The organism is Aureimonas ureilytica, from assembly GCF_001475935.1.
Lineage (GTDB): Bacteria > Pseudomonadota > Alphaproteobacteria > Rhizobiales > Rhizobiaceae > Aureimonas > Aureimonas ureilytica_A.
The window spans coordinates 56,288-113,958 of sequence record NZ_LDQA01000021.1; the positions used below are offsets into that span (position 1 = coordinate 56,288).

Sequence of the window (57,671 nt, forward strand, 5' to 3'; positions counted from 1 at the left end):
CAGCCGGCGTCCATCGCCGCCTCGCGCGGGCCGCCCAGAGCCTCGGCCACCAGCAGCGTCACGAGCGGGCGCAGCCGCTTGCCGGGGGCCAGGACCCCGTCCCGCAGCGCGATGTCCAGAGAGGACTGGCCCTCCACCACGCAGGGCATGAGTTCGGCCAATCGGTGATCCACCTCGGCGAGAAGGTCGCGGGTCGTCTGCGGTCCGGCTGTCATCGTCGCGTCGCAACCTTCTTCAATCGTCGAGGGCAGCCCGTCGCCTGCACACAAAACTCGATGTAAATTAGTAGCACTCCAAAAGTGTTCGGGAAGTGCGTTATCAGCCTTACGACCTATGTCTGCGACGATAGGACATAGAGCGCCGCTTGCTGTTCGCGAGCGCAAGGCGACATAAATCGAAGCGCTGCCGCGCCGAATCGCGACTGCCAGAAGGAGTCCTCCGTGCCAGAGGCCGATATTCGTTCACGCAAGGGTGATCATCTCGACATCGTCTTGCGCCCGGCCCTTGTCTCGGCGCGTGTCAACGCAGGCTTCGACGCGGTGCGTTTCGAACATGCCGCTCTGCCGGAGGTCGATCTGGACGAGATCGACCTGTCGACGCAGTTCCTGGGCCGCCGGCTCGGCGCGCCTATCCTCATCTCCTCGATGACGGGCGGGATGGAGCGCGCCGCGCGCATCAACCTGAGACTGGCGGAAGCTGCGCAGGTGCTGGGTCTGGCGCTGGCCGTCGGCTCGCAGCGCATCGCCATTGAGGGGCGCGGGCAGGGCGGGCTCGACGGCTCGCTGCGCCGCGCCGCGCCCGATGTGCCGATCCTCGCCAATATCGGCGGCGCGCAGCTTCTGGCCGGCTGGGGCCTCGACGAGGCGCGCCGCGCGGTGGAGATGATCGAGGCCGATGCGCTGATCGTCCATCTGAACCCGCTGCAGGAAGCGGTGCAGCCGGAGGGCGACCGGCGCTGGCGTGGGCTTCTGTCCGCCATCGAGGCGCTGGCGCGAGACCTTGGACGCCCCATCGTCGCCAAGGAGGTCGGCAACGGCCTGTCGGGCCGGCTTGGCCGCAGGCTGATGGATGCGGGCGTTCATGCGCTGGATGTCGCCGGGGCAGGGGGCACGAGCTGGGCGGCCATCGAGGCCGAGCGGCTTCAGGACCCCGTCGCGAGGGCGACGGCCCTGCTCTTCGCCGACTGGGGCATTCCGACCGCGCGCGCCATTCGGGACGTGCGCGCCGCCTGCCCGGAGGCCGTGGTGATCGGCTCGGGCGGCGTGCGCCATGGGCTGGATGTGGCGAAGGCCATTCGCCTCGGCGCCGATCTCGCCGGCCAGGCGGCGGCCGCTCTGCCGGGGGCCGATCATTCGGCCGAGGCGGTCGTGGCGCATTTCCAAGAGGTGATCCAGCAATTGCGCATCGCCTGTTTCTGCACCGGTTCGCCCGATCTCGCCGCGCTGCGGCAAGCACCGCTCCTGTCGGACGAGGGCTGAAACGAAGCCGCCCGATTTTTCCGGTTTGCGCTGCGGCCGGCTTCCTTTATCCAAACGCCATCCGACGGGTTCCCATGGGAGGATGCATGACCGCCACGCTCGAGGAGTTTTTCGCTCCCTTTGCCGCCAGGAGCCCGATCGGGCGCGACGTCGCCGCGCTGCTGACGGAGCTGGCCGGAGCGGCCGCGAGCCTCCAGACGCTGATCAGCTCGGGCGGTGCGATGGGCGGGGCCAGCGCGACCTCTCCCAAGGGCGCGGCCAATGGCGGCGGCGATGTGCAGAAGGTCTTGGACCTCGAAGCCGATCGCCTCTTCGTGGCGGCCGCTCGCGCCGCGCCGGTGGCCTTCTACGGCTCCGAGGAACAGGACGAGGCCGTGGCGATGCAGCCCGAGGGCACGCTCGCGCTGGCGATCGACCCGCTCGACGGCTCGTCCAATATCGAGACCAATGTCTCCATCGGCACGATCTTTTCCGTGCTGCCGGTCGAGGCCGAGCACCGGGCCGATCCCGCCAGCGTCTTCCGCCAGCCCGGCCGCCGTCAGCTGGCTGCTGGTTTTTTCGTCTATGGGCCGCAGCTTCTTCTGGTCGCGACGGTGGGCGAGGGGACACATGTCTTCGGCTGGTCGCCCGAGACACGGCGCTTCACCTTCGCGCAGACGCTGCGCATTCCCGAAGACGCCAAGGAATATTCGATCAACGCCTCGAACGTTCGCCATTGGGACGCGCCGGTGCGCCTCTATGTCGACCGGTGCCTCGCCGGCAAGGACGGGCCGCGCGGGCGCGACTTCAACATGCGCTGGGTCGCCTCCATGGTGGCGGACGCCTATCGCATCTTCGTGCGCGGCGGCGTCTATCTCTACCCCGGCGACAGCCGCAAGGGCTACGCGCAGGGTCGCATCCGTCTTCTCTACGAGGCGAGCCCGGTGGCCTTCTGCGCCGAGCAGGCCGGCGGTGCGGCGACGGACGGCATCCATCCGATCCTCGACATCGTGCCCGAAGGGCTGCACCAGCGCACGCCCGTCGTCTTCGGCTCGCGCAACGAGATTCTGGAGATCGGACGCATCATGGCGGACCCGGACAGCCTCGCCACCGAATCCCCGCTTCTCCTGCATCGCCCGACCGGCGGAATCTGAGCATCATGGCCGCAGACCTCGTTATCGCCCCGTCCATCCTTTCCTCCGACTTCTCGCGCCTGGGCGAAGAGATCGCGGCGGTCGATCGCGCCGGGGCGGACTGGATCCATCTCGACGTGATGGACGGGCACTTCGTGCCCAACATCACCTTCGGCCCGCCGGTCGTGGCGGCCGTGCGGGCTGCGTCGAAGAAGTTCTTCGACGCCCATCTCATGATCGAACCGGCCGATCCCTATCTCGAAGCCTTCGCCAAGGCGGGCTGCGACGGCATCACCGTCCATGCCGAGGCAACGCGCCATCTCGACCGCTCGCTGCAGGCGATCCGCGCGCTCGGCTGCAAGGCGGGCGTCGCCATCAACCCGGCCACGCCCGAAACGGCGATCCAATACGTGCTCGACCGCGTCGACCTCGTTCTGGTGATGACGGTCAATCCCGGCTTCGGCGGGCAGAGCTTCATCCGCTCGACGCTGGACAAGATCGGGCGCGTGCGCGCCATGATCGGCGACCGGCCCATCCGCCTTCAGGTGGATGGCGGCGTTGCGCCGGATACGATCGGGGAGATCGTGGCTGCCGGAGCCGATACGTTCGTGGCCGGCTCGGCCGTCTACAAGGGCGGCAACGAGGCCGCCTATCGCGCCAACATGGATGCGCTGCGGAAAGCTGCCGGACGCAGCTGACGAGACTGGGTTTCGCGACAGAGGGATTTGAAGCAGTGCCATCTGGCTTCAAGTCCTTCTCAACTCGACGTGATAATGCTGCCTGATCGAAAGGCTTTTCACAGTCGAAACGCCCGGTCCCGGCGCGCTTGTACCGATTTAAACTGTGACCCCGGCCTGATCGGCCGATGATTTTCTTCGCAGGTGCGTTCGAAATCCTCGGACGCCCCGTTGCGTCCGGCTGAAAACAACACACCTATCTGCCGCGTCGCGTCGTGGGGACGGTTGCGAACGGCCGTCTCGCGGACAGGCCATCGGAAGCCCCGCACTGGGCCGGAGATGGTCCTCGCGAGACGGAAGGAAACACGCGGACGGATCGTCCGCCGCCAAGGAGGGGTCGTTGGACCAGACATTATCGAATGCAGCCGCGGACACCGCGCTGACGGGCATTGCGCCCGACACCGTGCCGACCTGGGTCTGGCTCGCGACGCTCGGGGCGATCGCGGCCCTGTTCATCTTCGACTTCCTGACCCATGTCCGAAAGCCGCATGAGCCGACCTTCAAGGAAGCGGCGCTCTGGTCCACCTTCTACGTGGCGCTGGCCCTCCTGTTCGGCTGGGGCGTCTGGCATTTCTGGGACCGCGAGCACGGCGTCGAGTATTTCGCCGGCTTCATCACCGAGAAGTCGCTGTCGGTCGACAATCTCTTCGTGTTCGTCATCATCATGAAGAGCTTCCGCGTCCCGGCGGCCTATCAGCAGAAGGCTCTGCTGATCGGCATCGTGATCGCACTCATCATGCGCGGCATCTTCATCGCGCTCGGCGCCGCCGCCATCGAACGCTTCTCCTGGGTGTTCTACCTCTTCGGCCTGTTCCTTCTGTGGACGGCTTGGAAGCTCGTGGTGGAAAGCCTCAAGCACACCAAGTCCACGGACGAGGACTACGAGCCCAACGGCGTGGTGAAGTGGTTCCAGCGCCATATGCCGACCACGGACGATTATCGCGGCAACGCGCTGACGGTGATCGAGAACGGCAAGCGCATGTTCACGCCGATGGCGATCGTCATCCTGGCGCTCGGCATGACGGATCTGCTCTTCGCGCTGGATTCGATCCCCGCGATCTACGGCCTGACCGACGCGCCTTATATCGTCTTCACGGCGAACGCCTTCGCGCTGCTCGGCCTGCTGCAACTCTACTTCCTGCTGGGCGGCCTGCTCGATCGTCTAGTCTATCTCGGCATCGGCCTGTCGCTGATCCTCGCCTTCATCGGCGTGAAGCTCATCATCCATGCGATGGAAGCCAACACGCTGCCCTTCCTGAACGGTGGTCAGCCGATCGAGGGACTGCCGCATATCGAGACGGGCTTCTCGCTGTCGGTGATCGTCGGCATCCTCGTCGTTACCACGGTGGCGAGCTTGCTGAAGAGCCGGTCAGACGCCCGCAAGTTGCGGTAAGAAGCACACCTTTCGGTGATGAATTGAGGAAGGCCGGCACCACGCCGGCCTTCTTCGTTAAAAATGAGTTGGGATAAGGGGAGGCTGCCTCTTCTTTTTGCTTGCCTGTTTTTCGATAAGCCCCTCACATACCCTCATCGCCGCGAGGTGTTGAAAGCGCGTTCAGTCGACATGCAACTGTCATGCGACCATGATAGCCGGCAGGCCGCGCACGGTTCGCACAAGCAGGGAACCGGCCGACACTGCGGCAATCGAGGGAGAGGGCCCGACATGATCCGGACATTGAATCACGGCGTTTCCATTTTGGCCGTCGCGGCTTTCGCGTTTTCCGCCGCCATTCCGGCCGCCCGCGCCCAGTCGATGGACGAACTGGTCGCCGCCGCCAAGAAAGAAGGGCAGCTTACCACGATCGCCCTGCCGCATGACTGGTGCAACTACGGCGCGATGATTTCGGGTTTCAAGGCCAAGTACGGCCTTCAGGTCAACGAACTGAACCCCGATGCCGGCTCGGCCGACGAGATCGAGGCCATCAAGGCCAACAAGGGCAATACCGGCCCGCAGGCGCCCGACGTGATCGATGTCGGCCTGTCCTTCGGCCCGCAGGCCAAGACCGACCAGCTCGTTCAGCCCTACAAGGTTGCGACCTGGAGCGAGATCCCGGACGACGCCAAGGATGCCGAGGGCTACTGGTATGGCGACTATTATGGCGTTCTCACCTTCGAGGTGAACAAGGACATCGTGAAGGACGCGCCGAAGGATTGGCCCGATCTTCTGAAGTCCGACTATTCCAACTCCGTCGCGCTGGCCGGCGATCCGCGCGCCTCCTCGCAGGCGATCCAGGCGGTCTATGCCGCCGGTCTTTCGGCCAAGCCGAACGGTACCGCGACGGAAATCGCCGATGCCGGCCTCGACTTCTTCAAGAAGCTGAACGCCGAAGGCAATTTCGTCCCCGTCATCGGCAAGCCCGCCTCGCTGGCGCAGGGCACGACGCCCATCATGATCCGCTGGGACTACAACGCCCTGGCCGGCCGCGACACGCTGAACGGTAACCCGCAGGTCGAGGTCATCGTGCCCAAGACGGGCGTCGTCGCCGGCGTCTACGTTCAGGCGATCAGCGCCTTCGCGCCGCATCCGAACGCCGCCAAGCTCTGGATGGAATATATCTATTCCGACGAGGGCCAGCTCAACTACCTCAAGGGCTATTGCCACCCGATCCGCTTCAACGCGATGGCCAAGGCCGGCAAGATCCCGCAGGATCTGCTCGACAAGCTGCCCCCGGCCGCCGACTACGAGAAGGCCAAGTTCCCGACGCTGGCCGATCAGAACGCTGCCAAGGCCGAGATCACCACCAAGTGGGACGAAGTCGTCGGCGCCAAGGTCCAGTAAGACCGTCTCGAAAGGCCGCTCGATCCATGGGCGGCCTTTTCGCATACTCCGTCCGTTCGGTCCCCTCGGGGCGGGCGTGCGACTGAACACGAAAGGGAACGTTACCGCCTCGCTATCTCCTCAGGATGGCGTCCCAGGCGCGAGCGTCTCGGCAGCGCTGTGAGGTGAGCTTGTCGTCAAGCGTCGGAATTCTTCAAGCGAGCGAGAGTGGGGCTGGTACGGCCGGCCCTTTGGCGGAGCGGCGAGCCAAGCTTTCGATGGCGTGGCTCGGCGTCGTGCCGTTTCTCCTGTTCGCGCTTCTGTTTCTGATCGGGCCGACGCTCTACCTCATCATCGGCGCTTTTCAGAACCCGGCAGGCGAGTTCACCTTCGCCAATCTGACCGCCCTGTTTCAGCCGCAGATTCTGGCGGCCTACTGGATCTCGATCCGCATCAGCCTGGCCTCCGCTGGGCTCGGCGCGTTGATCGGCTTCTTCGTCGCCTATGCCATCGTGCATGGCGGACTGCCCTCCTGGGTGCGCTCCAGCACGGTCACCTTTTCGGGCGTCGCCTCCAATTTCGCCGGCATCCCGCTTGCCTTCGCCTTTCTGGCGACGGTCGGCCGGCTCGGCCTCGTCACCTGGTTCCTGAACGAGGCCTTTGGTCTCAACATCTACCGGATGGGCTTCAATCTCCTGAGTTTCTGGGGACTGACGCTCACCTATCTCTACTTCCAGATTCCGCTGATGGTGCTCATCATCGCGCCGGCGCTGGATGGTTTGAAGCGCGAATGGCGCGAGGCTTCCTCGATTCTGGGCGCGACCAACTGGCAATATTGGCGCATGATCGGCCTGCCCGTGCTCTTCCCGAGCCTGCTCGGCTGCTTCCTCCTGCTGTTCGCCAACGCCTTCGGCGCCATCGCCACGGCCTATGCGCTGACGGGCTCTTCGCTCAACATCGTGCCGATCCTACTCTACGCGCAGATCCGGGGCGACGTGCTCTACAATCCCAATCTCGGCTATGCGCTGGCTTTCGGCATGATCGTCATCACCGGCTGCTCCAACCTCCTTTACATCTGGCTGCGCTCGCGCGCGGAACGGTGGCTCAAGTGAAACCCCATCGCGTCACGGCCACGATCGTCGTTTGTCTGGCGGCGCTCTACTTCCTGCTGCCGCTCTGGGCGACCTTCCAGTTCTCGCTCTCCATGCTGCGCGGCACCTGGAGCTTTCAGGCCTACAAGGTCGTCTTCGCCGACCAGCGCTTTCAGGAGACGTTCCTTTTCTCGGCCGTGGCGGCGCTTGCCACCATCGTGCTCGGCGCGCTCCTCGTCGTGCCGACCGCCTATTGGGTTCGCCTGAAACTGCCGCGCTTTCGCCCCGTGGTGGAGTTCATCACGCTCCTGCCGCTGGTGATCCCGCCCATCGTGCTCGTGTTCGGCTATCTCCGGCTCTACAATTCCTCCTCCTGGCTGCCCTTCACCGATACTGTGGCCGGCACCAATGTGCTGCTCGTCTTCGGCTATACGGTTCTGGCGCTGCCCTACATGTATCGCGCGGTGGACACGGGGCTTCAGGCCATCGACATCCGCACGCTGACGGAGGCGGCAGAGAGTCTGGGCGCTAAGCGCGGGGCCATTCTCTGGAACGTCATCCTGCCCAATGTCCGCCCCGCCGTCCTGTCGGGCGCGTTCCTGACCTTCGCCATCGTGATCGGCGAGTTCGTTCTGGCGAGCCTTCTCAACCGGCCGGCCTTCGGCCCCTATCTCCAGAATGTCGGCGCCAACCGCGCCTATGAGCCGGCGGCGCTCGCCGTCATCTCGTTTGCCGTCACCTGGGCCTGCATGGTCCTGTTGCAGATGGCCGGCGGCCGGGCGCCGGGCAAGCCGCGCATGCGCCTTTTCTCCTTTCCCTCTCGCAAGCGAGCGTCCGCATGAGTTTTCTGACGATCGAAGGCGTTCGCAAGAGCTTCAACGGCACGCCGGTCCTGCGCGAGTTCGACCTGTCGGTGGAGCGCGGCGAGTTCGTGTCCTTCCTCGGCCCGTCCGGCTGCGGCAAGACGACCATGTTGCGCATCGTCGCCGGCTTCGAGACCCCGAGCGCGGGCAGGGTGCTGATCGCCGGCGAGGACGTTACGCTGACCCCGCCCAACGCGCGGCGCATCGGCATGGTGTTTCAGGCCTATGCGCTGTTTCCCAATATGACCGTGGGAGACAATGTCGGCTTCGGCCTGAAGATCGCCGGCATGGGCAAGGCGGAGATCGGCGCGCGGGTGGACGAGATGCTGCGCCTCATCAAGCTGCCGCATCTGAAAGACCGCTATCCCTACCAGCTGTCGGGCGGTCAGCAGCAGCGCGTTGCGCTTGCCCGCGCCATCGCGCCCAAGCCGCGCGTGCTTCTGCTCGACGAACCGCTCTCGGCGCTCGACGCCAAGATCCGCGTGTCGCTTCGCGAGGAAATCCGCGAGCTTCAGCGCGAACTTGGCATCACCACGATCTTCGTCACGCATGACCAGGAGGAAGCCCTGTCCATGTCGGATCGGATCGTGGTCATGAGCGAAGGGCGGATGGAGCAGGTCGGCACGCCCTTCGAAATCTACAACCGCCCGCGCACCCGCTTCGTCGCCTCCTTCGTCGGCACGCTCGGCCTCTTGGAGGGCGAGGCCGCGCAGGGCGACCGCGTGATCGTCGCCGGGCAGGAAGTCCAGGCCGAGACGCCGGGGGCCGCGCCCGGCAGCCGCGTCACGCTGGCGCTGCGGCCGGAAGCCCTGTCGCTTCAGCCCAATCTCGACCGGCGCAACCGGCTGAACGGCGAAATCGTGGATGTCGCGTTTCTCGGCTCGGTCGTGCGCATTCGCGCGCGCTTCGGCGAGAACGAACTGTTGATCGACACGTTCAACGACCCCGCCGCGCCGCCGCCGCCGCGCGGCGACAAGGTGAGCGTCTATTTCTCGCCCGATGACGTGCAGTGCCTCGATGCGGCGACGGGCGCGAGCCATCGCCCGCTACCCGGCATGGCCGGCGTTTCCGGTAAGCCGGCGCTGGCCGAGGTGCGCTGAGCGGCGAGCCGATCTACGCCGCGATCACAGACTTGAGAGGCCCTTGTAAGCCTTCGGTGTCGCCCGACATGATAAACCGGCCACTGGATTGGCCCCATGGGCCGGTCGGGCGCGAAGAGGTTTTGCATTGGACGTGTATGACGGAACGGCCGAACTCGCGGCGGGGCCTCTCCTTTTCGCGCGCGGGGCGGACGAGGCCGTCTGTCGTACGGCCGTGGTTTGCGTCACGCGGTCCGGCGATCCGGCCCCGCGCATTGTGGTGCCGGACGGCAAGGCCACCGCGCCGCTGCGCCTCGCCACGCTGTTCGAGCATGACGTCTGGCGCGCCGACCTGTCGCTGCCCGCCCGTGCGGGCGCGTCCTATGAGGTGAACGGTCGGCTCCATCCCGTCGTAACGCGGTTCGAATGCGATACCGCGCTCGCTTTCGTGTCCTGCAACGGGCAGGAGAACGGGGACGAGGCGCGCTCGCACGAGGATCGCGACGTGATGTGGCGTCGGCTCTGGAGCGAGCACCAGCGCCAGCCCTTCGCCTTGCTGCTGCATGGCGGGGACCAGCTCTATGCCGACGAGGCTTCGAGCGCGCATCCCGAGGTCGCGCGTTGGGCCGAGCTTGCCCTCGACGAAAGACCATCCGTGGTCTGGACGGACGAGATGGAAGAGGCCGTACGTTTCTACTTCTTCCGCCGCTATCTCGACCTTCTGCGCCAGCCCGCCGCCGCCTCGCTCTTTGCCCACGTCCCCTCGCTGATGATCTGGGACGATCACGATATTTTCGACGGCTGGGGCAGCCATCCGCCGGCCTTACAGGAAAGCCCCGTCGCGCTCGGACTGTTCAAGGCCGCGCGCGAGATGTTTCTTCTGTTCCAGCTGGGCGCAAACGAAGCGCATCTGCCGAGCATCTGCCCGGATCGCTCGGGGCAGAGCTTCACGCAGGCCGCGCATTTCCCCGGCCTGTCGGTGATCCTGCCCGATCTGCGCTCCGAGCGCCGACCCGATCGCGTGATGGGCGAGGCCGGCTGGTCCGCCTTCGACGCGGCGCTGGCGCAAGCGCCCGAAGGCGCGCGGCGCGTCGTCGTGTCCAGCGTGCCAGCGCTCGGGCCGCGCCTCAGCGTCGTGGAGGCGTTGCTCGATTTCTATCCCGGCCAGCAGCAATACGAGGATGATCTGCGCGACCAGTGGCAGAGCCGGGCGCACCGGGCGGAATGGCGGCGCTTTCTGGCCGCGCTGGAAGGCGAAGCCGTCTGCCGCCGCTCGCCGGTGACGATCGTGTCGGGCGAAATCCATCTGGCGACGCGCGGCACGATGGAGTGCCGCGAGGGCGTCCTGATCCATCAGCTCGTCGCGTCCGGCATCACCCATCCCAAACCGCCTCGCGCGCTGGGCCTAGGGCTTGGCCTTCTCTCGCGCCTGGGCGAGTCGCCGCTCAAGGGCCGCAAGATTCGCCTGCGCCCGCTTCCGGGGCAGAACGCGGTCTACACGGCCGATCGCAACTATCTCGTGCTGACGCGGGACGAAGGGCGCTGGCACGCCGCGTGGGAACTCGAAGAGCGGGGGCGAACCCCCGCGCTGGCTTTGGATTAGAAGCATCGCGGCAATGGGTGCGGCTTCTGCCGCCGACGCGACCATGGCGCTGGCTGGAGCCTCAGCCGGTCATCCGTCCGGCGAGTGGGGCTGCTCGGGCGCTCCCCAGCCCCTAGCGCTGGCCTGCCGTGTTGACGCCGAAGGAATAGATCGGCGCATGGGCGACGGCCGAAAGATGGGGCGCGGCCGCCGCGGGGCCGTTGCGCTCCCAGCCATTGGCGAGGTCGCGCGCCAAGGTCTCGCCCTCGCTCCAGCGCCCATATCCGCTCGCCCGGTTGATATGGCCGGCGTCGCCCAGATCGATGAAGCCCGAGCCCCAGGCCTGCGCGAAGGAGCGGGCCGTCGGCAGGCTCATATAGGGATCGTTCCGCGAAGCCACCACCACGGAGGGAAAGGGCAGGGCCTCGCGCGGAATGGGAGCGAAGGACAGGAAGCGCGGGTCGCTGCGCGCCATGCGCGCCGAATCGGCCGGGGCGACGAGCAGCGCGCCCGCCACATGTTCGGCCGAGGGGCGCGAGGCCAGATGCGCCACCAGAATGGCGCCCAGACTATGGGCGACGAGAACGGCGCCCGGCGCGGCGGCGAGATGGGCTTCCAGCGTGTGAAGCCATTCGCTGAGGATCGGGTTCTCCCAATCCTCCTGCTCGACCAGAAGGGCGTCCGGGTCGTTTTCGGTGAGATGGCGCTGCCAATGTCCGTTTTCCGAGCCGCGCCAGCCGGGAACGACGAGAATGCGAGCCATGGGTTCGGTTCTCCCTCTGGGGCGCGCGACGATCGCGCCGGTTTCGTAAGAGACTCTTTCGGGAGCCTGCCGGGCTTTCGAAACAGCGTGTGAGGGACAATCTACCGGCGAGGTCGATCATTTCGAAACAAACCCATGCTGAAATCCGCCGGGGAGGCGAATGACGGTTCCCCGAAATTCGCCTCCGGCAGCATCATCCCCGGATGATGCGCAGCATCAGCCCGGCATGACCGGCCAGACGAAGGCGATCAGCGGCACGCCGACGAAGAGCACGATGAGCGACAAAGGCAGGCCGAGCCGCCAGTAATCGCCGAACCGATAGCCGCCGGGCGCCATGACGATCGTGTTGCACTGGTGGCCGATGGGGGTGAGGAAATCGCAGGCCGCGCCCAGCGCCACCGCCATCAGGAACGGGTCGGGGTTGAGCCCGAGCCGCACCGCGAGACTTCCTGCGATGGGTCCGAGCATCAAGACGGTCGCGGCATTGTTGAGAAAGGGCGTCACGCCCATGGCGAGCAGCGTCACCATGAAAAGCGAGGTGAGCGGCGAGAGTCCGTGCAGCGCGGTGGAGAGCCAGCCGGCGATGAGATCGGTGCCGCCCGTGGTCTGGATGGCCTCCGACAGCGGGATCAGCGCGGCCAGGAGCACGATGACCGAGGCTTCCACCGTCTGATAGGCCTCGTGCATGCTCATGACGCGCAGAAGAAGCAGCACGACGGCCGCGCCGAAAAAGGCCGCGACCGCGCTGACGAGACCGGTCGCGGTCAGGATCATGGCGGCCGCCAGCACGCCCAGCGGAATAAAGGAGCGCCGGTTGCGCCCGAGCACGATCGAGCGCTCGGCCAGCGGCAGGATCTTGAGGCTGCCAAGCGCTTCGGGCACCGTCTCGCTCGTGCCCTTGAGCACGAGCACGTCCCCTTCGCGCAGGCGCACGGAGGAAAGGTGCTGGCGGATTTCGGTGCCCGCGCGGCTGACGGCGAGGATGGTGACGCCGTGCGCGGCTTCCAGCGAGAGCTTGCCGATGCGCGAGCCGACGATGGGCGATTGCGGCGTGACGACGCCCTCCACCACGCTTTCGCTTTCGATGTCGCCCGCCTGCGTCGTCGGCTCGCCCACCAGCGTGAGGCCGGCGCGCGCCACGGCGCGCTCGATCCCCTCGGGCTCGCCGACGAGAAGCAGGTCGTCCTCTTCGCGCAGAAGAAGAGCGGGCGCGGGCTCCAGGCGGCGGAAGCGCTCGCGGATCACGGTGCGCACGGCGATGTCGCCATCGGCGGCCGCTTCCAGATCGGCCACGGTGCGGCCCGCAAAGCTGGAGCCCTCCGGCACGCGCGCTTCGGCGGTGTAGGCATCCAGCGCGAAGCTCTCGCCGACCGCGCCGCCCGGCTTGCGCTTGGGGATGAGGTTGGAGGCAAAGCACAGGAACAGGAAGCCGACCGCCACCACGCCGAGACCGACCGGCGCATAGTCGAACATGGAGAACGGCTGGCCCGTCATGTCCTGCCGGATCTTGGACACGATGATGTTGGGCGAGGTGCCGACCAGCGTCACGAGACCGCCGATCAGCGACCCGAACGCCATGGGCATGAGAAGCTGGGAGATCGACGTGCCGCTCTTGCGCGCGACCTGCGAGGCGACAGGCATGAACATGGCGAGCGCGCCGACATTCTTGGTGAACATGGCCAACAGCGTGACCGCGCCGACCAGCACCATGACCTGCCGCTGCGGCGTCTTCATGAAGGGCATGAACGGTCGCATGATGTCTTCCACCACGCCCGAGCGCGCAATGGCCGCGCTCACCAGAAGCGCCGCCACGACGATCACCACCACGTCGTCCGCGAAGCCGGAAAAGGCCGCCTTGACCGGCACGATGCCCGTCGCGACGCCGGCCAGAAGTCCGGCGAGCGCGATCAGATCGTAGGGCAGGCGCCCCCAGACGAACCCGGCCACGGTCAGGCCGACCAGTCCGAACGCGAGGGCTTGATCAAGGGTCATGGAGGGGCTCGTGACGAAAAGGCCTCCGGCGTGGGCCGGAGGCTGAACGAAAGGGAGGCTTGCGCGTTGTTCCGGCCACTGCGCGAGCGACGGCCCGCGCCCTGGGGGACGCATGGTGATGAAGAATGGCGCCGGAAGCGCATCCGACAATGAGTCGGCGCGCAAAGACAACGGCGGAATGGGGCGCATGGGGCTTCTTGCCGCGCTGCTCCTGGTTCTGGCGATCGCCGCTTTCGGCTGGACGGTCTGGCAGTCGCGCCAGCGGGACGCGCGCATCGAGGCCAATACCGAGGTCGGCACGCAGACCGAGCGCTTCCTCTCGATGATCGTGACGCTCGAAACCTCGTCGCGCGGCTTCGTGCTGGGCGGAACGGAAGTCTTTCTGGAGCCCTATCGCTTGGCCGAAGCGGGGCTCGACGCGCAGCTCAACCGCATGTCCCAGAGCTGGGAGGCGGCGGGTGCGGACCCCGCCCGTCTTCAGCGCCTGCGTGATCTGACGGCGGCCGAACGCGCCTTCGAGGCCGATGTCGTGCGCCTGCGCACCGATGCCGGCTTCGAGCCGGCGGCCGAACTCGTGCGCTCCAGCCGGGGGCGCGAGCTGATGGACGACATCCGCGCCGAGGTGGCGACCGTGCAGCGCAACGCGCAGATGCGGGTCGATGCGGCGACGGCGGCCGGGCGGCGCACCGACCTCATTTCCAACCTCGCTTTCCTGCTCGCCGTCGCCGCCGCCGGATCGCTCGCTATTTTGGCTTTCCGCCGGCAGCTCGAAGGGCGGCGCCATGCCGACCTTCTCAGCTCGGTCATGCGCAACGCGCCGATCGGCACCGCCTTCGTGTCGCGCGATTTGAAGCTTGGGCGCATGAACGAGGCGTTTCGCGAGGCTTTGGCCGAAGAAGGGCGCAAGCCGCGCGCGGGCGACGATGCGCTCACCTTGTTTCCGAACGACCAGAAGCGCTTGACCCGCCTGTTCGACGAAACGCTTCGGCGTGGCGCGATCCACAATGACGTCGAGCTTCGCGTCGGCGAAGGAGACGAGGAGCGCGTCTTCCTTGCGAGCCTCTATCCGCTGCGGGCCGAGGGGCGAAAGACCGCCTCCGAGATCGTGGGCGCGGGCATCGCGCTGATCAACGCTACCAAGCGCGTGCGCGCCGAGGCGCGGCTCGCCGCCTCGGAGAGCCGCTTCCGCTCCCTGATCGAGGCGACCTCCGCCATCGTCTGGTCGGCGCCGAATTCGGGCCGCTTCAGCGGCGAGCAGCCCGGCTGGGCACGGTTCACCGGGCAGAGTGAGGAAGAATACAGCGATTTCGGCTGGGTCAACGTGCTCCACCCCGACGATCGCCAACGCTCGGCCGACGCCTGGAAGGCGGCGGTGGAGGCGAAGGAGGTCTACAAGATCGAGCATCGTATCCGCCGTGCCGATGGCGAATGGCGCGATATGATCGCGCGCGCTGTGCCCATTCTGGGAGCCGACGGCCAGCTCGTGGAGTGGATCGGCACCCACACCGACATCACCGATCAGAAGCGCACAGCCGCCGAACTCGGCGAAACCAACGAGCAGTTCCGCGCCATCGCCGACAACATTCCCCAGTTCGCCTGGACCGCCAAGCCGAACGGCGAGATCTATTGGTATAATCAAAGGTGGTTCGACTACACCGGCTCCACCATGGACGAGATGCGCGGCCACGGCTGGATCAAGGTCCACCATCCCGACCATGTGGAGCGGGTGCGTGAGGGGCTGGTGAAGCGCTTCGCCGAAGGGCTGCCGTGGGAGGACACGTTCCCGCTCCGCGCGGCCGATGGGTCCTACCGCTGGTTCCTGTCTCAGGCCATCCCGATCCGGGACGAGATGGGCGTGATCCGCCGCTGGTTCGGCACCAATACGGATGTCACCAGCCAGCGCGCGGCCGAGGAAGAACTTGCCGCCGCCAAGGAAAGCGCGGAGAACGCCAACCGCGCCAAGTCGCAGTTCATCGCCAATATGAGCCACGAGCTGCGCACGCCGCTCTCGGCCGTGATCGGCTATGCCGAAATGCTGGAGGAGGAGGTCGAGGATCTCGGCCAAGCGCATCTTCTCACCGATCTCAAGAAGATCGAGGGCAATGCGCGCCATCTCCTCAGCCTCATCAACGACGTGCTCGATCTCTCCAAGATCGAGGCCGAGCGCATGGACATCTATGCCGAGAGCTTCGGCGTCGCGGCCGTGATCGACGAGGTGGCCTCGACGGTGGGCTCGCTGGTGGCCAAGAAGTCCAACCGCTTGGAGTTGAAGCTCGACGGCGATCTCGGCACCATGCACACCGATCAGGTAAAGCTGCGCCAGTGCCTGATCAATCTCTTGTCCAACGCCTCGAAATTCACCGAAAACGGCACTATCACGCTGCATGCCGTGCGCTCGGAAGGCGACGGGCGCGACTGGATCACCTTCGAGGTTAGCGACACGGGCATCGGCATGACGCATGAGCAGGTCGGTCGCCTGTTCGAGCGTTTCACGCAGGCCGACAGTTCGACCACACGTAAGTTCGGCGGCACGGGCCTGGGGCTCGCCATCACGCGCGCCTTCTGCCGCCTGCTCGGCGGCGATATCGGCGTGCGCTCGGAAGAGGGCTCAGGCACGACCTTCACCATCCGCATTCCGGCCGAGGTGGAAACGCCGCCCGAGGTCGAGAACGGCGCCGACACGGTGATCATCGGCGAGGCGACGCCGCACGGCGCGGTCGGTCTGGTGCTCGCCATCGACGACGATCCTCATGCGCGCGAACTCATGATGCGGTTCCTGACCAAGGAAGGCTTCTCCGTGCGCACGGCGGCCGACGGTATGAGCGGGCTGGAACTGGCGCGCATGGTGAAGCCGGACGTGATCCTGCTCGACGTCACCATGCCCAAGATGGACGGCTGGACGGTGCTGACCGAGCTGAAGGCCGACCCGGACCTTTCCGAAATTCCGGTGATCATGATCACGATCATCGACGAGCACAGTCTCGGCTTCGCGCTCGGTGCCTCGGACTATCTCCTGAAGCCCGTGGAATGGAGCAAGCTGAAATCCGTCATGGCGCGCTACCGCACGCCCGACAATTCGCTGGTTCTGGCTGTCGATGACGACGAGGACGCGCTTCAGCGCACCGCGACGCTTCTGGAGCGCGAGGGGCTGGACGTCGTGACGGCGGTGAACGGGCAGGAAGGGCTGGAACGCGTCGCGGTTCAGAAGCCCGGCCTCATCCTTCTTGATCTCGTCATGCCCGTGATGGACGGGTTCGGCTTCCTCAATGCGCTGCGCTCGCGCGAGGAATGGCGCGACATTCCCGTGCTCGTGCTCACCTCCAAGGATCTGACGCGCGAGGAGTTCGAGCGCCTTCAGGGCCAGACCCAGCGCATTCTCATGAAGGGAGACGTGGACCTCAGGGAGCTTGCGGGCCAGATCCGCGTTATGACACGCAAACAGATGAGCGAAGCGCTGCCCGACGGGCGGACAAGCGAATTGGAGAATGTCCGATGACCCGTATCCTGCTGGTGGAAGACCACGAAGAAATCTGGGACTTCCTGTCGCGCCGTCTTCAGCGCCGGGGCTACGAAGTCATCCTCGCCCATGACGGGCAGGACGGCGTGGACAAGACCAAGGTCGCCGCGCCCGACATCGTTCTCCTCGACATGAACCTGCCCGTGCTCGACGGCTGGACGGCGGCGCGCACCATCCGCGCCGATCCATCCATCCCGCGCATTCCGATCATCGCGCTGACGGCCCATGCCATGTCCGGCGACCGGGAAAAGACGCTGGCCGCAGGCTGCGACGACTATCACGCCAAGCCGGTGGATTTCTCGCGCCTGCTCGGCCAGATCGAAGCCCTGCTGCCGGCCGCCACCGAGCAGGCCGCCACCTGATGGGAATGGACTGGCTCTGGCGCTTTGCCGGCCGCGCCGCCGGCCCGCGTGACGGGCAGGGGCTGGCGCTGGAGACGCTCGATCTCACAGCGGCCGTACCGCCGGTCGCGGAGGCCCCGTCCGCCATTATGCGCCGGCAGCGGGACGCGGCGTTGAAGGTTCTGTCCGCCAAGGTGCTGGGGGCGCATCTCGCCAACCGGCATCAGATTTCCTACCCGCTGACGATCGACTTCCGCTCCATGGCGGAAGACGAGCGGAACTTCCTTCTGGATGCGGCGGCAGCGGCGGCGCTGTCGGGTGGTGAAAACGAGACCGCGCTGGCGGCCGCTTGCGAGCGGCTGTCGCGGCGCGGGGCGGATGAGGCGGCTTTGGCCCGCCTGCGCACGACGGTGGCCGGCGCGCCGCCTTCGGTTAACGCCATCGTGGAGCGGGCTCAGGGCATGGACCGCGCGGCCCATGCCTATGCCGTGTCCCTGATCGCGGCGGGCTCGCGCGCCCCGGCGGCCCAGCTTTACCTCACCTATCTGGCCGCGCGGCTCGGCCTGTCGCAGGAGGTGGTCGGCAGCGTCAACCGACGCTACCGCGACTGATCTCGGCCAGCCCGTCCTGCACCGTGCGCGAATCCAGAAGCAGCTTGCGCGAGAGGTCGGCCAGCGTCACCCAGCCGACGACCCTGCCGCCCTCGCTGCGCACCGCCAGCCGGCGAACGTGATTGGCGGCCATCAGGTCCATCGCGGTCTGGAGATCGTCGCTCTCGCGGCAGGCGATGACGGGGGAGGAGAGAATGTCGCTCGCCTCGACCTGCGCCGGATGCAGGCCGCGCGCCACCACGCGGTAGAGAATGTCGCGGTCGGTCACGACTCCCAGCAATTCCTCGTCGGAGCCGATCGGTAGGGCGCCGACATCGAGTTCGCCCATCATGACGGCCAGCTCCGACGCGGGGTCGCCGGGCGCGGCATATTCGACATGCCGAGTCATGACGGCTTCGATCTTCATGGTCCTGTATCCCCTCGTGCAATCCTTGCCGCGCTTGAACGCAGCAGGTCGCGAAGAGTTCGCCGCAGGGTGCGCCCGCTTCACCGAACCGTCGAACCTTGCCAAGCGTTGTTACGCACAACCCTCGAGACGTCGGAATGCGTTCCGTTCGTCAGTCGGCAAAATCCTCGTCGGTAATGTCAACTCTTCGGGAACCAAACGGGGCTTTCGATGCTTTTCACGCTCGCAGTCTTCCTCCTGACGCGAGAACTCACTCCGTGAACATTCAGAACCCAACGGCTTCGCTGTTGAAGAGCCTCCCCCGTGCGACGCGCAAGGGCACGCGGGTTGAGGCCGGCCGGCCCTTTCCCCGTGGCGCGACATGGGACGGCTTCGGCGTCAATTTCGCTCTGTTCTCGGCCCATGCGACGAAAGTCGAGCTTTGCATTTTCGATGAGAAGGGCGAGCGCGAGATCGAGCGCATCGTCCTGCCGGAATACACGAACGAGGTGTTTCACGGCTATCTGCCCGACGCGCGTCCCGGCCTGATCTATGGCTACCGCGTCCACGGCCCCTACGAGCCCGACAACGGCCACCGCTTCAACCCCAACAAGCTCCTGCTCGATCCCTATGCCAAGCAGCATGTGGGCGAACTGACCTGGGACCACGCGCTGTTCGGCTACACGATCGGCCACAAGGACGGCGATCTCTCCTTCGACGAGCGCGACTCGGCGGCTTTCGTGCCCAAGAGCCAGGTCATCGACCCCGCTTTCACCTGGGGCACCGAGCGCCGGCCGAACGTGCCGTGGGAGCGGACGATCTTCTACGAAACCCATGTGAAGGGCTTCACGCAGCGCCATCCCTCCGTGCCGGAGCGCGATCGCGGCAAGTTCGCCGGTCTCGCCCATCACGACGTGGTTCAGTACATCAAGAGCCTCGGCGTCACCTCGGTCGAGCTTCTGCCGATCCACGCCTTCGTGGACGACAGCTATCTCGTGGAAAAGGGCCTGCGCAATTACTGGGGCTATAATACGCTCGGCTTCTTCGCCCCCGATCCGCGCTATATGGGCACGCCCTTCGTCAACGAATTCAAGGAGATGGTCTCGACCTTCCACCATGCCGGGTTGGAAGTGATCCTCGACGTCGTCTACAACCACACGGCCGAAGGCAACGAGAACGGGCCGACGCTCTCCTTCAAGGGCATCGACAACGCCTCCTATTATCGCCTCCTGCCCGACAACAAGCGCTACTACATCAACGACACGGGCACGGGTAACACCGTCAACACCTCGCATCCCCGCGTCATGCAACTGGTCATGGACAGCTTGCGCTACTGGGCCGGCGAGATGCATGTGGACGGGTTCCGCTTCGACCTCGCCACCATTCTGGCGCGCGAGCCGACCGGATTCTCGGAAGAGTCCTCGTTCCTCCACGCCACGATGCAGGATCCGCTGCTCAGCCAAATCAAGCTGATCGCCGAGCCCTGGGACTGCGGTCCGGGCGGCTATCAGGTCGGCCGTTTCCCGCCGGGTTGGGCGGAGTGGAACGATGGCTATCGCGACACGATCCGCGCCTATTGGAAGGGCGATGAGGGCAAGGTTCCGGCCGTCGCCTCCAAGATCTCGGCCTCGGCCGATCTCTTCGACAAGCGCGGCCGCCGGCCTTGGGCCTCTGTCAACTTCGTGACCGCGCATGATGGTTTCACGCTGCACGATACGGTTTGCTACAACGACAAGCACAACGAGGCGAATGGCGAAGACAATCGCGACGGCCATTCGCACAATCTCTCCTACAATCACGGCGTCGAAGGCCCGACCGACGATCCCGAGATCAACAATGTCCGCTTCCGCCAGCTGCGAAACTTCTTCTCGACGCTGCTCTTCTCGCGCGGCACACCGATGATCCTGGCGGGCGACGAGTTCGCCCGCACGCAAGGCGGCAACAACAATGCCTATGCGCAGGACAACGAGATCGGCTGGGTCGACTGGAACGTGACGGAGGAGGGCGTCCAGCTCGTCGAGTTCGTCCAGAAGCTCATCCGCCTGCGTCAGGCGCTGCCCATGCTGCGCCGGGGCCGCTTCCTGCACGGCACGTTCGATGAGGAGATCGGCGCGAAGGACGTCACCTGGATGTCGCCCTCGGGCGGCGAGATGCAGGATGCCGAGTGGAACGACACGGGCGCGCGTTGCTTCGGCGTGCTGCTCGATGGCCGCGCGCAGTCGGAAGGCATTCGCCGCGTCGGCTCGGACGCCACCATGCTGCTCGTCCTCAACGCGCATCATGACGTCGTGAACTTCAAGCTGCCGTCTGCTCCTGGCGGCCGGCGCTGGGCCTGCATCATCGACACCAACATGCCGGACCGCGACGAACTCGTGCCCTTCGAGTTCGAGACGGACTACATGGCGACGGGCCGTTCCTTCCTCGTCTTCCTGCTCGAGCCGGAAAACGGCACGGACTCGTCCGACGATGCGCATCAGGCCTTCGCACACGTGGCCGAAGCCTTCCGCCAGGCGGCGATCGATCGCGTTCACATCATGCGCCCGGAGGGCGTGGACTGACCGCATCCGTATCAAGCGAGAATAGACAAAGGGGCCGCGTCGAAGGACGCGGCCCCTTTCGTTTTGGCAGGCTGCAGGGGGAGGCGGCAAACGGCGCTACGAAAAGGGCAGGCCGCATCGCTCCATCTCGATGCCCGTCACCCTGCCGCTTGTTCCTTGCCACGCGCCCGCTGGCCGCTTGCCCCTTCTTCAACGTTGGCTCTCGTCTCGACCTCCCGTTCTCGCGAGCGCTCGGTTTCGCTTTGGCGATCCCCCCGCTCCCTCCAGACGGCACCGCCTGCTGCATGCATCATGAACCTTTGGTTGAGGCGCCGGGAGGGGGCAGGCCTTCGTGCCGCACGCGCCGCCCAACGCAAAAGGCCCGCCGTGACGGGCGGGCCTTCGAGACAACGGGCGTGAGCGTAATGGGCTATCCTACATCGCGACGGCCGAGGCCTCCGCTTCCACCACATTGCCGGGGCGCTCGGGAGACTGTTTCGGGCGGGGCTCGGGTGTCTGGGCCAGCTTCTGGCCGGACATTTCGAGGGCCGCGGCGAGCGCCTTGTTCAGCGTCGTCACCAACGCGTCGGCGTGAACGCGCCGCTGCAGCTCCTGCAACATGGCGGGGTCGCGCTGGCGCCAAATGCCGATCATAATGCGCGCGCGCGGTGCCACGCGATGCACCTCGCGCACGGCCTGTCGCAGATGCACGGTCGAAAGCGGCTCGATGAAGGAGAGGCAGACCAGCGCCACGCCTTCGGCATCCTTGCGCGACGGCGGGTTCTGGCGCAGTTCCGCCAGAGACAGATGCCGCGCGCCGAGCCCATGGCGCTCCAGAACCTGCGTCAGCATGGTCGCCACCGTCTGGTCCAGCGCGTTACCGCCGGACAGGCAGACGACCGGCGTCGGCCCGCGCCATTCGGGCGCGAGGTCTTCCTTGCGTTGGACGATGCGCGTCACCTCCTGATCGGGGCCGACCGCATCCACCGCCGCCGCCGCCTCGGCCGTCAGATGCGTCTTGCGCCGGCGTGAGGGTCTGATAGCGCCGACCTCTTCGGTGAGTTCCAGCGTCGCCGCGCGCAACACATCGAGCCGCTCTCCCTTTACGGCAAAGCGCGCCACGTCCTCATGCGCGATGCGAAGCCCCTCCAGCGCCACTTCGTCATAGTAGGTCGCCAGTTCGCGTTCGCGCAGGAATTCGCGCGCCTGATCGGCCGCCTCTTGCGGCGCGCCGGCGAGCATCCGCTGGTAGAAAATCTGCGGCGGCGAGAGCGCCGGCCGGTCGCCGAACATCACGTCGATAAAGGCGAGGCGCTGCACATGCCGGCCCATGACGACGAGGCAGATGGTGAGCGGCGTCGCCAGGATCAGGCCGACCGGCCCCCAGAGCAGCGCCCAGACCGTGGCCGCCAGAAGAATGGCGACGGGCGAGAGCCCGGTGGAATGGCCGTAGAGCACGGGCTCGACCACGTTGCTGAGCAACGCCTCCGCCCCGAGATAGAGAACCGCCGTCCAGATCACCATGGACCAGCCGGGATCGACCGCGAAGGCCAGAAGCATCGGCAGGCCCGCGCCGACGAAGCCGCCGACATAGGGAATGAAGCGCAGGATACCGCCGAGAATACCCCAGAGAATCGGGCTCGGCACGCCGAGCAGCCAGAGACCCAGCGCCGTCATCGCACCGAAGGCGGCGTTCACGCCAAGCTGAAACAGGAGGAGCTTCGATAGGCGTTTGGCCGCGTCGTCGATTGCGGCGGTGGTCTGTTGCAGATCGTCCGTGCCGGCCAGTCGGATGAAGCGATTTCGAAGATCCTCGCGCTGGAGCAGGATGAAGATGGCGAAGATGATCACGACGCCGAAGGTCGCGATGGGCGAGAGAAGCGGCAGGGCGACCGCGCTGATCGTCTCGAACAGGCTGCCCGAATTCTCCACCGTCACCGGGATGGGCTTGGGCGCGTTGGCGTCCCCTTCCGCGGGAGCGGCGAGCTTCTGGATGTCGGCGGCCATCTCTTCCAGTGCCACAGCCGCCCGGCTGAACGGCCCGTTGCCTTGCGACTGCGCCGATTCCGACAGGGAGCGCAGCTTCTGCTCGACCGTCACGCGGTAGGACGGGATTTCGCCGACCAGCCCCGTCACCTGCGTCGCGATCAGGAAGCCAAGCCCGAGGATGACGACGGTCGCGACAAGGATCGCACCCGAGATGGCGAAGATGCGGGGGATGCGGTGCCGCTGCAGCTTGATGACGATAGGCGCGAGGATGAAGGACAGAAGGATGCCGAGCGCGAAGGGAACGAAGATTTCACGCCCGAGATAAAGGATCGAAGACACGGCCAGGATCAGCACCGTTACCGCCAGCGCGGTGAACAGAGGCAGCGCGCGCCGAAGCATTTGCGAGGTAACGATATCCAAGGCAGCATCCTTTGGTCGCGCGAAACCGATCGCAGCGTCAACCTCGCCGAATGCTGGAAACGGAACGAGGTTCCTTGTCCGGTGCAAATTTCGAGCAGGACTCAATAAGGCTCGGGACAAAGGCCCGTTTGCTCCGCGCCCCCGGTAAAACTTTCCTCTCCGTCTCTTGTTGCCCTGGCTCCCTTGCGGGGCCGACAACGCCGGCCGTAGAGCCGTTTCGATCCTCGCGATCTGTCTCCCGCGTCCCGTGCTGCTTCGGCCTGGATGGGCAAGAGCGGGGCTGGTCCGCTGGCTTCGGGATTGTCAACCAGGAAGGGTTCGGACGTGGAAACAGGCGATATTCTCTATTTTCCCAACAGGCCGTTCCATCACATCGGCATGGCCTACGACGCCAGAACCGTGATCCACGCCAATCACAAGAAGAACTTCCACAAGACATCGGACCAATACGAAACCGGAAGCCAGAGCTTCTACATGTCGGAAGGGGCCGGAGTGGAGCATTTCCGGCCGCCTTGGGCGAAGTGTTCGAATGCCGACGCGCGCAAGGCGGAGTTGCAGCGAGTGGCCGACGCGATCGTGGCGGGCGCTGAGTACGGCAAGTACCGCGCTGTCAGGCTTTTTGCCGGGGACTCCGCCTTTGGGCCGGAGGCCTTCACGCGGCTGATGAAATATCGCGAGCGGTACGAGATGGGGAAGGCGACGCCCGACCGCTTTTCGCAGCCGGGCAACGAGGTGATCAAGACCGTGACCTGCTCCGAGGCCGTCATCATCGCCTATCAGCTGACGTTCCCGCTGGGAGAGAGGCCCTTCTTCATCAATCTCGACGGGGCTCACGCCATGCCCAATACGCTGAGAACATGGCTCAAGGCGAGCGGCTGGCAGAAAACACGATAGGTTCAATCGATTTGATGGTCGCCACTTGCAAGGCTGCGCATTTTTGCATGGCTCCCTCGCCGTGGCGTCTCTTCTAAGCGGAACCGGAAACGCCCATCTTCCTCTCAACAGATCAAGGAGAAGAAGATGAGCAGCACGTCCCGCATCCGCCAGTTCGGCCACCAGATCCGCAGCTTCGCCGACACGATGAGCGGTGCAGTCGCTTGCGCCGCTGCCGCCGAGGCCGGCAAGCGCCCGAGCCGTGCAGCGCTGAAATCGGCCGGCATCGACCCGGAAGCCTTCTACGGCATCAAGCGCGGCTGAACGCTCTTATCTCTTCCGTTAACGACAAAGGGCAGCCCCTCGCAGGGCTGCCCTTTTTGCATGGCGTCTATGGGGAAGCGCTCAGTCCTCGTCGGAGGCCATGGCCGAGAGGAGCTTGCCACGGCCCCGAGCGCGCAGGATCATCGGCACGACCAGCGCGAGGACCGCGAGGGTCAGGAGCGTCACCGCCAGAACCGAGTGAACGAGAATGCTCGGGTCACCCTGGCTGATGGCCAGCGCCCGGCGCAGCTGCTGCTCGGCCATGGGGCCGAGGATCAGGCCGACCACGACCGGCGCGATCGGATAGCCGAAGCGGCGCAGCATGTAGCCGAGCAGGCCGAACAGAAGCAGCATCCCCAGTTCCACCGCCGAGGGGTTGGCGCCAATGCAGCCGAGCGTCGCGAAGACGAGGATGCCTGCATAGAGCCAGGGGCGGGGGATCGTGAGCAGCCGGACCCAGACGCCGATCAGCGGCAGGTTCAGAACCACCAGCATCAGATTGGCGATCAGAAGGCTGGCGACGAGGCCCCAGACGATCTGCGGTGAGGTGATGAAGAGAAGCGGGCCGGGCTGAAGACCGAACTGCTGGAAGGCGGCGAGCATGATGGCGGCCGTCGCCGAGGTGGGCAGGCCGAGCGTCAGGAGGGGAACCAGCGTGCCGGCGGCCGAGGCGTTGTTGGCCGCTTCCGGGCCGGCGACCCCTTCGATCGCGCCATGGCCGAACTCTTCCGGATGCTTGGAAAGGTTCTTTTCCATGGAATAAGACAGGAACGTGCCGATCTCGGCGCCGCCCGCCGGCATGGCGCCGATCGGGAAGCCGACCGCCGTGCCGCGCAGCCAGGGCTTCCAGGAGCGCTTCCAGTCTTCCTTGGTCATCCAGAGCGAGCCCTTCACGGCCTCGATCGTGTCGGGCGTGCGGCTGGCGGCGGCGGCGACCACGAGAGCCTCGCCGATGGCGAAGAGCGCGACAGCGAGCGTCGTCACTTCGATGCCGTCCAGAAGATTGGCCGAAATGCCGCCGAAGAGCGACGACAGGCTGGCCCAGAGCGCGTGCAGCGGGGCCGTCGGATCGGCCGCCATCTCACGGAAATATTTGGCGACGGGCGTCAGCGTCAGGCGGGCCTGACCGGTCTGCAGGTCGATGCCGACAAGGCCGAGCGTCAGGCCGAGCGCGAGGCTGGTGAGCCCGCGCAGCGCCGAGTCGCCGAAGGCCGCCGAGACGGTCACGAAGGCGAGGATCATCAGCGCGAAATATTCGGCCGGGCCGAAGGACAAGGCGAACGAGACGATGACCGGCGCCAGAAACGCAAGGCCCAGCGTCGCGATCAGGCCGGCAACGAAGGAGCCGATGGCGGCGGTGGCCAGGGCGGGGCCGCCGCGCCCCTTGCGGGCCATCTTGTTGCCTTCGAGCGCGGTGATGATCGAGGCGCTTTCGCCCGGCGTGTTCAGAAGGATCGAGGTGGTCGATCCCCCGTACATGCCGCCATAGTAGATGCCGGCGAACATGATCAGCGAGCCGGCGGCGTCGAGCTGGTAGGTGACGGGCAGAAGCAGCGCGACCGTCAGCGCCGGACCGATGCCCGGAAGCACGCCGACCGCCGTGCCGAGCGTCACGCCGATCAGCGCGTAGAGAAGGTTCATGGGCTGGGAGGCCGTCATGAGGCCTTGGCCCAGAAGGGCGAATGTATCCATCGGCAGAACCCATGCGGGAAGGAAGGGGCGAGCCGCAGCGAGGCGGAGCGGATGCGATGCGGTCGGGGCAGGGGGCGCTGAAGGCGCCGGGGCTCGTCCCGGTCTGCTGTGTTGAAGCGGCTGGCGTCGGCCGGCGAGCCGGGGGAGGCTCAAGGCACTCTCGCCAAAAGCCTGACTCCAGCGTTGCGTATGCGCTCAAGCGCCGAATGTGAAAGCCGAACCGGCTTTCACGCAAAGCCTTAAAAGAACAGGCGTTCCAGCGGACCCGCCGGCAGCGACAGGCGCAGAACCTGCGAGAACAGAATCCAGATACCAAGGCTCATGAGAATGCCGAGCGGCACCGAGAGATAGAGCTTTCGCTTGCCGAAGGCGCGGGCCGTCGCGGCGAAGAGCAGGCCCGTCGCGATCGAGAAGCCCGCCGTGTTCAGAAGGATCAACTGCGCCGCGAGGCCGCCGACGATCCAGGCGATGGGGCCGAACTCGTCATGGTCGCGCTCGGGAAACTCGCCGCGCCAGGCCTCGACGATGGTCCAGACCGAGAGCGCGAGAAGCACGGCGGCGATCACATACGGAAAAGTCGCCGGGCCGATACGGGCATAGTTGCCGCCACCGATCCCACGCGCGTCCAGCCCGACGAGCAGGCCGAGAATGCCGATGCCGATGCCGATGGCCAGCGCCGCCCGATCGGGGCGGCGCGCGGGGTTGGACAGGTCGGTCATTACTGGACGAGACCGATCGCGGTGAGCACCTGCTTGGTGTCGGCGATGTTCTTGGCGAGCTCGGTCTTGAACGCGTCACCGGCAAGGAACGTGTTCTGCCAGTTGTTGCGCTCCAGAACCGCCTTCCACTCAGGGCTGGCGACCATCTTCTCCAGATTGCCGATCAGCGCGGTCTTCTGCTCGTCCGTGATGCCGGGCGCGCCGGCGACCATGCGCCAGTTCTGAAGGGTCATGTCGATGCCCGACTCCTTCAGGGTCGGGGCTTGCGAGCCCGCGACGCGCTGTGCGCCCGTGGTGGCGAGCAGGCGCAGCGTGCCCGCCTTGACTTGGCTTTCGAACTCGCCATAGCCCGAGATGCCGGCCGCGACCTGCTGGCCGAGAATGGCCGCCAGAGCTTCGCCGCCGCCCGAGAAGGCGATGTAGTTGATGGCCTTGGGGTCCGCGCCCACGGCCTGCGCCAGCAGGCCGGCCGCGATATGGTCCGTGCCGCCGGCCGAGCCGCCCGCGATCGCCACCGCGCCGGGGTTCTGCTTCATGGCCGCAGCCAGATCGGCGATCGTCTTGTAGGGGGAGGACGCGGGCACGACGATCGCCTCGTCCTCGCCGGTGAGGCGGGCGAGCGGGGTCACTTCGTCCAGCGTGACGGGCGAATTGTTGGTCAGGATCGCACCGACCATGACATAGCCGCCGACGAGCAGCGCGTCCGGGTTGCCGGACTTGGTGGAGACGAACTGCGCGAGGCCGATCGTGCCGCCGGCGCCCGGAACGTTGATCACCTGCACGTTGCGGGCGAGCTTGGTGTCCTGCAGCACGGTCTGCATGGCGCGGGCCGTCTGGTCCCAGCCGCCGCCCGGCGAGGCCGGGGCCATGATCTCATAGGCCGGCGCGGTCTGCGCCAGGGCCGAGGTGGAGGCGAGGGCGAGCGCGACGAAGGCGCCGACGATCAAGGACTTCATGTGGATTCCTCCCGAAACGAATACCGAATGGTTTTTGGCCGTGGACGGTCAAATCGCAGGGGAAGGGACGCAGCTAAAATCGAAATCGGTTGTGCCGGCGAATGTCCCTCCAGACATTCGGGCGGCGCGAAACGCGGCTGCAAGCGTTTCGCCGGTCTCCCATCGACTGCACGTCCAGCCTCCCCGGCCGTCGCGTCCAGACTAGACCCGTGGACCTGTCAAAAACCTGTCAGGCGGCTCGGGTGTTTTGGAATTGTTAAAGGTTTCAATGAGGGGAGACGATTTCCTGCCATGTGGCGAGGAAGCGCTCGCGCCGCTGCCGGTCGAGGCCGACGAGAAGCGAGGGGCCGAAGCGGATCGGCTGCACCGCGCCTTGACCGAGCGAGGCGATGCGATCGGCCGTCCAGCGCCCGTCCGCGCCGGGCAGAAGCGCGCCAAGCGCGGCCGGGCCGGCGAGGATCGCCTGACCGGCGGGCGAAAGGGCGAACTCGATAAAGGCTTCGGCGAGTTCGGGCTGCGGGGCGTCCTCGGGGATGAGAAGCGAGCGGGAAAACACGAGCACGTAGTCGTCCGGCACGACGATGCCGATCGGCGCGCCCGCATCGGCCCGCGCGAAGGCATAGGAGCCGATGATATTGTAGCCCATCGCGAGATCCCCCGTCGCGATCCGGTCGAGGATTTCGGGGCTGGAAGCCGTGAGTTGCACCCGCGCTCGCCCGAAGGCGGCGGCCAGACGCCAGAAATAGGAGGAGATGGCCTGATCCTGCGTCGCCAGGAGATAGCCGACGCCGCTGCGCGCGACATCATAGGTGCCCACGCGCCCCAGAAAGCGCTGCGGCTCGCGCTCCAGAAGCTCGGCCAGTTCCAGATGGGTGCGCGGCGCTTCCTCGGGCTTCACGAGGTTGGTGTTGTAGACGATCACGGCCGGCTCGAAGGTGAAGCCGAAGACCTCCGAGCGCCAGCGCGCCCAGTCGGGAATCGCGGCGAGCCGCGTCGGCGCAAACGGGCGCACCAGCCCTTCGTTGACGAGCTTCACCTGAAGATCGGAGGCCGAACTGACCACGAGATCGGGCGCGGCCTTCTGCCCCGACACCAGCTGGTCATAGACCGCCCGGCTTTCGTTTTCCTCGTAAGCAACGGCGATGGTCGGATGGGCCGCCTGAAAGGCACGGATGAGATGGGAGAAAAGCCCCGTGTCGGTCGCGCCCAGAATGTGAAGCGTGGCCGCCGCCGGCTTTTCGCGCGCTGGGAAGTCGGCGGCCGCCTCGGCCGGGCGTGGGGCGGAAAACGCGCCAGCGAAGGCGGTGAGCAGCGCCAGGAGGGCGAGCACGTGGCGGCGATCCGGCGCTGGCAGCTGTGAAACCGGCGCGGCCTCGGCCGGCAAGCGAAGATGCACGGCGAGCCCGCCGCCTTCGCGGTCACGCAGCAGCACCGCGCCGCGATGGGCCTCGGCCACGCGCGCGACGATGGCTAGCCCCAGGCCCGAGCCGCCCCGGTCGATCCGCGCGCCCGCCTCACCCCGGCGAAAGCGGCCGAAGACGAGAGGCTTCTCATGGTCGGGAATGCCCGGACCCCGGTCGCGCACGGCGATGTCGAGCGCCGGGCCGTCCCGCGCAATCGAAATCTCCACCTCGCCTTCGCTGTAGCGCAGGGCATTGTCCACGAGGTTGCGGATGGCTTCGCGCAGCACCACGCGATCGACGCTCAAGTTCGCATCCGCAGCATCGGGCGCAATGGCAAGGATCACCCGGTCGGACAGATCGGGGCTGAGGCGGCGCACCACTTCCTGCGCCAGTGGGGCGACGGGTGTGGGCTCTGGCTGGTTTTCGAGACGATGGGTCACCGTCGCGTCCATCAGAAGCTGCGAGACGAGCTGGCTCGCCTGCACGGCCCCCTCGTGAATGCGCTCCACGTCGCGCCGCAGCGCCGCCGGGTCGCGCTCGGCCAGCGCCAGCTCGGCCTGCGCGCGCAGCGAGGCCAAGGGCGTTCGCACCTCATGGGCGGCCTCGGCCACCAGCGCCTCCAGCCGCTCGCGCGCGAGCTTCAGTCGGGCGGTGAAACCGTTCAGCGCTCCGACGAGCTGCGCGGTCTCGGACGGGGCGGGGAGTTCGACGGGCGAGAGATCGTCGGGCGAGCGCTCGCGCAGGTGCTTTTCCAGCGACAGGAGCGGAGCGAAGGCGCGCCCGATCCCGGCCCAGAGCAGAAGCAGCGCCAGAAGCGTCAGAAGAAGGATCGGCCAGAGCGCGTTGTGGAGGATTTCGCGCGCCAAGGCGTCCCGCTCGCCCCGCGTTTCGGCGACGCGGATCGTCACCCATCCCGTGCCCTCGGCGGTGGAAACGAGCCGCCCGACGCTCGCCACGCGCACTCGATCGTCGCGGAACGCCTTGTCGGCGAAAACGGGATCGCCGCCCGTCGCAGGCGCCAAGCCGTCCGACAGGTCGGCTTCGCCCGTGACGTTTTCTCCTTGCGGCGACTCCACGGCGTAGAAAATCCGATCCTCGCCCGAGAACATGGCGAAGGAGGCGAGCGGCAGTTCCACCGTCACGCGCCCGGCCTCCAGCTGCACCGCGCCGCCGATCGTCAGCGCGGAGGCGGCGAGCAGCCGGTCGAAGGCTCGGTCCGAGGCGCGTTCGGCATAATCGCGAACATAGAGAACCAGCGCGAAGGCGGCGGCTAGAAGCAGCGCGCCGCCGAAGACGAGAATGCGCTTGCGGATCGAGACCGGGCGTTTGGCCCGCGCGGTCTTGCGCCGATCCGCGCGGGCGAAGGTCGGCGGCATCAACCGCCCAGCCGCTCGCCGGTCGCCTTCGGCTTGCCGGCAGGCTCGCCGGCGACGCGCGCGACATAGCCCGCCCCGCGCACGGTGGCGATTTCCACCGAGGCGCCTTCCAGCTTGCGGCGCAGGCGCGAGACGTAAAGCTCCAGCGCGTTGGTCGAGACCATCTCGTCATAGGAGAAGAGCTGCGCCATCAGCTGCTCCTTCTGCACCACGACGCCTGGCTTCGAGAGAAGGATTTCGAGCAGGCGAAACTCGCGCCGGCCAAGATCCACAGCCCGGCCGCCGACGGTGACGAGATGGCCCGCCATGTCCATTTCCACGTTGCCGACCCGCGCCAGACTGGTGGTCTGCCCGGCCGGGCGGCGCAGGAGGGCGCGCAGCCGCGCTTCCAACTCCCGCAGGTCGAAGGGTTTGACGAGATAATCGTCCGCGCCTTGATCCAGAAGGCTGATCTTGTCGTCGATCTCGGCCCGCGCGGTGACAACCAGAACCGGCACGCTGGAGCGCCCGCGCCTCAGCTCCGCGATCACGGAAAGCCCGTCGCGCCCCGGCAGCGAGAGATCGAGGATCACCGCGTCGAACGGCTCCAGCGCGAAGGCTTCCAGCGCATCCTCGCCCGAGCGCACCCATTCGACCGAATGGCCGGCATTGCGCAGGTGCCGGTTCACCGCGTCGCCCAGCCCCTCATTGTCTTCCACCAGAAGCATACGCATGGCGACGGGCTGCCTGTTCCATCCCCGGACATTCGATCGGGTGTCAGCATAGGGAGGCCCCGGCGGTTTGCAAACCGTCCGGCGTCTCTGTCGCGGTGGCTCACGGTGGAAGGTGGTTGATCCCAGGGCGGTACACCCCTTATCCCCCAGACAACGCCGCGCCACTCTGGCGCGCGGGGAACGAGGGGGCCGTCGGCCATGGACAAGATCGCGCGCGTGGGCCTTGCGGCCGAACTTCTGGCCTATGCGCAGGAGCGCGGTCCCGTCACGGTCGGCCTTGCCGGTGCGGGCCAGATGGGCACCGATCTCATGGTTCAGCTTCTCCTGATGCCGGGCGTCCGGCTGGGCGCGGTCTCGACCTCCAAGGCCGACCGCGCGCGAGAGACGTTGCGCTTTGCCGGCTACGAGGCGGGCGCGGGCCGCTCGGCCGAAACCCCCGCCACTGTCGATGCCGCGATTGAGGCCGGCGATGTCGCCGTCGTCGAGGATTTTCGCACCTTCTGCGCGGCGGGGCGGATCGATGTCGTGATCGACGCGACGGGCAGCCCGAGCGCGGGCACGCGCATCGCGCTCGAAGCCTTTCGCAACGGCAAGCATGTGGTCATGCTGAATGTCGAGGCCGACATCACGATCGGCCGCTATCTCAAGGCCGAGGCCAAGCGCGCGGGCGTCGTCTATACGGGCGCGGCCGGCGACGAGCCGCAATCGACCATCGAGCTGATCGGCCTTGCCCAGTCGCTCGGGCTCGACATCGTCTGCGCCGGCAAGGGCAAGAACAACGCGCTCGATTTCTCCGCCGTGCCCGCCGACTACGAGGCGGAAGCGGCGCGGCGCAACATGAATGCGCGCATGTTGGTTGAGTTCGTGGACGGCTCCAAGACCATGGTGGAAATGACCGCCATCGCCAATGCGACGGGCCTCAAACCCGACGTGCCGGGCATGCACGGGCCGGACGCCTCGTCCGAGCGGCTGGCGCAGGTTCTCTGCTCGAAGGAGGATGGCGGCATTCTTTCGCGCCCCGGCTGCGTCGATTACACGATCGGCAAGGGCGTCGCGCCCGGCGTCTTCTGCATCGTGAAGCCCCGGCACCCGCGCATTCTGGAGCGCATCGCCGATCTCAAGGTCGGCCCCGGCCCCTGCTTCGCCCTCTACCGCCCGTTCCACCTCACCTCGATCGAGGTGCCGCTGTCCGCGATCCATGCCGTGATGCGCGGCACGCCGCATCTGGAGCCGCTCGATCATCCGGTCGGCGAATGCATCGCCGTCGCCAAGCGTGACCTGGCCGTGGGCGAGACGCTCGGGCGCATCGGCGAAACCCAGTATCGCGGCTTCGCCATGACCTGGGAGGACGCCCGCGCGGCCGGCGGCCTGCCGCTGGGTCTGGCCGAGGGCGGCGTGGTGACGAAAGCGATCAAGGCCGGCGAAAAGCTCACCTACGCCAATTGCGAGCCCGACGCCTCGCTGGAGGTCACGCAGATTCGTAAGCTTCTGGACACGGCGGATGCGCGGTTCGTCGGGGCGTGAGATGAAGTCCACTCGTTTATGCGCTGTGGTTTATGCCCTCGGTCTCACCTTGTCTCATACCCATGCCGTTGGTTTTGCTCATGCCCAGACGGATGAAAGAGCTTCGAGCGAGGACGTCTCGGCCGACATCAAGGCCGTAAAGGCCTGTGTGAATTCGCTAGGGCGCCAGAAGAAAGGACGTTCGGCAAACGAAAAGTCCCATGACGATCAGTACGATTGCATCGGCGTGATCATGAGGCCTTGTATCGATGAGCCGTCGGATGAAAGCTCTTCAGACCATTCTTTGATGTGCGCGGAGCGTGAGTTCCAGGCTTGGGATGCCGTCCTGAACGAGAACTATCAAAAGAAGCTCGAGCAGATTCAATCTGGCGATGACGACGACGAAGACGTCAAAAGAAGACAGGTCGAAACTCTGCGCGCCGCTCAGCGGCTTTGGGTCCAGTTTCGAGACGCCGAAGTAGAGCGCATGGACGCGGAATCCTACGGCGCTGGGGGACATTGGATTGCCTACAACGACGAGTTCGTCAAAATGGATTTGACGGCCAAGCGCGCGATCGATCTCAAGTGAACCCAAAGCGAATGGCTTGATAAACAGCGCCGCTCCCTTCGGGAAGCGGCCATTGAATTTCTGAACTCTTGCGTCCGTCAACGTGTGTAGTTGATCGGCACGGTGATCGGCACGTTGCCGCCCGAGGGCGGAGCGGGGAAGGGACTGGCGCGGCGCACGAGATCGAGCGCGGCCTGATCCAGAACCGGGTTTCCGGACGAGCGCGCGAGGCGGATGCCGGAGGCCGCGCCCGACCCGGTAATGGTGAAGGACACTGTCACCAGCCCCTGGCCGCCGCCGCGCGGCGTGCGCTTGAAGCGGTTGAGACGAGCCTGGATTTGTCCCTGCCAGCGGGCGGGCGAAACGTCGGATCGCGGCGCGGCCCCTTGCGTCGACTGCGTGTTGGACGCCTGCGAGGCGCGAGAGGGAGGCGGGGCGGCGCGCGGCTTCTGCGCGCGAGGCTTGGCCTCTTCGCGCGGGCGCTCGCGGCGGGGCTTGGGCGCTGCCTTTCGCTCCGGCACCTTCTCCGCGACGCGCGGGCGCTCCGGCGGCGTCGGGCGCGGCAGCGGCACGGGCGCATTCGCCGCCACCTCCGGCGGCGCTTCCATCTTGGGGAGCTCGGGCAGCGGCTCGGGTTCCACCACCGGCTCGGGCGGCGGCGGTTCGGGCTGGGGCTCCGGCTCCACGACCGGCTCGGGGACGGGCGGCTCCGGCTCGGCCACAGGCTCCGGCGGCGCGGGCTCCGGGGGCGCGGGTTCCGGCGGAACAGGTTCGGGCGGCGGCGCGATGGGTTCGGGCGTCGGCTCCGGTGTCGGTTCGGGCTGTGGCTCGGGCGGTGCCTCTTCGGGGGGCGCTTCGCTCGGCGATGCGTCAGCGGCCGGGGCGCTCGGCGGCGGCGCGGGTGGGGCAAGGTCGATCAGAACGGCCGCGTCCGGCGCGCCCTGCGGAGGCGCGACGGGCGGGGGTATCTGCGAGACGAAGAAGGCCGCGCTGGCATGAACCGCGACCATGGCGATCGCGGCCGTGCTCCAGCGCAGCGAGTCCAGCCAGCGTCCGCCGCGCTCTCCCGAAGCTGAGATGGGAAGGGTCATGAGATGGGGCCGTCAGGGCTGGGCGGCGGGCGCGGCGGGAGCCTCCGGGGCAGGGGCCGATTCGAGCCCGACCAGCGCGATCTTGAGATAGCCGGCCGAGCGCAGGAGGTTCATCACCTCCATCAGATCGCCATAGGCGACCTTTTCGTCGGCGCGCAGAAAGATGCGCTCGTCGCGCTTGCCCCCTGTCTTGGCGTCGAGCGCGGCTTGGAGCGCGCCGCGATCCAGCGGCTGTTCGCCCAGGGTCAGGTTCAGATCGTCTGACACGGTGAGGAACAGAGGCTCGTTCGGCCGCTCCTGCGGCTGCGCGTTGGACACGGGCAGGTCCACCGGCACGTCCACCGTGGAGAGGGGCGCTGCCACCATGAAGATGATCAGGAGAACCAGCACCACGTCGATAAAGGGCGTGATGTTGATGTCGGCGAGTTCGCTGGTGTCGTCGTCGTCACCGCTGCTGCGAAGGCTCACTCCCATGGTGTCACTCCGCCGCGACGCGCGAGGGGCCGCGCAGGACGGCCGCCGTCTTCGCCCGGTCGAGATCGCGCGAGAGATGCTGGAGCACGCCGGCCGAGGCATCGGCCAGAATCGCCTTGTAGCCGCCGATGGTGCGGGCGAACACGTTGTAGATGATCACGGCGGGAATGGCGGCCACGAGGCCGATGGCGGTGGCGAGCAGCGCTTCGGCAATGCCGGGCGCGACCACGGCGAGATTGGTCGTGTTGGCCTTCGAGATGCCGATGAAGGAATTCATGATGCCCCAGACCGTGCCGAACAGGCCGATAAAGGGCGCGGTGGAGCCGATCGTCGCCAGAAGGCCCGTGCCGCGCGCCATGCGCCGTCCCGCGCGCGCCTCGATGCGCTGAAGCGCGGTGGCCACGCGCTCCTTTACGCCCTCGGAGGGCAGGCCGCTCGAGTGCTCGCGCTCCGCAACGGCCGTGCGCACCATGGCGGCGACGGGGCCGCCGCGCCAGCCGGCCGCCTCCAGCCCGTCGCCCTGCGGCAGGCCCTTGGCCTCGACGAGGCGGCGCACGCCGCGCTGCGCCCGGCCGCGCGCGCCCACGAGTTCCAGCACCTTGGCGAGCCAGATCGTCCAGGTGACGACGGAGGCGAAGGCGAGGCCCGCCATGACCGACTTCACCACGATGTCGGCCGCCATGAACATGCCCCAGGCGGAAAGGTCGTGCCCGGCTCCGAGCGCGCCGGCTGGGGTGGTGTCATCGCCTTGCGCGAAGGCGGTGGCGGTGGTTTGGCCTTCGATGCTGGGCGTGGCGGCCGGCGTCGCGCTCTGCGCGGGCGGCGCGGCGGAGGACGCGTCGGGCGCGCCGGTGGATGGGGCCGGTTGGGCTTCCATCGGAGCGGGGGAGGTGGGTGCTTCGCTCGCCTGTGCCGGGGTCTGCGTCGCAGCGAGGGCGGCTGGCGACGCGCCACCCTCCTGCGCCAGCGCCGGGCCGGCCAAGAGCAGGGAGGCGAGAAGCGCGGGGACGATCAGGCGCGAGCGCGCCGTCTCGCCGGCCTGCGCCGGTGTCGCGATGGGTCGGAGTCCGAGCATGGCGGAGCCTTCCGGTTGGTGGGGGCGAGCGTCGCGGGTCTCGGCCCTCTGCCGGCCGTCGCGAGATTGTCGCCAATACATGATTTAACGAGTCATGTTTTTCATAGGCGAAGCGCCGCTCTCGCATCAAGCCCTCTTTTCCATGCGGATTTATCCATCCACGGCCATCGACGGATGCGCCGGCTGCTCCATCTCCGGCCCCGAGACGACGCCGTCCCTTGTTCGGCCATGGAAAAGGCTGCCGCCTTTTCCGCCCTCGACGCATTTCGTCTCGAAGGACGAAGGATTCCGCCATGAGCGCTCTGCTCAAGACCCCGACCGACGAGAGCACGAGCCAGAAGGGCTCCGCCCAGCTCGCCATCGACACGATCCGCACCCTGTCCATGGACGCCGTGCTGAAGGCCCATTCGGGCCATGTCGGCGCGCCTCTCGGGCTCGCGCCCACGGCCTATGCGCTCTGGACCGAGTTCATGCGCTACGACCCATCAGCGCCGGACTGGCCGAACCGCGATCGGTTCGTGCTGTCGGTCGGCCATGGTTCGATGCTGCTCTATTCGGTCCTGCATTTGGCCGGCGTCGAGGAAATCGACGCGCATGGCAAGAAGACCGGTCAGCCGGCCGTCTCGCTGGACGACATCAAACAGTTTCGCCAACTGTCCTCCAAGACGCCGGGCCACCCGGAATACCGGATGACGACGGGCGTCGAGACGACGACGGGTCCGCTCGGACAGGGCTGCGGCAATTCGGTCGGCATGGCGCTGGCCGAGCGCTGGCTCGCCGCGCGCTACAACAAGCCCGACGCCCCGCTGTTCGACCATGACGTCTTCGTCCTGTGCGGCGACGGCGACATGATGGAGGGCGTCGCCTCCGAGGCCGCCTCCATGGCGGGCCATCTCAAGCTCTCGAACCTCTGCTGGATCTACGACAACAACAAGGTCTCGATCGAAGGCTTCACCAATCTCACCTTTTCCGACGACGTGGCCGAGCGCTTCCGCGCCTATGGCTGGAAGACGCTGCATGTTGCAGACGGCAACGATCTGGGTGCCATCCGCGAGGCGCTGACCGAATTCCGCGCGACCGACGACCGGCCGACCCTGATCGTGGTGGATACCGTGATCGGCTATGGCCTTCAGAAGCAGCAGGGCACGGCTTCCGCTCATGGCGAAGCCTTCGACGCCGACGATGTGAAGGGCGCCAAGCGCTTCTATGGCTGGCCGGAGGATCAGAGCTTCCTCGTACCGGACGGCGTGGCGGAAGCCTTCCACGCGGCGGTGAGTGAGCGCGGTCGCCCGCTGCGCGAGACGTGGGAGGCCGATTTCGCGCGCTACGCCAAGGCCTATCCCGAGCTGGCGGCGCAGATCGAGGCCATGCGCGCCGGCCGCCTGCCGGAGGGCTGGGACAAGGCCCTTCCGAGCTTCGAGCCCGACGCCAAGGGCGTCGCCTCGCGCGATGCCGGCGGCAAGGTGCTGAACGCGATTGCCGAGACCGTGCCCTATCTCGTCGGCGGTTCGGCCGATCTGGCACCCTCCAACAAGACCAAGCTCGGCTTTGCCGATGCCGGCTCCTTCGGCCCTGACAATTATGCCGGGCGCAACCTGCATTTCGGCATTCGCGAACACGCGATGGGCGCGATCGCCAATGGCATGGCGCTCTCCTATGTGCGCTCCTACGCTTCCACGTTCCTGGTCTTCTCGGACTATATGCGCGCGCCCGTGCGCCTGTCTGCCATCATGGAAATTCCGGTGGTCTGGGTCTTCACCCATGATTCCATCGGCGTCGGCGAAGACGGGCCGACGCATCAGCCGATCGAGCATCTGGCGAACCTGCGCGCCATTCCCGGCCTCAACACGATCCGTCCCTGCGACGCCAACGAGACGGTGGAAGCCTGGCGCGTCGCCATGGAGCAGACGCATGAGCCGACTGCGCTCGTCCTCTCGCGTCAGCCTCTGCCGACGCTGGACCGCACCAAATACGCGCCGGCGTCCGGCCTGAAGCGCGGCGGCTATGTGCTCGCTGGCGACCCCAACGAGACGCCGGATGTCATTCTCATCGGCACAGGCTCGGAGATTGCGCTCTGCATCGAGACCTATGAGAGCCTGCGGGCGGAAGGCATCAAGGCCCGCGTCGTGTCGCTGCCCTCCTGGGAGCTTTACGAGAAGCAGGATCAAGCCTATCGCGACAGCGTCCTGCCGCCCGAAATCATGGCGCGCGTCGTGGTGGAGCAGGCCGGCTCCATGGGCTGGGACCGCTATGTCGGCGCCAAGGGGGCCAAGGTCACCATGTCCACCTTCGGCGCGTCCGCGCCTCTCGCCAAGCTCCAGCAGAAGTTCGGCTTCACCGCCGAGGCGGTGCTGGCCAAGGCCAAGGAGCAGATCGCGGCCCGCAAGGGCTGACACGTCCCCGCCGCCCCTCCGGCCGCGTGCCGGGCGGGCACCGCTGGGTTCGGCCCTTGGGAGGGCGGCCGCACCCGTTCCCATCTGATTGTCGAAGAGAAGACCCTATGCAGATCGCGATCATCGGCCTTGGCCGAATGGGCGGCAATATCGCCCGACGCCTGATGAACCACCGCCACGAAGCTTTCGTGTTCGACTGCAACGCGGAGGCCGTCTCGGCGCTCGCGGGCGAGGGGGCCAAGGGCGCGGCCTCGCTGGAAGAGCTGGCCGGCCAGTTCTCGGGCCGCCGCGTGTTCTGGGTCATGCTGCCGGCCGGCGAGCCGACCGAGGCGACGATCCGCGACCTCACCCCGCTTTGCCGCGAGGGCGACGTCATCATCGACGGCGGCAACACGTTCTACAAGGACGACATTCGCCGCGCCGCCGAGTTGAGGCCGCATGGCATTCACTATGTCGATGTCGGCACCTCGGGCGGCGTCTGGGGTCTGGAGCGCGGCTATTGCATGATGATCGGCGGGCCGGAGGACACGGTGCGCGATCTCGACCCGATCTTCGACGCGCTGGCGCCGGGCTATGGCGACATCGAGCGCACGCGCGGGCGCAACACGCCGGATGATCGCGCCGAGCGCGGCTATATCCATGCCGGTCCGGCCGGCGCGGGCCATTTCGTCAAGATGGTCCATAACGGCATCGAATACGGCCTCATGCAGGCCTATGCCGAAGGCTTCGACATTCTGAAGACGAAGAATTCCGAGCATCTGCCGGAGAACGAGCGCTTCGACTTGAACCTGCCTGACATCGCCGAAGTCTGGCGTCGCGGCTCGGTCATCTCCTCCTGGCTGCTCGATCTCACCGCCATCGCGCTGGCGGGCGACAAGGATCTGGCGAAATTCTCCGGCAATGTCGCCGATTCCGGCGAAGGCCGCTGGACGCTGGAAGCGGCGATGGAAGAGGCCGTGCCGGTCAACGTGCTTTCGGCCGCGCTCTATGCCCGCTATCGCTCGCGCCAGGAGGCGACTTTCGGCGACAAGATGCTGTCCGCCATGCGCTTCGGCTTCGGTGGCCATGTCGAAATCCCGCAATAGGCCTTAAGGCCCATCGGGCTCTTGCTCCATCTCGACGGGCGCGGCATTCGTTCCGCGCCCGTTTCCTGTTCCCGAACCCTCCGCAAGGTCTCGATGTCCCTCGATCCCGCGCTCGCCGCCTCCATCCGCCTTGTCGTGTCCGATATCGATGGAACACTGGTGCGCAACGACAAAAGCCTGTCGGAGCGCACGCGTCAGGCCGTCGCCCGCGCGCGTGCGGCGGGCATCGGTTTCACGCTGGTCAGCGCCCGCCCGCCGAGCGGCCTCGGCGAACTGGTGGAGCGGCTGGGGATCGAGGGCGCGGTCGGGGCCTTCAATGGCGGCACGCTGTTCGAGCCGGGCGGGAGCATCGTGGAGGCGCATCGCCTGAGTGAAGCGGATGCGCGCCGCGCGGTCGAGCTTCTGGACGAGGCCGGCCTTCCCATCTGGGTCTTCGCCGATGGCCTCTGGATCGCGCGCGACGACAGCACCCAGCATGGCGCGATGGAGCGACGCGCCTCGCGCGTCGAGCCGACCATCGCCTCGGACTTTTCGCCTTGGCTGGGGCGGGCCGACAAAATCATGGGCGTTTGCGACGACCATGCTCTGGTCCGCCGGCTGGAAGCCTCGGTCGGCGCGGCGCTCGGCTCCAGCGCCAATGTCGTGCGCTCGCAGCCCTATTTTCTGGACGTGACGACAGCGGCCGCCAACAAGGGCGCGGGCGTCGAGGCGCTGGCGCGCGCCGCCGGCATTCCGTTGGAGGCCACCGCCGCGATCGGCGACATGGCGAACGATGTGCCAATGTTCGCCCCGGTCGGCCTGTCGGTCGCCATGGGTCAGGCCCCCGAGGAGGTGCGCGCACAAGCGCGCCATGTCACCGCCAGCAACGAAGAGGATGGCGTCGCCCAGTTACTGGACCAACTCGTGGCGGCGCGCAGCTAAAAGTTTCAAGCGGCGAGGACAAGAGAGCGCTCGCCGCATTCCCGGCCTCTCGTCCAATGTCCCGCTCGCCAAGCGGTTTCCGTTCATATAAAGCGATCTTTATATGATGATGGCGCGCCTGTTCGTGCGCCGATCCTCGGAGCCCGTGCCATGAGCCTCGTCAGCGACACCCTCTTCGCCTCGCCCAGCCGTCCGCGCGAGGATGTCTGGACCGCGCTGCGCAAGGCGGCGCGCGAGCGTATCCTGATCCTCGACGGCGCGATGGGCACGCAGATTCAGGGGCTCGGCCTCCAGGAGGAGGATTTCCGGGGCGATCGGTTCCATGATTGCACCTGCCATCTCCAGGGCAACAACGACCTTCTGGTTCTGACCCAGCCCAAGGCGATCGAGGACATTCACTTCGCCTACCTCATGGCCGGGGCGGATATCGTCGAGACCAACACGTTTTCGGGCACCACCATCGCGCAGGCCGACTACGCGATGGAAGCGGTGGTCTACGAGCTGAACCGCGAGGGCGCGGCCGTCGCTCGCCGCGCCTGCGCACGCGCCGAAGCCGCCGATGGCCGCCGCCGCTTCGTGGCCGGCGCCATCGGCCCGACCAACCGGACGGCCTCGATCTCGCCCGACGTGAACAATCCCGGCTATCGCGCCGTCACCTTCGATGATCTGCGCGTGGCCTATGCGACCCAAGTGCGCGGCCTCGTGGACGGCGGCTCCGACATTATCCTGATCGAGACGATCTTCGACACGCTGAACGCCAAGGCGGCGATCTTCGCGGCCGAAGAGGTCTTCGCGGAAGCCGGCATCTCGCTGCCGGTCATGATCTCGGGCACGATCACCGATCTGTCCGGGCGCACGCTTTCGGGCCAGACGCCGACCGCCTTCTGGCATTCGGTGCGCCACGCCAAGCCCTTCACGATCGGTCTCAACTGCGCGCTCGGCGCGGAGGCCATGCGCCCGCATCTGGCCGAACTCTCCGGCGTCGCGGACACGTTCCTCTGCGCCTATCCCAATGCCGGCCTGCCCAACGAGTTCGGCCAATATGACGAAACGCCGGACGCGATGGCGCGTCAGGTGCGCGGCTTTGCCGAAGAAGGGCTGATCAACATCGTCGGCGGCTGCTGCGGCTCGACGCCCGAGCACATCCGCGCCATCGCCGAAAGCGTGGCGGGTCTCGCACCCCGCGCGGTGCCGAAGCTCGCGCCCATGATGCGCCTGTCGGGCCTGGAGCCCTTCACGCTCACCAAGGACATTCCCTTCGTCAATGTCGGCGAGCGCACCAATGTCACGGGCTCGGCCAAGTTCCGCAAGCTGATCACCGCCGGCGACTATGCCGCCGCGCTGGACGTGGCGCGCGATCAGGTGGCGAACGGCGCGCAGATCATCGACGTCAACATGGACGAGGGGCTGATCGACTCGAAAGCCGCGATGGTCGAGTTCCTCAACCTCGTCGCCTCCGAGCCCGACATCGCCCGCGTGCCGGTGATGATCGATAGCTCCAAATGGGAGGTGATCGAGGCCGGCCTGCAATGCGTGCAGGGCAAGCCGATCGTCAATTCGATCTCCATGAAGGAAGGCGAGGAAGCCTTCCTCCACCACGCCCGGCTTTGCCGCCTCTACGGCGCGGCGGTGGTCGTCATGGCCTTCGACGAGGAGGGGCAGGCCGATAGTTTCGAGCGCAAGGTCGCGATCTGCTCACGCGCCTACAAGCTTCTGACCGAGAACGGCTTTCCTCCCGAAGACATCGTGTTCGACCCGAACGTCTTCGCGGTCGCGACCGGCATCGAGGAGCATGACGGATACGGCGTCGCCTTCATCGAGGCGACACGCACGATCCGCCAGACGCTGCCGCACGCCCATATCTCGGGCGGCGTGTCGAACCTCTCCTTCTCGTTCCGCGGCAACGAGCCGGTGCGCGAGGCCATGCACGCCGTGTTCCTCTATCACGCCATTCAGGTTGGCATGGACATGGGCATCGTGAATGCCGGCCAGCTCGCCGTCTACGACACGATCGACCCGGATCTGCGCGAGGCCTGCGAGGACGTGGTGCTGAACCGGCCGGGCCGGGAGGGCAAGAGCCCGACCGAGCGCCTTCTGGAGATCGCCGAGCGCTATCGCGGCACGGCGGGCAAGGAGGCCAAGGCCAAGGACCTCACCTGGCGCGAAGGGACGGTCGAGGAGCGGCTTTCGCACGCGCTCGTCAACGGCATCACCGAGTATATCGACGCCGACACGGAGGAAGCGCGGCTCAAGGCCGAGCGCCCGCTGCATGTGATCGAAGGCCCGCTCATGGCGGGCATGAATGTCGTCGGCGATCTCTTCGGCGCGGGCAAGATGTTCCTGCCGCAGGTCGTGAAGTCCGCCCGCGTTATGAAACAGGCCGTTGCCCATCTCCTGCCCTACATGGAGGAGGAGAAGCGCCTCAATGGCGGCTCCGAGCGCTCCAGCGCCGGCAAGATCCTGATGGCGACGGTGAAGGGCGATGTGCATGACATCGGCAAGAATATTGTCGGCGTCGTTCTCGCCTGCAACAATTACGAGGTGATCGACCTCGGCGTCATGGTGCCCGCCGCCAAGATTCTCGAAACCGCCAAGGCCGAGAAGGTCGACGTGATCGGCCTCAGCGGCCTCATCACGCCCTCGCTGGACGAGATGGTGCATGTCGCCTCCGAGATGGAGCGCGAGGGCTTCGACGTGCCGCTCCTGATCGGCGGGGCGACCACGAGCCGCGTGCATACGGCGGTGAAGATCGACCCGCGCTATCGCAAGGGGCAGACGGTCTATGTCACCGACGCCAGCCGCGCCGTCGGCGTCGTGTCCAATCTCCTTTCGCCCGAAGGGCGCGCCGACTATGCCGAAGGCATCCGCCGCGAATACGAGACCGTGGCCGAGAAACACGCGCAGGCCGAGGCCGAGAAGCAGCGCCTGCCCCTGGCGCGCGCGCGGGAGAACCGCCAGCAGATCGACTGGTCGAGCGCCCGCCCGGTGAAGCCCACCTTCCTGGGAACGCGCACCTTCGAGACCTGGGATCTCGCCGATCTCGCCCGCTATATCGACTGGACGCCCTTCTTCCAGACTTGGGAGTTGAAGGGTCGCTATCCCGCGATCCTGGAGGACGAGGCGCAAGGGGCCGCCGCGCGCCAGCTCTGGGACGACGCGCAGGCCATGCTGCGCCAGATCGTGGAGGAAGGCTGGTTCCGCCCGCGCGCCGTGGTCGGCTTCTGGCCAGCCAATGCCGTGGGCGACGATGTCAGGCTCTTCACGGACGAGGCGCGCAATACGGAACTCGCCACCTTCTTCACCCTGCGCCAGCAATTGTCGAAGCGCGGCGACCGGCCGAACGTGGCGCTCGCCGATTTCGTCGCGCCGGTGGAAACGGGCCTCGCCGACTATCTCGGCGGCTTCGTGGTGACGGCCGGCATCGAAGAAGAAGAGATTTCGAACCGCTTCGCCAAGGCCAATGACGACTATGCCGCCATCATGGTGAAGGCGCTGGCCGATCGCTTCGCCGAGGCCTTCGCCGAGCGGATGCATGAGCATGTGCGCCGCGACCTTTGGGCCTATGCGCCGGACGAGAGCTTCGCGCCCGAAGAGCTGATCGCCGAGCCCTATGCGGGCATTCGCCCTGCGCCCGGCTATCCCGCCCAGCCCGACCACACGGAAAAGGTCACGCTCTTCAAGCTCCTCGACGCCGAAGCGCAGACCGGCGTCACGCTGACCGAAAGCTACGCCATGTGGCCGGGCTCCTCGGTCTCGGGCCTCTACTTCTCCCATCCCGAAAGCTATTATTTCGGCGTCGCCAAGGTGGAGCGCGATCAGGTCGAAGACTATGCCAACCGCAAGGGCATGGCCGTCGCCGAGGTCGAGCGCTGGCTCGGGCCGGTGCTGAACTACGTGCCGACGGGGCGGGGGTAGGCGGGTGGTTTCCGATGGAGTGGTATAAGGGATATCGACATCGAAAAGCTGACGGGATGCGAGGTCGTGCTACGCCTCAAAGGGCACGACCTTTCCTACGAGGCGGACCAGATCGGCTTGGCGATCGATCCCAAGTCGAGCGTATACCCCTTTGATATGGCTGCGAACGGTCTCGTCGCTCACCGCGAGACGCTCCGCTGCCGTCTTCGTCGTGTGTCCGGCAGCGATCAGAAGAGCGACTCTCGTTTGAGCCTGCGTTAAGCCAAGCCTCAACAGGATATTCGACAAATCCGGGTAGGTTCTATTCCCCGGTTTGAGGATCATCAGAAGCGCTCCGTGAACTGGCGCGAAGCTTCCGAGCTGTTCGCACGTTTGCCCTCGCAACGGCGTCACCCGAACGATCAGCGGTAGAAGACTGTTCGGGCGGGGGACGAAAAGCGCATCTGGCATCTGCTGGGCAGCGAGGCCCGTCGCGACGCAGCGAACAAAAGCGTCGAATTTTGTTTGAGCAGCCCCCAATGCCAACTGGACGGAGCCGTTGCGAATATGGACGCCGTCTTCTGATAAGGTGTCGAAGGCTCTGTTCCAGGTTTTCGCTTGGCCCGCCCGATCCAGTATGGCGACGGCGCAATCGAATTCGGCAAGACGTTGGGATAGGGCGGATCCGACCGCCTGCGACGAATCCAATTCCAGCCGCATGACAAGGGCGCGGGACAGATGCCGTGAGATTGTCGCGAAGGCCTGCTGCTCCGCCTCATCAGGCGGCGTTACACCTAAGCGTCGTTGCACATTGATGGCGAACCTAGTTTTGCCATTCAAGGCACCGATGACCGTAGCAATGCCTCCTATATCGTGAGTCCGCAGGAAGTCTTGAAAGTAAAAGCTCTTGGCCTTGATTTTGTTTGACAGGAATTGGTGGTCCCAGACAATGCCCGGCCGGATGAGGCCGAGCCTCTGCGCTGTCGATACGACAATATCTTCCTGCCACCAATACTCGTTATAGCCAGCTGTTAGGTGCTCCAGGCCAGGCGATACGTAGAGAAGCGGTGAGGCCAAACCTGGCTGCAAAATCACAGTACCAGCGCCCTTGAAGGCTTCCGCGCATGACTGAATCGTATCCAACCAAAGCGATGCATCCAACGCCCCATCGTAAATGCTATCAATGAGGAATTCTATATTATTGGCATGCATTTATTACCCATTATTTTTATATTGATATTATCAATTTTGGCTCTCAAGAATGCATGGTGATGTCGTGGAATTCGATCGATCGTAGCCAATTCTATGAAGCCTTTGCAATAAGAACATCTTGTGAGGCCCTGCCAAGACGGCTTGTCAGGGGAGACGCCGCCGGACGCGATCGATCTTCTGGCCTCCGGGCCGGACGGGCGCTTCCTTCTGCGCACGCCGCGTCTCGACGTGTCGCTGAACGGGGCGGGGGACGCCATCGCCGCCCTGTTCTTCCTGCATTGGAAGCGGACGGGCTCGGCCGCTGCCGCGCTTCGGGCGGCCGGTTCCTCGATCTACGGCCTGCTCCGGCGCACGTTCGAGGCCGGCTCACGGGAGTTGCTGCTGGTGGAGGCGCAGGACGAATTCGTGCAGCCCTCCATCCTGTTCGAGCCGCAAAGGCTTTGACATGCGGCAAGGCCAAGCGTCGAACGCCGTGGCCTTGCGAGAACGACAGCACACAACCTCCAAACGATCCGTGCTTTGATCGATCAACGCGATTGCCTTTCGCGAGATCAGGCCCTAAGCGCTGAAAGGCCGCCTGTGTTGGGGCGGCTTCGGTGTTGACACTGTGGCGGGCTCGCGGAGTGGCACACGTCCTGAGCGAAGGGGGGGTGGTATGGCGATCTTTCATCGTGGGACCGAGGCGATAGTGCTTGTCGGCCTGCTGATGCTCGGCGGCTGCGTCAGCTCGACGCAATATTCGGCCGTGTCGGAAGCGTTGAAGGGCAGCGCCGAGTTGCGGCGCGAGAGTGTCGAAACCTGTGTGAGCAACAATCGCTCGACGCCTGAGCAGAAGGACATGATGCGCAAGCTCATGAACCTTTCGCCGGGAAGCAACGTGGTTCGGGTCGGATGCGAACGGGCCACGGCGGGTCTGGCGTCCGGCAAACTCAGCTACGACGATTATCGCGCCATTCAGTTCGGCCAGATCACGCCACAGATCGTCCGCGTTTTCCAGAACCGCTGACACCCGCTCGGCCCCCTAGTCTTGGTCTGATGTTCCGCATCGGCGGAGCGAAAGCTTCTCGAAGGAAAAGTGATGATGCGTTTTCGACTGGTTCTCCCGATCATGGCCACTTGCAGCCTTCTGCTTCTGGGCGGCTGCGTGACATCCACAAGCTACGACGCCACCGCGGAAGCGATGGGCCATAGCCCCGAACTGCTGGCCGATCGGATCGCCGATTGCACCAAGAGAACGGCGGCCACGCCCGGCGGGCTCAACGAGCTGCGTCAGGAAGCCAAGCTGCCGGTGGGGACGAGTGATGCGACCGTGGCCGAAACCGTGTGCCGGCGCAGCATGACCGCCATCGCGAAAGGGCGTATGACCTATGACGACCTTTTGTCGGCCTTCAACGGCACACCGAAGCCGATCGTCTACAAGGTCATCCAAGGGCGCTGACGCTCGAGGCGGAGCCGATCGCGGACGAGCCATTCACGTTGGAAGAACGCTGTCGTTCCCGCCAGTGAGGCCCGACCGCGCCCGCATTGCCGATAATTCACTTGCGAAAACCCACGTCTGCCCTCGTATGAAAATCAAAACGATCTCACGCTAGCGTGAGGCGGCGTGGGGCGATCGCGAGGGGTTTGGTCGGATGGTGCGCTGGTTGGTTCTGATCCTGCTGGTGGCGGGAGCCGTGTCCTATGTGGAGCGGGACAGGCTGGCCCCGTATGCGCCGCCGGCCATCGCGTCCCTCCTGAAGGGTTCGGGCGGCGAAGCGGCCAAGACCGAGGGCGGTGGCGGCTCCAAGCGCGGTCGCGGCAATGGCGGTGGGCCGGTGGCCGTGCAACTGGCCGAGGCGACGGGTGGCTCGCTCCCCGTCCTGCGCGACACGATCGGCACGATCATTCCGGTCGCTTCCACGGTGATGACGAGCCAGACCACCGCCACGGTCGCCTCGATTGCAGTGGCCGATGGGGTCGATGTCAAGCGCGGCGATCTTCTCGTGTCGCTGGACGACAGTCTGGCGCTCGCGCAGATCGGCAAGGACAAGGCCGCCATCGAGCGCGATCAGGTGACGCTCGATCAGGCCAATCGCAATCTCCAGCGCACCACGGCTCTGGTGAAGTCCGGCGCCTACACCACGCAGCAGGGCGAGGACGCGCAGAGCGCCGTCAACGCGGCCGCCGCCGTTCTCAATGTCGATCGCGCCGCGCTCGCCGCCGACACCGTCGCGCTGGACAAGCTCAAGATCACCGCGCCTTTCGACGGTCGCCTGGGCGCCTTCGCCGTTTCGACCGGCGCGCTGGTGACGCCGGGAACGCCGATCATCACGCTGACCCAAAGCTCGCCCGTCTATGCTGCCTTCACCCTGCCGCAGGAGAATCTGGACCTTCTGCAAAAGAGCATGGCGGCCGGCACGCTGTCGGTCTCCTCACGCCCGGCCGGCGATGGCGGCACGGCGATGGAGGGCAAGGTCGCCTTTATCGACAACGCGGTGAACACCATTTCGGGCACGATCGCGCTGCGCGCCGTCATCGACAATCCGAACGGCACTCTGATCGCTGGCCAATCCATCTCGGCGACCGTCAAGGCCGGTGAAAAGGACGGGCTGACCATCGTGCCGACCGTCGCCGTGCAGCCGCGCACGGATGGCAGCGTCGTCTATGTCGCCAAGGACGACGATACGGTGACCATCCGCAAGGTGGATGTGGCGCTGCGCGTCGGCGACAAGACTGGCCTTTCCTCCGGCCTTCAGCCCGGCGAGCGGGTGGTGACGGAAGGGCAGGGGAACCTGTCCGAGGGCTCCAAGATCAAGCTCGCGGGCGAAGCGGCGTCGCAGGACGGAAAGTCCAAGACCCGCGGTACGCCCGTCGCGGACGCGGGCACCGGCACGGCCGCAGCGGCGGAGAGCGTGCGGTGAACATCTCCACACTCTTCATCCGTCGCCCGGTCGCGACGCTTCTTCTCTCGCTCGCCGTGCTTCTGGCGGGCATGGCGGCCTTCCGGCTTCTGCCCGTCGCCGCTCTGCCGCAGGCCGATTATCCGACGATCAGCGTGTCGGCCCAGCTCGCCGGCGCCTCGCCCGATACGATGGCGAGCGCCGTGGCGACCCCGCTCATCAAGCAGTTCCAGACCATCGACGGCGTCGATACGATCACCGCGCGCTCCTCGCTGGGGAACACGCAGATCACCGTTCAGTTCGTGCTGTCGCGCGACATCGACGCGGCGGCCGCCGACATTCAGGCCGCCATCGCACGCAGCGCGCGGCAATTGCCCGACAACATGGCCGCGCCGCCGAGCTACCGGAAGGCCAATCCCGCCGACGCGCCGATCCTGCTCCTCGACCTCGTGTCGGATGGAACGCCGCTGACGCAAGTGGACGATCTTGCCGAAAACGTCATCTCGCCCGCGCTGTCCACCATTCAGGGCGTCGCCCAGGCGCAGGTCTATGGCGGCAAGACCTATGCCGTGCGCGTTCAGGTGCATCCCGACAAGCTCGCCTCCCGCTCGCTCTCCATGTCGCAGGTGGCCAATGCGCTCGCGGCTTCCAACAGCCAGACCCCGGTCGGCACCGTGCAGACGGCGGGCCAGGCGCTGACCGTGGATACGCCGACCCAACGCACGAACGCCGAAGAGTTCAAGACACTGGTGATCGCGCGCGCCGGCGGCGTGCCGATCCGCCTTGCCGATGTGGGCGACGTGAAGGACAGTGTGTCCAACGTCAATCAGGGCAGCTGGCTCGACGGCAAGCCCTCGATCGTACTCGCCGTGCAACGCCAGCCGGGCGCCAACACGGTCGAGGTCGTGGACGCCATCAAGGCCAAGCTTCCCGAACTCGAAGCCTCGCTGCCGGCCTCCGTCCATATCGCCGTCGTCAACGACGCCTCCACGGCCATTAGCGCGGCGATCGAGGACGTTCAGGAAACGCTGGCCCTCACCATCGGCCTCGTCATCCTCGTCATCTATCTGTTCCTCGGCCGCGTTTCGGCCACCATGGTGCCGGCGCTCGCCGTGCCGCTCTCGCTGGTCGCGACCTTCGGCGCCATGTATGTGCTCGGCTTCTCCATCGACAATCTGTCGCTTCTGGCGCTGACGCTCTCGGTCGGCCTCGTGGTGGACGATGCCATCGTCATGCTCGAAAACATCGTGCGCCATGTCGAGGACGGCATGGCCCCGATGGAAGCGGCACTCAAGGGCAGCGGCGAGGTGGCGGGCACGATCATCTCCATGTCGCTCTCGCTGGTCGCGGTGTTTCTGCCGATCCTCTTGATGGGCGGCGTGGTCGGGCGCGTCCTCAACGAGTTCGGCATGGTGGTCACGCTGTCGATCCTGGCCTCGGCCGTCGTCTCGCTGACGCTGACGCCCATGCTTTCGGCGCGCCTGCCCTCGACCCATGCCCCGACGCGCGGCGTGGCGGCTGCCTTCTCGCGCGGCTTCGACAAGACCACCGTTCTGTACGGGCGGATGGTCGATTGGTGCCTGAAGCGCAACGGCTTCATCATGGCCGTGTTCGTCTTGAGCTTCGCGGCGTCGGTCTACATGTTCGCGACCCTGCCGCGCTCCTTCTTCCCGCAAGAAGACAACGGGCTTCTGACGATCTCGACGCAGGCCCGGCAGGACATTTCCTTCGAGGCCATGAGCGCGCTGCAGGCCAAGGCCGCCGCCGCCGTGAAGGCCGACCCCGCCGTATCCGCCGTCACTTCGACGCTCGGCGGCGGGCCGGGCGGCTCGACCTTCAACTCCGGCTCCATGTTCGTCCAGCTGAAGCCCAAGGACCAGCGCCCGCCGCTGGAGCAGACGCTCTCGTCGCTGCGCCGGAGCTTGGGCGCCATTGCCGGCCTCAAGAGCTTCGCGACGCCCGTGCAGAGCCTGCGCTTCGGCGGGCGCTCGACGCAGAGCCAGTATCAGCTCGTGGTTCAGTCGCTCGACGCCAATGCCGCGCGCGAATGGTCCGCCAAGCTTCTCGACGCCATGCGCGCCGATCCCACGCATTTCGTGGATGTCGCGACCGACCTTCAGGACAACGGCCTGCAGGAGCGTGTGAAGGTGGATCAGGACCGGGCCGACGCGCTCGGCATCTCCTCCAGCAATCTGCGCACGGCGCTGGAAGCGGGCTTCGGCACGCTGACGGCGACGCAGATCCAGGCCACCGGCAATAGCTACGATGTCATCCTGGAATATGATCCGAGCCTCTCCTGGACGGATGCGCGCCTCGACTCCATTCGCGTGCCCGCCTCGGACGGAACGCTGGTGCCGCTCTCGGCCTTCGCCAAGCTGAGCCGCGAGGCGGGGCCGGTAACGGTGAATCAGACGGGCCAGCTCACCGCCGTCACGCTGTCCTTCAACCTGCCGGCCGGCATGTCGCTCGGCACGTCCACGGCGGCCGTGGACGCGATCAAGGCCCAGATCGGCCTGCCGACCAATGTCACGACCTCCTATGCCGGCACGGCGCAGGTGTTCCAGCAGGCGACCGGCAATCTCGGCCTCCTGATCGGCGCGGCCGTGCTCGTCATCTATATCGTGCTCGGCGTTCTCTATGAGAGCTTCATCCACCCGCTCACCATTCTCTCCGGCCTGCCCTCGGCCGCCTTCGGCGCGCTGGCCGCCCTGCAATGGTACGGGCTCGATCTCTCGATCATCGCCGTGATCGGCCTTCTCATGCTGATCGGCATCGTGAAGAAGAACGCGATCATGATGATCGACGTCGCCCTCGAAATGCAGCGCGAGGAGGGGCACACGCCCGTCGTCGCCATTCGCGAGGCCTGCGTGCGCCGCTTCCGGCCGATCATGATGACGACCTTCTGCGCCCTGCTCGGCGCCTTGCCGATCGCGATGGGCACCGGCGCCTCGTCCGAGCTGCGCCAGCCCCTCGGCATCGCCGTGGTCGGCGGCCTCATGGTCAGTCAGGTGCTGACCCTCTTCATCACGCCGGTGATCTTCGTGGAGATCGAGCGGGTCAGGCGCTTCGTGGGGCGTCTTTTTGTGCGACGCACTGTCGCAATGCACCACGAAGGCACCGCCACGCACGGTTGACGGAGCGACGCTTCCGCGCGCAAGACAGAGCCTGTGCGGATTTCCGCACAGGCTCCGAGTTTGACGCGGCGAAGGAAGCAGACATGGCCGAGACCCCCCGACGCAGCGGTATCCGCACCACGGACGCGGAGGCGCTGGCCTTCCATGCGGACGGTCGTCCGGGCAAGCTGGAGATCACGCCGACCAAGCCGATGGCGACCCAGCGCGACCTCTCGCTCGCCTATTCGCCCGGCGTCGCCGTGCCGGTCAAAGCCATCGCGGAAGACCCGGCCAAGGCCTTCGACTATACGACGCGCGGCAACATGGTCGCCGTCATCTCCAACGGCACAGCCATTCTCGGCCTCGGCAATCTCGGCGCGTTGGCCTCCAAGCCGGTGATGGAGGGCAAGTCCGTCCTCTTCAAGCGCTTCGCCGATGTCGACTCGATCGATCTCGAACTCGACACCGAGGACCCCGACAAGTTCATCGACGCCGTGCGCTATCTCGGCCCGTCCTTCGGCGGCATCAATCTGGAGGACATCAAGGCTCCGGAGTGCTTTATCATCGAGCAGCGCCTGCGCGAGCTGATGGACATTCCCGTCTTCCACGACGACCAGCACGGCACCGCCATCATCGCCGCCGCCGGCATCATCAACGCGCTGCACCTGACGGGGCGCGAGATGAAGGACATCAAGCTCGTCTGCAACGGCGCGGGCGCGGCGGGCATCGCCTGCGTCGAGCTGGTCAAGGCCATGGGTGTCGCCCATGACAATGTCATTCTCTGCGACACCAAGGGCGTCATCTTCCAGGGCCGCACCGAGGGCATGAACCAGTGGAAGTCGGCCCATGCCGCCGCCACGGAGGCCCGCACGCTGGAAGATGCGATGCGCGGGGCCGACGTCTTCTTCGGCGTCTCGGCCAAGGGCGCGCTGACGCCCGAAATGGTTCAGTCCATGGCCCCGAACCCGATCATCTTCGCCATGGCGAACCCGGACCCGGAGATCACGCCCGAAGAGGCCCATGCCATTCGCGACGACGCCATCGTCGCCACCGGCCGCTCGGACTATCCGAACCAGGTCAACAACGTTCTGGGCTTCCCCTATATCTTCCGCGGCGCGCTCGACGTACGCGCCACGCAGATCAACGACGCCATGAAGATCGCCGCCGCACAGGCGCTCGCCTCGCTCGCCCGCGAGGACGTGCCCGATGCCGTCGCCTCCGCCTACAAGGGCGCGGGGCGGCCGAAGTTCGGCCGCGATTACATCATCCCCGCGCCCTTCGACCCGCGCCTGATCACCGTGGTGCCCGAAGCGGTGGCAAAGGCCGCGATGGAAACCGGCGTCGCGCGCCGCGATATTTCCGATTGGGAAGCCTACCGCAACCAGCTCGCCTCGCGCCGCGACCCGACCGCCGGCACCTTCCAGAACATCTTCGCCTCGCTGCGCCAGCGCCCGCGCAAGGTCGTCTTCGCCGAAGGCGAGGAGGAGCAGGTGATCCGCGCCGCCGCGTCCTACGTCAACCAGGGGCTCGGCCAAGCCGTCCTCGTCGGCCGCGAGGACCGCATCGAGGAAACCGCGCGCTTTGCCGGCGTCGAGCTGAAGAGCGGGCTGGAGATCCAGAACGCCAAGCTCTCCAACCGCACCAACGCCTATTCGGAGCATCTCTACGCCAGGCTTCAGCGCGAGGGCTATCTCCAGCGCGACTGCCACCGCCTCATCAACACCGACCGCAACCATTTCGCCGCCGCCATGGTGGCGCTGGGCGATGCCGACGCGATGGTCTCCGGTCTCACGCGCAACTATTCGGTCGTGCTCGACGACGTGCGCCACGTCATCGACCCCAAGCCCGGCCGCGCCGTGATCGGCATTTCCATCGTCATCGCCAAGGGCCGCACCACCTTCGTCGCCGACACCGCCGTTCACGACATGCCCGGCGCGGCGCAACTCGCCCGTATCGCCACGGAAGCCGCGCGCTTTGCCCGCAAGCTCGGCCACACGCCCCGCGTCGCGTTCCTCGCGCACTCCACCTTCGGCCACCCCGCTTCGGAACGTTCCGAGCGCGTGCGCGAGGCGGTCGGCCTTCTCAGCCAAAACAGCGTGGATTTCGAGTTCGACGGTGAGATGGGCGCCGATGTCGCTCTCAATCCGGAGCTGATGGCCCTCTACCCGTTCTGCCGCCTGACCGGCCCGGCCAACGTCCTCGTCATGCCGGCCTTCCACTCGGCCTCGATCTCCACCCGCATGGTGCAGGAACTCGGCGGCACCACCGTCATCGGCCCCATTCTCGTCGGCCTCGAAAAGCCCGTCCAGATTGTGACCCTTGGCGCCAAGGACACCGACATCGTCAACATGGCCGCTTTCGCCGCCTTCTCGGCGGAGGGGTGAAGGAAGAGCAGGGGCGCTGCCCCTGCACCCCGCCAGGGGAAATGATTTCCCCTGGCCCCCTCTCCAGTTGAAGAATGTCCAAAAGCAAAGGAGGCCGCTGGCCCCCTTTGCTTTTGGAAAGATCATCAAATGAAAAGAAGGGTTCGGGAATTCCTTCCCGAGCGGGGATCGGGGCGGCAGCCCCGCCCATCCCCTCACGCCGTCGCCGCGAGGCTCGTGCGTTGGGTGAGGAGGCGTTGGAGGGCGATGAAGGCGAAGAGAAGGATGCCGATGGCGATCTTGGTCCACCAGGAGGAGAGGGTTCCGTCGAAGACGATATAGGTCTGGATCAGGCCCGAGATGAGGACGCCGACGAGCGTGCCGGCGACGAAGCCGACGCCGCCGGTGAGCAGCGTTCCACCGATGACCACGGCGGCGATGGCGTCGAGTTCGACGCCGACGGTGGCGAGCGAATAGCCCGAGGAGGTGTAGAGGGCAAAGACGACGCCCGCGACGCCGGCGAGCAGGCTGGAGAGCGCGTAGATGCCGATGGTGACGCGCGCGACGGGCACGCCCATGAGTTCGGCCGAGTTGCGGTCCCCGCCCAGCGCGTAGACATAGGTGCCGAAGCGCGTCTTGTGGGCGATGAGAATGCCGAGCGCGAAGACGGCGAGCATGACCATGGCGACGAAGGAAAGACGCCCGCCCGTGGGGATGACCCAGTAGATGCGCTTGAGGGCGTCGAAGGCGGGATGGTCGATCGGAATGGATTCGGTGGTCAGGAGATAGCAGCCGCCGCGCGCCAGAAACATGCCGGCCAGCGTCACGATGAAGGGCGGGGTCTGGAGATAATGGATCATCGCGCCCATGGCCGCGCCGAAGAGCGCGGCGATAACGATGATCGCGGGGATCATGAGGTAGGGATGCCAGCCCGCCTGGATGGTGACGGCGAGGAAGACGCCGGTGAAGGCGATCACCGAGCCGACCGAGAGATCGATGCCGCCCGACAGGATGACGAAGGTCATGCCGACCGCGACGATGCCGAGAAAGGCGTTGTCGGTCAGGAGATTGGCGGCGACGCGGGTGGACAGGATCGCCGGGAACTGCAGCGAGGACAGCGCGAAGGCGGCGACGAAGACAGCGACGGTGACGAGTAGGGGCAGGAAACGCGCGTTCATCGTCCGGGAACCTCGCGAATGGACGAAACGGAGGGCACAGGTTTAGGGGGCGGCGGGCGGCGGCGAACGAAGCCCGAGAGGTGCGCCATGGCGGGCGACTGGATCACCAGGATCAGCACGATCAGCGCGGCCTTGAGGATCAGGTTCATTTCCGGCGGGAAGCCCGACAGAAGAATGCCGGTGTTCATCGCCTGGATGATCAATGCGCCGACCAGCGACAGAAGGATGGAGAAGCGCCCACCCATGAGCGAGGTGCCGCCGATCACCACGGCGAGGATGGCGTCGAGTTCGAGCCAGAGGCCGGCATTGTTGGCGTCCGCTCCGCGAATGTCGGCGGCCGCGACGATGCCGGCGACAGAGGCGCAGAGGCCCGAGGTCATATAGGCGGCGAGGATCACGGCGCGCGCGTCGATGCCGGCCAGAGCCGAGGCGCGCCGGTTGATGCCGGTCGCCTCGATGAGAAGGCCGAGCGCGGTGCGGCGCACGATCAGAATGGCGACGAGCGCGACGACGAGCGCGATGACCACAGGCATGGGCAACCCAAGAAAGGAGCCGCCGCCGATGAAGAAGAGCACGGGATCGTTGAAGGTGACGATGGTGCCGGAGGTGATGAGCTGGGCCACGCCGCGCCCGGCGACCATCAGGATCAGGGTGGCGATGATCGGCTGAATGTCGAGAACGGCGACGAGGAAGCCGTTCCACAAGCCGCAGACGAGGCCGACGCCGAGCGAGGCGAGCAGCACGATCGCGAGCGGATAGCCTTGCACGGTGAGCGTCGCGGCCACCGCGCCGGAAATCGCCATGACCGCGCCGACCGAGAGATCGACGCCCTTGGTGGCGATGACCAGCGTCATGCCGACGGCCAGCAGCATGACCGGCGCGCCGCGATTGAGCACGTCGATCAGGGGGCCGTAGGCGCGCCCGTTCTGGAAGGCGAGGTCGAAGAAGCTGGGAAAGGCCAGCCAGTTGGCGAAGAGAACGAGAGCGAGCGCGCCGATCTGGGGCGCGGCACGGACAAGACGGTTCACGAACGAGCCTCCTCTGGCGTGGCGGCAATGGTGCGCATGATGGCGGCGGGCGAGATGTCCGAGCCTTCGAGATCGCCGAGATGGCGGCGGTCGCGCAGCACGCGGATACGGCGCGAATAGGCGGTCAGCTCTTCCAGCTCGGAGGAGATGACGAGCATGGCCATGCCCTTGGCGCAGAGGTCTTCGATGAGACGCACGATTTCCGCGTGGGCGCCGACATCGATGCCGCGTGTGGGCTCGTCGAGGATCAGGAAGCTCGGCTCGGTCGCCAGCCAGCGGGCGAGGATCGCTTTCTGCTGGTTGCCGCCCGAGAGAAGCCGGATAGGCTTTTCGATATCGGTGGTGCGGATGTCCAACGCCTTGACGAAATGCTCGGCGATGCGCGCCTGCTCTCGGATCGACAGGGGCTTGGCCCAGCCGCGCCGGGCCTGGAGCGCCAGAATGATGTTTTCGCGCACCGAGAGATCGCCGACGATGCCCTCGACCTTTCGCTCTTCCGGGCAGTAGCCGAAGCCCAGGCGAATGGCGGCGCGCGGCGAGAGAATGCGCGCCACGCGCCCATCCACCCGCGCTTCGCCCGTGTCGGCCTTGTCCGCGCCGAAGACGAGGCGCGCGGTCTCGGTGCGGCCCGAGCCCAAGAGACCGGCAACGCCGACCGCCTCGCCGGGGCGAATGTCGAGATCGAAGGGCTCCACCATGCGCTTGCGCCCATAGTTGCGAAAGGAAACGCGTGGCTCGCCCGTGCTGGCAGGGGCGGGAGCGTGGTGCGATACGGCTTCGTCCAGATCGCGGCCGAGCATCATCGAGACGATGTCCATGCGCGAGGTGTCGGCGATGGCCTTCTCGCCGACGAGCCTGCCATTGCGCAGGACGGTGGCGCGGTCGCAGACGGCGAAGACCTGATCGAGGAAATGAGTAACGAAGAGAATGGCAAGGCCCTTGTCGCGCAAGGCTCGCATGGCGACGAAAAGCGACTCCACCTCCGCTGCGTCGAGGCTGGCGGTCGGCTCGTCGAGGATCAGCACCTTGCCCGACAGGTCCACCGCGCGGATGATGGCGACGAGCTGCTGCACGGCGACCGACAGGCTGCTCAGCGTGGCGCTCGGGTTGACGAAGAGGCCATAGGCTTGAAGCAGTTCGGCCGAGCGTCGGCGCATCGCGCGCCCGTCCGTCAGCCCGAGAAAGGTCGGCTCGCGACCGAGAAACAGGTTTTCGGCGACCGAGAGGTTCGGCAGGAGATTGACTTCCTGATAAACCGTGCCGATGCCCAGCCGCTGTGCTTCGCCGCTATCGGCCGGCTCGATCTCGGCCCCGTCCAGAGTAATGCGCCCGCCGTCGCGGCGATAGACGCCGGTCAGCGTCTTGATGAGCGTCGATTTGCCGGCACCGTTTTCGCCGAGAAGCGCGTGGATTTCGCCCGCGCGCAGGTGAAGGTCCACACCATCGAGCGCGGTCATGCCGGCAAAGCTCTTGGTGAGACCCTGAATCAGAAGTCTGGTCATGAAGGTGGTCCGCCGGTTCGTCGGGATCGTGTTCGGCAGCATCGGGCCGATGGGCCGGACGCAGAAGCGTTTTGCCGGTTC

The 57,671-nt window shown here is 66.3% G+C and carries 44 protein-coding genes and 1 pseudogene (2 of these 45 running past the window's edge); 28 read left to right on the forward strand and 17 right to left on the reverse strand.

The window, feature by feature from the left end; translation table 11 throughout:
* Nucleotides 1-215 carry the start of a polyprenyl synthetase family protein gene (locus NS365_RS09080; protein WP_058599965.1) on the reverse strand. 724 nt of this gene lie to the left of the window's left edge, so 215 of the gene's 939 nt are visible here — the first part of the coding sequence; it begins with the start codon at nt 213-215; the stop codon falls past the left edge of the window.
* Nucleotides 216-440: 225 nt separating this feature from the next.
* Between NS365_RS09080 and fni the strand changes: the two genes are divergently transcribed.
* The 9 genes from fni (at nt 441) to NS365_RS09125 (ending at nt 10,721) form a co-directional block, all read left to right on the forward strand.
* Nucleotides 441-1,478, forward strand: coding sequence for a type 2 isopentenyl-diphosphate Delta-isomerase (fni, locus tag NS365_RS09085; RefSeq protein ID WP_058599966.1), 1,038 nt, complete (start codon nt 441-443; stop codon nt 1,476-1,478).
* 86 nt (nt 1,479-1,564) lie between these two features.
* Nucleotides 1,565-2,611 carry a class 1 fructose-bisphosphatase gene (locus NS365_RS09090; protein WP_082684519.1) on the forward strand — a complete coding sequence of 349 codons (1,047 nt, stop codon included), beginning with the start codon at nt 1,565-1,567 and terminating at the stop codon, nt 2,609-2,611.
* Nucleotides 2,612-2,616: 5 nt separating this feature from the next.
* Nucleotides 2,617-3,288, forward strand: a complete 672-nt coding sequence (rpe, locus tag NS365_RS09095; protein WP_058599968.1) for a ribulose-phosphate 3-epimerase — start codon at nt 2,617-2,619, stop codon at nt 3,286-3,288.
* 379 nt (nt 3,289-3,667) lie between these two features.
* The gene (locus NS365_RS09100; RefSeq protein WP_244493397.1) at nt 3,668-4,720 is read left to right on the forward strand and encodes a TerC family protein; all 1,053 of its coding nucleotides are present in this window, start codon (nt 3,668-3,670) and stop codon (nt 4,718-4,720) included.
* A 270-nt stretch (nt 4,721-4,990) separates the two neighbouring features.
* On the forward strand, nt 4,991-6,106 hold the full coding sequence (locus NS365_RS09105) for an ABC transporter substrate-binding protein (RefSeq protein WP_058599969.1): 1,116 nt from the start codon (nt 4,991-4,993) through the stop codon (nt 6,104-6,106).
* 257 nt (nt 6,107-6,363) lie between these two features.
* A complete protein-coding gene (locus NS365_RS09110) occupies nt 6,364-7,197 on the forward strand; it encodes an ABC transporter permease (RefSeq protein WP_374700797.1) in 834 nt (277 codons plus the stop codon).
* Nucleotides 7,194-8,018, forward strand: coding sequence for an ABC transporter permease (locus tag NS365_RS09115; protein ID WP_058599970.1), 825 nt, complete (start codon nt 7,194-7,196; stop codon nt 8,016-8,018). Before NS365_RS09110 ends, NS365_RS09115 begins: the two co-directional genes overlap by 4 nt.
* The gene (locus NS365_RS09120; RefSeq protein ID WP_058599971.1) at nt 8,015-9,139 is read left to right on the forward strand and encodes an ABC transporter ATP-binding protein; all 1,125 of its coding nucleotides are present in this window, start codon (nt 8,015-8,017) and stop codon (nt 9,137-9,139) included. The genes NS365_RS09115 and NS365_RS09120 overlap by 4 nt, the downstream gene beginning before the upstream one ends.
* 133 nt (nt 9,140-9,272) lie before the next feature.
* Nucleotides 9,273-10,721 (forward strand): alkaline phosphatase D family protein, encoded by a 1,449-nt coding sequence (locus NS365_RS09125; RefSeq protein ID WP_244498410.1) that lies wholly within the window; start codon nt 9,273-9,275, stop codon nt 10,719-10,721.
* A 112-nt stretch (nt 10,722-10,833) separates the two neighbouring features.
* On the opposite strand, the gene NS365_RS09130 is transcribed toward NS365_RS09125, so the two are convergent.
* A complete protein-coding gene (locus NS365_RS09130) occupies nt 10,834-11,463 on the reverse strand; it encodes an RBBP9/YdeN family alpha/beta hydrolase (RefSeq protein ID WP_058599973.1) in 630 nt (209 codons plus the stop codon).
* A gap of 216 nt (nt 11,464-11,679) precedes the next feature.
* Nucleotides 11,680-13,455, reverse strand: coding sequence for an SLC13 family permease (locus tag NS365_RS09135; RefSeq protein WP_058599974.1), 1,776 nt, complete (start codon nt 13,453-13,455; stop codon nt 11,680-11,682).
* A gap of 187 nt (nt 13,456-13,642) precedes the next feature.
* Here NS365_RS09135 and NS365_RS09140 point away from each other — a divergent pair, with 187 nt between their 5' ends.
* From NS365_RS09140 to NS365_RS09150, 3 genes are read left to right on the forward strand one after another with little or no spacing between them, the layout of a single operon-like run.
* A complete protein-coding gene (locus NS365_RS09140) occupies nt 13,643-16,951 on the forward strand; it encodes a response regulator (protein ID WP_193753421.1) in 3,309 nt (1,102 codons plus the stop codon).
* Nucleotides 16,948-17,334 carry a response regulator gene (locus tag NS365_RS09145; RefSeq protein WP_058599976.1) on the forward strand — a complete coding sequence of 129 codons (387 nt, stop codon included), beginning with the start codon at nt 16,948-16,950 and terminating at the stop codon, nt 17,332-17,334. Before NS365_RS09140 ends, NS365_RS09145 begins: the two co-directional genes overlap by 4 nt.
* On the forward strand, nt 17,334-17,924 hold the full coding sequence (locus NS365_RS09150; protein ID WP_058599977.1) for a DUF533 domain-containing protein: 591 nt from the start codon (nt 17,334-17,336) through the stop codon (nt 17,922-17,924). The genes NS365_RS09145 and NS365_RS09150 overlap by 1 nt, the downstream gene beginning before the upstream one ends.
* On the opposite strand, the gene NS365_RS09155 is transcribed toward NS365_RS09150, so the two are convergent.
* Nucleotides 17,902-18,330 (reverse strand): CBS domain-containing protein, encoded by a 429-nt coding sequence (locus NS365_RS09155; protein ID WP_058599978.1) that lies wholly within the window; start codon nt 18,328-18,330, stop codon nt 17,902-17,904. The genes NS365_RS09150 and NS365_RS09155 overlap by 23 nt on opposite strands.
* A gap of 257 nt (nt 18,331-18,587) precedes the next feature.
* On the opposite strand from NS365_RS09155, the gene glgX reads away from it, so the two are divergent.
* Entirely contained in the window at nt 18,588-20,867 is a 2,280-nt protein-coding gene (glgX, locus tag NS365_RS09160; RefSeq protein WP_058599979.1) for a glycogen debranching protein GlgX, read from the forward strand.
* Nucleotides 20,868-21,281: 414 nt separating this feature from the next.
* Here glgX and NS365_RS09165 read toward each other — a convergent pair whose 3' ends face one another.
* Nucleotides 21,282-23,255 (reverse strand): AI-2E family transporter, encoded by a 1,974-nt coding sequence (locus NS365_RS09165; protein ID WP_244496362.1) that lies wholly within the window; start codon nt 23,253-23,255, stop codon nt 21,282-21,284.
* Nucleotides 23,256-23,579: 324 nt separating this feature from the next.
* Here NS365_RS09165 and NS365_RS09170 point away from each other — a divergent pair, with 324 nt between their 5' ends.
* A complete protein-coding gene (locus NS365_RS09170; RefSeq protein ID WP_058599981.1) occupies nt 23,580-24,149 on the forward strand; it encodes a hypothetical protein in 570 nt (189 codons plus the stop codon).
* Between the two features lie 126 nt (nt 24,150-24,275).
* A complete protein-coding gene (locus NS365_RS24485) occupies nt 24,276-24,452 on the forward strand; it encodes a hypothetical protein (protein WP_156419874.1) in 177 nt (58 codons plus the stop codon).
* An 81-nt stretch (nt 24,453-24,533) separates the two neighbouring features.
* On the opposite strand, the gene NS365_RS09175 is transcribed toward NS365_RS24485, so the two are convergent.
* The 5 genes from NS365_RS09175 to NS365_RS09195 all read right to left on the reverse strand — a co-directional run bounded on the left by NS365_RS09175 (nt 24,534) and on the right by NS365_RS09195 (nt 31,311).
* Nucleotides 24,534-26,144 (reverse strand): tripartite tricarboxylate transporter permease, encoded by a 1,611-nt coding sequence (locus NS365_RS09175; RefSeq protein ID WP_058599982.1) that lies wholly within the window; start codon nt 26,142-26,144, stop codon nt 24,534-24,536.
* Between the two features lie 239 nt (nt 26,145-26,383).
* A complete protein-coding gene (locus NS365_RS09180; RefSeq protein WP_058599983.1) occupies nt 26,384-26,863 on the reverse strand; it encodes a tripartite tricarboxylate transporter TctB family protein in 480 nt (159 codons plus the stop codon).
* Nucleotides 26,863-27,819, reverse strand: a complete 957-nt coding sequence (locus NS365_RS09185; RefSeq protein WP_058599984.1) for a Bug family tripartite tricarboxylate transporter substrate binding protein — start codon at nt 27,817-27,819, stop codon at nt 26,863-26,865. Before NS365_RS09185 ends, NS365_RS09180 begins: the two co-directional genes overlap by 1 nt.
* A gap of 265 nt (nt 27,820-28,084) precedes the next feature.
* Nucleotides 28,085-30,598, reverse strand: a complete 2,514-nt coding sequence (locus NS365_RS09190) for a sensor histidine kinase (RefSeq protein WP_058599985.1) — start codon at nt 30,596-30,598, stop codon at nt 28,085-28,087.
* Nucleotides 30,598-31,311: a response regulator transcription factor gene (locus tag NS365_RS09195; protein WP_058599986.1), complete on the reverse strand. Its 714-nt coding sequence runs from the start codon at nt 31,309-31,311 to the stop codon at nt 30,598-30,600. The genes NS365_RS09190 and NS365_RS09195 overlap by 1 nt, the downstream gene beginning before the upstream one ends.
* Before the next feature lie 198 nt (nt 31,312-31,509).
* Here NS365_RS09195 and NS365_RS09200 point away from each other — a divergent pair, with 198 nt between their 5' ends.
* Both NS365_RS09200 and NS365_RS09205 read left to right on the forward strand, forming a co-directional pair.
* The gene (locus tag NS365_RS09200; protein ID WP_058599987.1) at nt 31,510-32,835 is read left to right on the forward strand and encodes an NAD(P)H-dependent oxidoreductase; all 1,326 of its coding nucleotides are present in this window, start codon (nt 31,510-31,512) and stop codon (nt 32,833-32,835) included.
* 1 nt (nt 32,836) lies between these two features.
* The gene (locus NS365_RS09205; protein WP_058599988.1) at nt 32,837-33,403 is read left to right on the forward strand and encodes a lysozyme inhibitor LprI family protein; all 567 of its coding nucleotides are present in this window, start codon (nt 32,837-32,839) and stop codon (nt 33,401-33,403) included.
* Nucleotides 33,404-33,480: 77 nt separating this feature from the next.
* Here the strand turns inward: NS365_RS09205 and NS365_RS09210 are convergent, their stop codons facing one another.
* From NS365_RS09210 to exbB, 3 genes are read right to left on the reverse strand one after another with little or no spacing between them, the layout of a single operon-like run.
* A complete protein-coding gene (locus tag NS365_RS09210) occupies nt 33,481-34,473 on the reverse strand; it encodes an energy transducer TonB (RefSeq protein WP_058599989.1) in 993 nt (330 codons plus the stop codon).
* Nucleotides 34,474-34,485: 12 nt separating this feature from the next.
* Nucleotides 34,486-34,947 (reverse strand): TonB system transport protein ExbD, encoded by a 462-nt coding sequence (gene exbD / locus NS365_RS09215; protein WP_058599990.1) that lies wholly within the window; start codon nt 34,945-34,947, stop codon nt 34,486-34,488.
* A 4-nt stretch (nt 34,948-34,951) separates the two neighbouring features.
* The gene (gene exbB / locus NS365_RS09220) at nt 34,952-36,022 is read right to left on the reverse strand and encodes a tonB-system energizer ExbB (RefSeq protein WP_058599991.1); all 1,071 of its coding nucleotides are present in this window, start codon (nt 36,020-36,022) and stop codon (nt 34,952-34,954) included.
* 293 nt (nt 36,023-36,315) lie between these two features.
* On the opposite strand from exbB, the gene tkt reads away from it, so the two are divergent.
* The 4 genes from tkt (at nt 36,316) to metH (ending at nt 44,336) form a co-directional block, all read left to right on the forward strand.
* Nucleotides 36,316-38,415: a transketolase gene (tkt, locus tag NS365_RS09225; RefSeq protein WP_058599992.1), complete on the forward strand. Its 2,100-nt coding sequence runs from the start codon at nt 36,316-36,318 to the stop codon at nt 38,413-38,415.
* Between the two features lie 107 nt (nt 38,416-38,522).
* Nucleotides 38,523-39,500 (forward strand): phosphogluconate dehydrogenase (NAD(+)-dependent, decarboxylating), encoded by a 978-nt coding sequence (gene gnd / locus NS365_RS09230; protein WP_058599993.1) that lies wholly within the window; start codon nt 38,523-38,525, stop codon nt 39,498-39,500.
* Nucleotides 39,501-39,593: 93 nt separating this feature from the next.
* On the forward strand, nt 39,594-40,421 hold the full coding sequence (locus tag NS365_RS09235; protein WP_058600079.1) for a Cof-type HAD-IIB family hydrolase: 828 nt from the start codon (nt 39,594-39,596) through the stop codon (nt 40,419-40,421).
* 150 nt (nt 40,422-40,571) lie between these two features.
* The gene (gene metH / locus NS365_RS09240) at nt 40,572-44,336 is read left to right on the forward strand and encodes a methionine synthase (RefSeq protein ID WP_058599994.1); all 3,765 of its coding nucleotides are present in this window, start codon (nt 40,572-40,574) and stop codon (nt 44,334-44,336) included.
* 69 nt (nt 44,337-44,405) lie between these two features.
* Here the strand turns inward: metH and NS365_RS09245 are convergent, their stop codons facing one another.
* Entirely contained in the window at nt 44,406-45,527 is a 1,122-nt protein-coding gene (locus NS365_RS09245; RefSeq protein ID WP_058599995.1) for a helix-turn-helix transcriptional regulator, read from the reverse strand.
* Nucleotides 45,528-45,677: 150 nt separating this feature from the next.
* Here NS365_RS09245 and NS365_RS09250 point away from each other — a divergent pair.
* The 6 genes and pseudogenes from NS365_RS09250 to NS365_RS09275 all read left to right on the forward strand — a co-directional run.
* Nucleotides 45,678-45,971: pseudogene (locus tag NS365_RS09250) on the forward strand (pyridoxal kinase); the annotation flags it as partial.
* Between the two features lie 211 nt (nt 45,972-46,182).
* Nucleotides 46,183-46,533, forward strand: coding sequence for a hypothetical protein (locus NS365_RS09255; RefSeq protein WP_058599996.1), 351 nt, complete (start codon nt 46,183-46,185; stop codon nt 46,531-46,533).
* Nucleotides 46,534-46,605: 72 nt separating this feature from the next.
* Nucleotides 46,606-46,965 carry a hypothetical protein gene (locus NS365_RS09260; RefSeq protein ID WP_058599997.1) on the forward strand — a complete coding sequence of 120 codons (360 nt, stop codon included), beginning with the start codon at nt 46,606-46,608 and terminating at the stop codon, nt 46,963-46,965.
* A 193-nt stretch (nt 46,966-47,158) separates the two neighbouring features.
* Entirely contained in the window at nt 47,159-48,427 is a 1,269-nt protein-coding gene (locus tag NS365_RS09265) for an efflux RND transporter periplasmic adaptor subunit (RefSeq protein ID WP_058599998.1), read from the forward strand.
* Complete coding sequence (locus tag NS365_RS09270) at nt 48,424-51,540, forward strand: efflux RND transporter permease subunit (RefSeq protein WP_058599999.1); 3,117 nt, start codon at nt 48,424-48,426, stop codon at nt 51,538-51,540. Before NS365_RS09265 ends, NS365_RS09270 begins: the two co-directional genes overlap by 4 nt.
* An 83-nt stretch (nt 51,541-51,623) precedes the next feature.
* A complete protein-coding gene (locus NS365_RS09275; protein ID WP_058600000.1) occupies nt 51,624-53,903 on the forward strand; it encodes an NADP-dependent malic enzyme in 2,280 nt (759 codons plus the stop codon).
* A gap of 194 nt (nt 53,904-54,097) precedes the next feature.
* Here NS365_RS09275 and yjfF read toward each other — a convergent pair whose 3' ends face one another.
* From yjfF to NS365_RS09290, 3 genes are read right to left on the reverse strand one after another with little or no spacing between them, the layout of a single operon-like run.
* Nucleotides 54,098-55,060 carry a galactofuranose ABC transporter, permease protein YjfF gene (gene yjfF / locus NS365_RS09280; RefSeq protein ID WP_058600001.1) on the reverse strand — a complete coding sequence of 321 codons (963 nt, stop codon included), beginning with the start codon at nt 55,058-55,060 and terminating at the stop codon, nt 54,098-54,100.
* Complete coding sequence (locus NS365_RS09285) at nt 55,057-56,088, reverse strand: ABC transporter permease (RefSeq protein ID WP_058600002.1); 1,032 nt, start codon at nt 56,086-56,088, stop codon at nt 55,057-55,059. The genes yjfF and NS365_RS09285 overlap by 4 nt, the downstream gene beginning before the upstream one ends.
* Nucleotides 56,085-57,590: a sugar ABC transporter ATP-binding protein gene (locus NS365_RS09290; protein WP_058600080.1), complete on the reverse strand. Its 1,506-nt coding sequence runs from the start codon at nt 57,588-57,590 to the stop codon at nt 56,085-56,087. Before NS365_RS09290 ends, NS365_RS09285 begins: the two co-directional genes overlap by 4 nt.
* Between NS365_RS09290 and NS365_RS24075 the strand changes: the two genes are divergently transcribed.
* On the forward strand, nt 57,589-57,671 hold the 5' end (the start) of the coding sequence (locus NS365_RS24075) for a hypothetical protein (protein WP_153003710.1). The gene runs 175 nt beyond the window's last position; only the first 83 of its 258 coding nucleotides appear in the window; it begins with the start codon at nt 57,589-57,591; the stop codon falls past the right edge of the window. The genes NS365_RS09290 and NS365_RS24075 overlap by 2 nt on opposite strands.

Bases quoted from the DNA above. Each gene is read 5' to 3' on its own strand.
- NS365_RS24485 (WP_156419874.1), top strand. From the start codon at position 24,276: ATGAGCAGCACGTCCCGCATCCGCCAGTTCGGCCACCAGATCCGCAGC.
- NS365_RS09190 (WP_058599985.1), bottom strand. From the start codon at position 30,598: ATGCCGCCGACCTTCGCCCGCGCGGATCGGCGCAAGACCGCGCGGGCC.
- NS365_RS09110 (WP_374700797.1), top strand. From the start codon at position 6,364: ATGGCGTGGCTCGGCGTCGTGCCGTTTCTCCTGTTCGCGCTTCTGTTT.
- NS365_RS09290 (WP_058600080.1), bottom strand. From the start codon at position 57,590: ATGACCAGACTTCTGATTCAGGGTCTCACCAAGAGCTTTGCCGGCATG.
- gnd (WP_058599993.1), top strand. From the start codon at position 38,523: ATGCAGATCGCGATCATCGGCCTTGGCCGAATGGGCGGCAATATCGCC.
- NS365_RS09275 (WP_058600000.1), top strand. From the start codon at position 51,624: ATGGCCGAGACCCCCCGACGCAGCGGTATCCGCACCACGGACGCGGAG.
- NS365_RS09235 (WP_058600079.1), top strand. From the start codon at position 39,594: ATGTCCCTCGATCCCGCGCTCGCCGCCTCCATCCGCCTTGTCGTGTCC.
- tkt (WP_058599992.1), top strand. From the start codon at position 36,316: ATGAGCGCTCTGCTCAAGACCCCGACCGACGAGAGCACGAGCCAGAAG.
- NS365_RS09155 (WP_058599978.1), bottom strand. From the start codon at position 18,330: ATGAAGATCGAAGCCGTCATGACTCGGCATGTCGAATATGCCGCGCCC.
- NS365_RS09200 (WP_058599987.1), top strand. From the start codon at position 31,510: ATGGACAAGATCGCGCGCGTGGGCCTTGCGGCCGAACTTCTGGCCTAT.
- NS365_RS09120 (WP_058599971.1), top strand. From the start codon at position 8,015: ATGAGTTTTCTGACGATCGAAGGCGTTCGCAAGAGCTTCAACGGCACG.
- NS365_RS09145 (WP_058599976.1), top strand. From the start codon at position 16,948: ATGACCCGTATCCTGCTGGTGGAAGACCACGAAGAAATCTGGGACTTC.
- NS365_RS09205 (WP_058599988.1), top strand. From the start codon at position 32,837: ATGAAGTCCACTCGTTTATGCGCTGTGGTTTATGCCCTCGGTCTCACC.
- NS365_RS09140 (WP_193753421.1), top strand. From the start codon at position 13,643: ATGGGGCTTCTTGCCGCGCTGCTCCTGGTTCTGGCGATCGCCGCTTTC.
- yjfF (WP_058600001.1), bottom strand. From the start codon at position 55,060: ATGAACGCGCGTTTCCTGCCCCTACTCGTCACCGTCGCTGTCTTCGTC.
- NS365_RS09260 (WP_058599997.1), top strand. From the start codon at position 46,606: ATGATGCGTTTTCGACTGGTTCTCCCGATCATGGCCACTTGCAGCCTT.
- metH (WP_058599994.1), top strand. From the start codon at position 40,572: ATGAGCCTCGTCAGCGACACCCTCTTCGCCTCGCCCAGCCGTCCGCGC.
- NS365_RS09105 (WP_058599969.1), top strand. From the start codon at position 4,991: ATGATCCGGACATTGAATCACGGCGTTTCCATTTTGGCCGTCGCGGCT.
- NS365_RS09135 (WP_058599974.1), bottom strand. From the start codon at position 13,455: ATGACCCTTGATCAAGCCCTCGCGTTCGGACTGGTCGGCCTGACCGTG.
- rpe (WP_058599968.1), top strand. From the start codon at position 2,617: ATGGCCGCAGACCTCGTTATCGCCCCGTCCATCCTTTCCTCCGACTTC.
- NS365_RS09180 (WP_058599983.1), bottom strand. From the start codon at position 26,863: ATGACCGACCTGTCCAACCCCGCGCGCCGCCCCGATCGGGCGGCGCTG.
- NS365_RS09090 (WP_082684519.1), top strand. From the start codon at position 1,565: ATGACCGCCACGCTCGAGGAGTTTTTCGCTCCCTTTGCCGCCAGGAGC.
- exbB (WP_058599991.1), bottom strand. From the start codon at position 36,022: ATGCTCGGACTCCGACCCATCGCGACACCGGCGCAGGCCGGCGAGACG.
- NS365_RS09185 (WP_058599984.1), bottom strand. From the start codon at position 27,819: ATGAAGTCCTTGATCGTCGGCGCCTTCGTCGCGCTCGCCCTCGCCTCC.
- NS365_RS09175 (WP_058599982.1), bottom strand. From the start codon at position 26,144: ATGGATACATTCGCCCTTCTGGGCCAAGGCCTCATGACGGCCTCCCAG.
- NS365_RS09245 (WP_058599995.1), bottom strand. From the start codon at position 45,527: ATGCATGCCAATAATATAGAATTCCTCATTGATAGCATTTACGATGGG.
- NS365_RS09255 (WP_058599996.1), top strand. From the start codon at position 46,183: ATGGCGATCTTTCATCGTGGGACCGAGGCGATAGTGCTTGTCGGCCTG.
- NS365_RS09150 (WP_058599977.1), top strand. From the start codon at position 17,334: ATGGGAATGGACTGGCTCTGGCGCTTTGCCGGCCGCGCCGCCGGCCCG.
- NS365_RS09265 (WP_058599998.1), top strand. From the start codon at position 47,159: ATGGTGCGCTGGTTGGTTCTGATCCTGCTGGTGGCGGGAGCCGTGTCC.
- NS365_RS09195 (WP_058599986.1), bottom strand. From the start codon at position 31,311: ATGCGTATGCTTCTGGTGGAAGACAATGAGGGGCTGGGCGACGCGGTG.
- NS365_RS09210 (WP_058599989.1), bottom strand. From the start codon at position 34,473: ATGACCCTTCCCATCTCAGCTTCGGGAGAGCGCGGCGGACGCTGGCTG.
- exbD (WP_058599990.1), bottom strand. From the start codon at position 34,947: ATGGGAGTGAGCCTTCGCAGCAGCGGTGACGACGACGACACCAGCGAA.
- NS365_RS09130 (WP_058599973.1), bottom strand. From the start codon at position 11,463: ATGGCTCGCATTCTCGTCGTTCCCGGCTGGCGCGGCTCGGAAAACGGA.